Here is a 57,011-nt window from a genome sequence, read left to right as displayed (position 1 = left end):
GGCGAGCACCCGCAGGTCACCGTCGGGGCCGTCGACCAGGGCGACGTCGCCGAGCACCCCGTCGTCGGACTGCGGGACCACCTCGTGCCAGGCCGACGGCGCCCAGCTGGCCGGGTCGGCCGGGTCGGCCACCACCAGCCGGCTGCGGGGGGCGTCCCGGTCGGTGTGCAGCCACAGCCGGCCGTCCCGGGCCACCCACGCCGAGGTCTGCGCGTCCACGCCGACCTGCAGCTCGCGGAGGACGCCGTCCCCGGCCAGGTCGGCCAGCCACACGTCGTCCCGCGGCGCGGTGCCGACGGAGGCGGAGACGACCAGCCAGCGGCCGTCGGCGCTGGTGCGGGCGCCGAAGTAGGTCGCGGGGTCGCTGCCCTCACCGTGCACCAGGACGTCGTCGGCGGGGTCGGTGCCCACCCGGTGGCGCCACACCCGGCGGTGGAACTGCTCCTCGCCGGCCGGGACGAGCCCGGGGGCCAGTCGCCGCACGTAGAACAGCTCCGCACCCCCGGGCAGCCAGCCGACGGGGGAGTAGCGGCAGCGGTCGATCGGGCCCTCGATCAGCTCGCCGGTGTCGACGTCCAGCACGAACAGCTGGGACTCCTCGTCGCCGCCGACCGAGACCTGGTAGGCCAGCCGGTCGCCCTCCCACGAGGGGGACCAGGCGTCCAGCGTGGTGGTGCCGGCCGGGTCCAGCGCGGTCGGGTCGACCAGCACCCGCACGCTGCCGTCGGGCTCGGCGACCCGGAGCACGGCGTGCTCCTGGCCAGGATCCCGGCGGGTGGAGAACGCCCGGCCGTTGCGCCACACCGGGATGCCCACCGCACCGGCGTGCACCAGCTCGGCCATCCGCTCGGCGAACGCCGGGCGGCCGGGGAGGCCGGCGAGGAGGTCGGCGGCCAGCTCGTCCTGCGCGGCGGCCCAGGCCACGGTGCGCGGGTCCGCGGCGTCCTCCAGCCAGCGGTAGGGGTCGGCGACCGGGTGACCGTGCAGGTCGTCGACCAGGTCCAGGCGGGGGGCGTCGGGGTAGCGCACGCGCCGACCGTAATCCGAGCGCCGTTCGGCCGTCGGCGGGGGCCGCTCCCGTTATCACACCGCGGCAGTGCAGGATGAAGGTGCCCGTGGGCTGTCGAAGCCGTCGGTGGCCGGGGGCACTCGGAGGTGTCCCGTGTCGATCACCGCACTCGGGTCGTCGTCCGGGCCGGGTTCCACCGGCTCCCGACGCGACGCCCTGGCCAGCCCGCACGCGCCTGCCCCGGCGGCGTCCACCACCGGCGCGACGCTCCTGCTCAACGCCACCTACGAGCCGTTGTGCGTGGTCTCCAGCCGTCGCGCGATCGTGCTCGTCCTCGCCGCCAAGGCCGAGGCCGTCGACGTCACCGACGACGAGGTGCACGCCGAGCGGGTGACCGTCGCCGTTCCCGTCGTCGTGCGGCTGACCCGGTACGTGCGGGTGCCCTACCCGGTGTCGGTGCCGCTGTCCCGCCGCGCGGTGTTCACCCGGGACGGGCAGACCTGCGTCTACTGCGGAGGGTCGGCGACCAGCATCGACCACGTGGTGCCGCGCAGCCGGGGCGGCACCCACACCTGGGACAACGTCGTGGCCGCCTGTCGGCGCTGCAACCACACCAAGGCCGACCGGTCGCTGGCCGAGATGGGGTGGTCGTTGCCGCACCCGCCCGGTGCACCCAGCGGTGCCGCCTGGCGGCTGCTCGGGCACCGGACGGTCGACCCGCGCTGGCGGGAGTGGCTGGGCATGCCGGACTCGGTGAGCGCCTGAGGGAGTTGGCAGGATCCCCCGGGTGAGTGACGGGGCGCGACGGTTGTGGGTCCTCGGTGAGCCGTTCCACGCGCTCACCTACTTCGCCGACGAGGCGCGCACCGCCTACGCCGCGGCCGGGCTGCGCGGCTTCTGGGCCGGGTACTTCGCCGGCCGTGCCGCGCCCCTGGGGCCGGTCGGGCCGGCGCTGGTGACGGCGACCTTCGGGTCCTTCGCCCCCGCGTTCGTCGCCCGCCGGGTGCCGGACGTGTGGACGGCGACGTCCCCGGCCGATGCCCTCGCCGCCCGGCTGGCCGGGGTGGACGCCGCGGTCCACCGGTCGCTGCCGGAGTGGGTCGGCTCACCCGACGCGCACGAGGCCGCGGGCCTGGCCCGTCGGGCCGCGGAGGGCGTCGACGTCCTCGGCCGGCCGCTCGCGGCGGCGAACGCGGACGTGCCCTGGCCGGCCGAGCCGCACCTGGTGCTGTGGCAGGCGTTGACCACGCTCCGCGAGCACCGGGGCGACGGCCACCTGGCCGTCCTGCTGCAGCAGCAGCTGTTGGGGCTGCCGGCGCTGGTGCTGACCGCGGCGGCCGGGACGACGTCGGCCGACTGGCTGCAGAAGGCCCGCGGCTGGTCGCCGGAGCAGTGGGCGGCGTGCGCCGAGGAACTCACCGCGCGCGGCCTGCTGTCCGACGGGGAGCTCACCTCCGCGGGTGTCACGTTGCGGGCGGAGGTCGAGGCCGACACCGACCGGCTGGCGGAGGGCCCGTGGACGGCGCTCGGTCACGCCGGTTGCGAGCGGCTGGCCGAGCTGCTGGCGCCGGTGCGTCGGGCGGTCGTCGCGGCCGGGGAGTGGCCGGCGCAGAACCCGATCGGCGTCCCGGACCCCGCCTGAGCGGCGCGCTGGCTGAAGGTGCCACATGTGCACCGTCAGGTGTGTCGAAGTGTGTAGGGAGAACTGCCACACGCGCAGGGGTCACGTGGCAGTTCTCCACTGACTGATCACCCACTCAGGGGAATCGCGCGAAATGCCCTTGTGTCGAATCGCCGGACGGATAGGTTCCGCCCCAGCGACGCCAGGTGGGTGTTGCAACCACGCTCGAGAGGCCCCAGCTCATGCCGTCCCGTACCGCGTCCCGCGGTGTCGTCCGCCGTTCCCTCGTCGTCTCCGCCGCCGTCCTGACCTGCGGGGCCCTGGCCCTCACGCCCGCCAGCGCAGCCGCCGCCGGCGTCGAGCTGGCGCCGACGGAGTTCTCCGTGGGCCTGCGGACGATCCCCCACCCGTTGGCGAGCACCCCCTACGGTATCGGCTACGCCCCCGTGCCGGTCGCCTTCGGTGGTGTGGTGACCTTCCAGCTCCCGAGCCAGCTGGCCAGCCCGTCCGCGACGCTCCCGCTGAGTCTCGGCCTCGCGACCGGTGCGCTCGAGACCCCCACCACGACCTACACCAGCGACAGCGCGGACCCGGCGCGGCTGCTCGCGGTCACTGATCTGGGTGCCGGCCGTTACCAGGTCGCCCTTCCTGCCGACGACGGCGTCAGCGGCTCGTTCGGCACCCTGGACCTCGGCCCCCTGGCGGTCACGGTCGCCGGTGCCGACTCGGCGGTGTCCGACCCGCCGTGGCCCTGGAACCTGGAGCTGTCGTCCTCGGCCCCGGCTGCGGTGGAGCTGCCCACGACGCTGATCGCCACCTCGTACCTCGGCTGCGGCCAGGTCGAGGCGCCGGGCGACAAGTCGAGCTGCGCGGTCCAGGCCACGGCGACTCCCGGCCGCACCCTCGACGTGAGCCTCCCGGCCAGCTCGACGCTGGTCGGGCTCGGCCTCCCCGACCTGAGCCGCAGCGCCTTCTCGGTCACGGCGTTCGTCCCGCAGCCCGAGGACGGCATGCGCATCTCTCTCACCGCGACCCTGTCCGCGGATGCCCGGACCGCGACGGTGAGCCTGCCGGCGGACCTGCGTCCGGGCCGCTACACGCTCAACTCCGGCGTCGGCGACAGCACCGGTCGGCTCCTCTCGGTCACCTATGCCGTCATCGAGGTCGCGGCTCCTGCGGTCAACCCCGGTCTCCGGTCGGAGACGGGTGCCGACGTGGGGGCGTCCGTCCCGGTCGCCCTGATCGGTCTGACCGGCGCGGGAGCTGTGGCGACCGCGGGTGGTCTCGTCGTCCGCACGCGGCGACGCACGGGCTCCCCGGCCTGACGTGCCCACCCGGTCCCACCTGACCCGACGCACGGCGGCCCTCGCGGGGGCCGCCGTGCTCGGCGTCGTCGCGCTGGTGCTGGTGCTGGTGTTGGTGCTCACCGGCGGCCGAGGCGAGGGTGCGGCACGCGTCGCCGCCGCAGCGTCGACGGTCACCTCCGCGCCGGCGCCGGCCACGGCGACGACCGCCGCTCCCACGACGGAGGCCCCTGCGCCCACACCGACCGAGACACCGGCGGCGAGCCCGCGGGCCTCCTCGGTGCGCCTGGGGGTCCCGTCGGTCGGCCTCGACGTCCCGGTGTTCGCCTACACGCCCCGGGGCGGTGTCATCGACCCGCCGTCGATGGTCGACGGCTACTGGGTGCAGCCCTACGGCGAGCCGGGCACCGAGCCGGACAACACGGTCTACATCGCCGGCCACTCGTGGACGAAGGGTGCGGCTGCGTTCAACGCGCTCATGCCCGGCGACCACGGGGCGGGGGTCTCGACCGGGGACGTCGTCACGGTGCGGACCCCCGGCGGCGACGTCGACTACACGGTCAGCCGCACCGAGCGCTACGACAAGGACGAACTGCCCGGCGCGACCGACGTGTGGACGGTGATGCCGGGCCGGCTGGTCCTGATCACCTGCTTCGTCGACGACGACGGCCGCACCACCGACGACAACTTCGTCGTCTTCGCCGAGTCCTGACCGGGGCGCGCCGCCGGCCCCTGCCCTGCTCCACCTCCTGCTCTGCTCCAGCCCCCGTCGCATCTCACACTGAGAAGGCCCCGCCATGGATCCCGGAACCGCGCCCCGCGGTCTCGTCCGCCGTCCCGTCCTCGCCCGTGCTGGCGTGCTCGGTCTCGCCACCCTCGCCGCGGTGGGCCTCTCGCTCAGCCCGGCCGTGGCGGCCCCCGGGACCAGCACGGTCTCGCTCGACCCCACCACCGTCGAGGTCGGGGCGAGCCCGGTGGAGAACGGCCACGTCCGTCCCGTGGCCGTGCCGGTCCCCGCCACGACCCTGCAGCCCGTGGCGGCCGGCTATGGCGGCACCGTCACGGTGACCGTGCCACCTCAGCTGGTCGACGGAGGCGGCGTCTCAGCAGCGCTGGCCCTGCCCGACGGCGCCGGCGGTGGAGAGCTGTACGAGTCGACGAGCACCGACCCGGCGACCCAGCTGTCGTTCGCCGCCCTCGGCGGCAACCGCTACCGGATCACCCTGCCGGCCAACGACGGCGTCAACGGCCCCGAGGCGCACCTGCGCCTCTTCGGGTTCGACCTCCGGAACGACCCGGGGGTGCAGCGGTTGGACCCGTGGTACTTCTCGCTCACCCTCTCCGACGGTGGCCCCGCGGCCGTCGACCTCACCCAGCAGTTCTTCGCGCAGGCCTGGCCGGACGAGAGCGCCAGTGCGGCGACCGTGGCCGCGGGGAGCTCGCTGGCCGTCACCCTGCCGGCCGGCTCGGAGTTCCGCGCCCTGGGCATCCCGGACCTCGGCCACAGCGCACTGGGCCTGCAGCTGCCGGGGTCGGACGGACTGCCGGCGACGACGCCGGTCGTCGCCGACGCGGTGACCCGCGGAGCTGACCCGTCCACCGTGGAGCTCGCCGTGCCGGCCGGGACGACGCCCGGGCGCCACCTGCTGACCGTGGTCATGAGCGACGGGACCGACCAGTTCGTGGCCACCCACTACGCCTACGTCGATGTCGTGGCGCCGGCCGTCAACCCGGGGCTGCGGTCGGAGACCGGTGGTGACCCTGCCTCCTGGGACCTGCTGCCGGTCGCCCTCGGTTCGGTCACCGCGCTGGCCGTCGCCGGTGGCGTCGTCCGCTCCCGTCGGGCCGGCGGCGCATCGCTGTCCCGCTGACCCTGGCACGGCGGCTCCGTCCGGAGCCGCCGTGCCAGGAAGCTCAGGTGACCCGGCTGCGCTCGGTCGGGTAGCCCTCGTGCACCCGGTCGGCGAGCACGGTGCGCAGCCGGTGCATCGAGTCCCAGACGTCGACGAACCGGGTGTAGAGCGGCGCGGGGCCCAGCCGCAGCCGGTCCGGGGTGCGGAAGTCCGGCACGACGCCGCGGTCGATCAGCGCCTGGGTCAGCTGCCAGGCCTGCGGGTGCGCCAGGCTGACGTGCGACCCACGCCGGGTCGCCTCCCGCGGTGAGGCGACGGTGACCCCGTCCCCGGCCAGCCACTCGTCGGCCAGCGCGATCACCAGCTCGGTCAGGGCTTGGCCCTTGGCCGCCAGCCGGTCGATGCCGGCTTCCGCCGACAGCCGGGCGCCGACCTCCACCGCGGCCATGGCCAGCACCGGGGGAGTGCCGACGGCGAACCGGTCCACGCCGTCGGCCGGGTCGTACGCCGTCCCCATCGCGAACTGGTCGCGCTGCCCGAACCACCCCCAGATCGGCTGGCGCAGCTGCTCCTGGAGCTCGCCGCGCACGTACAGGAAGGCCGGGGCGCCCGGGCCGCCGTTGAGGTACTTGTAGGTGCAGCCGACCGCCAGGTCGGCCCCGGCCGCGGTGAGGTCGGCGGGCACGGCGCCGGCGGCGTGGCTGAGGTCCCACACGACCAGCGCCCCCGCCTCGCGGGCCAGCCGGGTGACCTCGGCGATGTCGACCAGCGCACCCGACCGGTAGGCCACCTGGGAGAGGACGACGACGGCGACCCGCTCGTCCAGCGCACCGGCCAGCACGTCCAGGTCCAGGCCGGTGTCGATGTGCGCCGCCACCTCGCGCACCGTCATCCCGCGCGCCTGGGCCACGCCGGCCATGATGTACCGGTCGGTGGGGAAGTCGTCGGCGCAGCAGACCAGCACGTCCCGGCCGGGGCGGGCGTCGGCCGCAGCGACGAGCAGCTTGTACAGGTCGACGCTGGTCGTGTCGCCGACCAGGACCTCGCCGGGCCGCGCCCCCAGCACCCCCTCGGCGAGGACGTCACCGATCCGCCCGGACTGCTGCACCCAGTCCCGCCAGGAGCCGACGAGCCCCTGCCCCCACTCCTGCTCGACGACCCGCGCGACGGCGGCGGGGGTCTCCTTCGGCAGCCGGCCCAACGAGTTGCCGTCCAGGTAGAGCAGCCGGTCGGGGCCGTCGTCGTCGGTGCCGGTGAAGCGGGCGCGGAACCCGGCCAGCGGGTCGGTGGCGTCGGCGGCTTCGGCGGCGGCGCGGGAGAGGTCCACGCCGGAGATCCTGCCGGTGGCGGCTAGCGTCCGGGAGGTGACCTCCTCGACCGGCACCCAGCTGCACGACCTGACCGCGCTGGAGCAGGCGGCGGCGGTCCGCGCGAAGGAGGTGAGCCCGACCGAGCTCGTCGAGCACTCCCTGGCCCGCATCGAGGCGCTGGACACCGCCCTCGGGGCGTTCCTGACCGTCACCCCTGAACGGGCGCGTGCGGCGGCGGCAGCAGCCGACCAGGCAGTGCTGGCGGGCGGGGACCTGCCGCCGCTGCACGGCGTCCCGACCGCGATCAAGGACCTGGCCAACACCGCCGGCGTGCGCACCACCTTCGGCTCGGCGGTGCTGGCCGACTTCGTGCCCACCGTCGACGACGCCGTGGTCACCGCGCTGGCCGCCGCCGGCACGATCAGCCTGGGCAAGACGAACACCCCCGAGTTCGGCTTCCCCTGCTACACCGACAACGACCTCGCCGGCCCCGCCCGGTGCCCGTGGGAGCCCTCGCTCCTGGCCGGCGGCTCCAGCGGTGGTGCGGCTGCTGCGGTGGCCGCCGGGCTGCTGCCGTTCGCCCACGGGTCCGACGGCGGCGGCTCCATCCGCATCCCCGCCGGGATCAACGGGCTGTTCGGGATCAAGCCCAGCCGCGGCCGGGTGAGCAACGGCCCGCTGAGCAGCGAGACCACCGGCCTGGGCGTCCAGGGGCCGCTGGCCCGCACCGTGCGGGATGCCGCGGCGATGCTCGACGCGATGGCCGGGCCGGTGCTGGGTGACCCGTTCTGGGCGCCGCCGCCGCCGGCCGGGGAGACCTTCCTCGGCTACGCCGACCGCCCGCCGGGCCGACTGAGGATCGGTCGCTACCTGGACTCCGGCATGCCCGGCGCCGACCTGGACCCGGAGGTGCGCGCGGCGTTCGAGGACGCCTCCGTGCTGCTGTCGGAGCTGGGCCACGAGGTCGAGGACCTGCCGGCCGCACCGCTCACGCCCGAGGTCTTCCCCGCGTTCGAGGTGGTCTGGGCGCTGTCGGCCACGACGCTGCCGGTGCCGTCGTCCCAGCTGGACCGGCTGCGGCCGCTGACCCGGTTCCTCCGCGACCGGGGGCTGGCGCTCAGCGCGCGGGACGCGATGCAGGCGATGTTCACGTTGCGGGTCTTCGCCCGCCGGTTCGTCCAGGCCACCACCCGGTACGACGTGCTGCTCGCCCCCATCTGCACGCTGCCGCCCCAGCCGGTCGGCTGGTTCGACGGGGACGGCGACGGGGCCGCGGACTTCGAGCGGCAGAAGCGGTACGCGGCCTTCCCGGCGGTCTACAACGTCACCGGTCAGCCCGCGGTCAGCGTGCCGCTGTGGTGGACGGCGGGTGGGCTGCCCATCGGCACCATGCTCGTGGGCCGCCCGGCCGACGAGGCCACCCTCATCTCGCTGTCGGCACAGCTGGAGGAGGCGCGGCCGTGGGCGCACCGACACCCGGCGCTCTGGTGACCCGTCCTGCCGGGCCGGTGCTCGGTGGTCCCGGTAGATTGCCCCCATGTCCGTGCTCGAGACCGTGCTCATCTACGGCGTCGTCCCGCTGGTGATCGTGTTGCTGTTCGCTGCGGTGACGTTGTTCCCCGGCCGCAGCAAGGACCGCACCAAGTACCGCCCCGGGCAGTCCTGGGACTACGCACCGCTCTGGTACGAGCCGCACCCCGACGTCCCCGGCGTGGTCGGCGGCCACGCGGAGGACGCCCCTGGGGCGGGGCACGCAGCCCCGCGGCTGGGCGCCACCGCCTCGACGCGGGCCATCGGCCAGCGTCCGTACGTGCCCGAGGCCGACACCGTCCGGCGGACCGCCGCCGGCGGCGCCCGCGGGACCTGGTGACCGGGCCATGAGCACCTCTGCAGCCCAGCGCCCTCCTTCCTCCGGAGACACCCCCCCGATGACCCAGCAGCTCAACCGACAGCCCGCCGCCGACCAGTACGGGCCCAGCGCGACGGACGAGACCGGGAACAGCTCCGTCATGGAGCCCGGCTCCGGACCGTTCAGCTACCGCGACCTCGCCCGGCTCGACGAGGCACTGACCATGTCCGCCCGGGAGACCGGGCTGCGGTTCACCCTCTACGTCGGCGAGCTGAGCAGCGACACCCGGGCGACCGCCGAGGACCTGCACTCGCGGTCCGGCGGTGACACCACGAACAGCGTCCTGGTCGCCATCTCACCCGGCCAGCGGGTGCTGGAGATCGTCACCGGCACGGCCGCCGCCCGCCGGCTGCCCGACCGGGCCTGCGCCCTGGCCGTGCTGTCGATGACCAGCCGGCTGGGCGCCGGCGACCTGGTCGGGGCGATCATCAACGGGCTGCGGCAGCTGTCCGACGCCGCAGGTCACCCCGCGCGCCGCAACGCCCACTGAGCACGCGCCCCCGGCAGGGGGCTGAACGCCAGCGGCCCAGGACTCGACGAGTCCTGGGCCGCTGGCGTTCGACGCTCCGCCCTCAGCCGGCGGCGGCGTCCCGCTTGCGCGCCCACAGTGCCCGGGCGACGCCGTCCCGGCCCTCGCTCACCAGCCGGCGCAGTGGTGCCGGCGAGGACTGGTCGGCCAGCCAGGCGTCGGCGGCCGCGAGCGTCCGCTCGTCGATGACCTTGGGGAACAGGTACTCGACGGCGTTCTTCGCGATCTCGCCCGGACGCCGCTCCCACAGCCCGCGGATGTCGGCGAAGTACCGGTCCACGTAGGGGGCGGTGAGCTCCTGCTGGGCCGGGTGCCAGAAGCCGGCGACCATCGCCTCGTGCACGGCGTTGGCGATCGACTCGTCGGTGAACGCCCGCTCCCAGGTCTCCGCCTTCGACTCCGGCGTCGGCCGCAGCGCCCGGGCCGTCGCGGCCCGCCGGGCCCCGGTGGCGGTGGCGTCCCGCTCGGCCTCCGCGTCGATCTCCGCGTCACCGGCGGCCCCCACGGCGACGAGGCCGTGCAGGAACGCCCAGCGGGCGTCGGTGTCGACCGTGAGGCCCTCGACGGCCAGGGACCCGTCGAGCAGCCCCCGCAGTGCCGCCACGTGCTCGTCGCCGCGGGCCGCGGCCGCCAGGGTGCGCGACCACTGCAGCTGCGCGTCGCTGCCGGGCGCTGCACCGTGCAGTGCGGCCAGCGCCTTGTCGGCCAGCATCTCCCAGCCGGTCGGCGCCCAGGCCGGGTCGGCGTAGGAGGCCAGCGCCGACTGCACCCGGGCGAGCAGCGACTGGACGACGCTGATCTCGGTCTCCGCGTCGACGCCGGCGAGCACGAGCTGGACCCAGTCGCGGGCCGCCAGCTCACCGTCGCGGGTCATGTCCCAGGCCGCCGACCAGCACAGCGCCCGCGGCAGCGAGTCCGGGATCGTGCCGATCTGGCTGCGCAGCGTGGCCAGCGACCGCTCGTCCAGGCGCAGCTTCGCGTAGGTCAGGTCGTCGTCGTTGACCAGCACCAGGTCCGCGGCCGGGTGGCCGACCAGGTCGGCCACCTCGGTGCGGGCGCCGTCGACGTCCAGCTCCACCCGGTGTGACCGGGTCAGCCCGTCGGGGCCGGAGCTGTAGAGGCCGACCGCCAGCCGGTGCCGCCGCAGCACGGGGTGCGCGGCGACGGCGGTCTGCTCGATCGCGAAGGAGGCGTACCGGCCGGAGTCGTCGAGCTCGTACACCGGGCGCAGGGTGTTCACCTGGCTGGTCTGCAGCCACTGCGCCGACCAGTCCGACAGGTCCCGGCCCGATGCCTCGGAGAGCTCGCTGAGCAGGTCGTCGAGGGTGGTGTTGCCGTACTCGTGCTTGCGGAAGTACCGGCGCACCCCGGCCAGGAAGTCCTCCTGCCCGACGTAGGCCACCAGCTGCTTGAGCACCGAGGCGCCCTTGGCGTAGGTGATCCCGTCGAAGTTCACCTCCACCGCGGCGACGTCGACCATGTCGGCCGCGATCGGGTGGGTCGAGGGCAGCTGGTCCTGCGCGTAGGCCCAGGACTTCTCCGTGTTGGCGAACGTCGTCCACGCGGTCGTGTACTCGGTGGCCTCGGCCTGGCAGAGCGTGGAGATGTAGGTCGCGAAGGACTCGTTGAGCCACAGGTCGTCCCACCACCGCATGGTCACCAGGTCGCCGAACCACATGTGCGCCAGCTCGTGCAGGATCGTCTCGGCGCGTCGCTCGTAGCGTGCCCGGCTGGTCTTGGACCGGAAGACGTAGTCCTCCAGGAAGGTCACGCAGCCGGCGTTCTCCATCGCCCCGGCGTTGAACTCGGGGACGAAGAGCTGGTCGTACTTGTCGAACGGGTACGGGTAGTCGAAGACCCGGTGGTAGAAGTCGAACCCGGCCTTGGTGACCGCGAAGATCTCGTCCGGGTCGAGGTGCTGGGCCAGCGACGCCCGGCAGTAGATGCCCAGCGGGATGCCGTCGTGCAGGTCGGTGACCCGCGCGTAGGGCCCGGCGACGAGGGCCACCAGGTAGGTGGAGATCCGCTTGGTCGGGGTGAAGTGCACCAGCTGCGAACCGGCCTCGCCGGCCTCGATCGTGCGGTCACCGGTGTTGCTGATGACCTGCCAGTCGAACGGTGCGGTGACGTGCACGGTGAACGTCGCCTTGAGGTCGGGCTGGTCGAAGCAGGCGAACATCCGCTTGGCCTCGGCCGGCTCGAAGTGCGTGTAGAGGTAGACCTGCTCGTCCTCCGGGTCCTCGAACCGGTGCAGGCCCTCGCCGGTGCGGGAGTACCGGCAGTCGGCGTCGACGACCAGCTCGTTGGTGTCGGCCAGCCCGGGGAGGGCGAGACCGCCCTCGGCGGTGTACCCGCTGACGTCGAGCTCGACGCCGTTCAGGGTCGCCCAGCGCACCCGGTCGGCCACCAGGTCGACGAACGTGTCGGCGCCGGGCGTGCGGGCGTCGAACCGGATGGTGGTGACCGAGCGGAACGTCTCCTCGCCGGGATGGCCCTGGCCGTCGGTCACGTCCAGGAAGAGGTCGTAGCTGGAGACGGTCAGCAGCGCGGCGCGGGCCGCGGCGTCGTCACGAGTCAGGTTGGGAACTGCCACGCCCCGGAGCTTCCCATGCGGGGACGACGGTCTCCTCTCGTGTGCCCCCGGGGAGGGTGGGGAACAAGCCGGGGACGGCCCGACTTGGTTGGGCGCAGACGACCGGGTGCCGCGCGAGCGACCGCCCGGAGCACCGACGACAGACTGAGGAGCACCCATGACCGAGGCAGTGCAGAGCTCTCCCGTGAAGGCCCGCGTCGACTTCTGGTTCGACCCGCTGTGCCCGTGGGCGTGGCTCACCAGCCGCTGGGTGCTGGAGGCGGCGAAGGTCCGTGACATCGACCTGCACTGGCACGTGATGTCGCTGTCGGTGCTCAACCGCGGCCGCGACCTGCCCGAGGAGTACCAGGAGATGATGGCCAAGGCGATCGGCCCGGTGCGGGTCGCGGTGGCCGCCGCCCAGCAGCACGGCGACGCCGTGCTCGGCGACCTCTACACCGCGATGGGCACGCTGCGGCACCACGAGGAGCTGGAGATCGAGGAGATCATCGCCCCGGCCCTCGAGCGGGTGGGCCTGCCCGCCGAGCTGGCCCAGGCCGCCGGCTCCACCGAGTACGACGCGGCCCTGGAGAAGAGCCACCACGAGGGCATGGACCCGGTGGGCGACGACGTCGGCACCCCGGTCATGCACATCGACGGCGTGGCGTTCTTCGGCCCGGTGATCAGCAAGGTGCCGACCGGTGAGGACGCCGGCAAGGCCTTCGACGGCGCCGTCCTGCTGGCCAACCTGCCCGACTTCTGGGAGCTCAAGCGCACCCGCAGCTCCGGGCCGGACATGTCCTCGATCCCGGCCGACGCCCTGGAGCTGACCGGCACCCGCTGACCACGGTCCCCCCGTACGGTCCCCTGCGCACAGCCGCGCGGACCCGGTGGCGGTCCCGCGCGGCGTGGGTCCGTCGCGGGTCGGCCGCCTCCCCGGACGGGTGGGCGGCCGTCCCGTCGACGGGGACCACGGACTGCCCGCTCGTGGGGCGTGGACGGCCTGCCTCGTCGACCAGGGCGGGTGAGAACTGGACGTGCCGCAGCTGAGCCACTAGACATGCCGCAGCCGGGCCGGGCCGACCGGGCCGCCGAACAGCGACGGAGACCCCATGTCCGCCCTGTCCACGCGCCGCGTCGCCGCCGTCACCATGGCCGGCCTGGTCACCGGTGCAGCCACCCTGGTCGCTGCCCCGGCGGCCCTGGCCGCACCGGCACCGCTGCCGACCCCCGTCCTCTCGGACACGACCGTCGTCCCGGGGCAGCCGTTCACCGTGACCTTCACCGGGTGCACCCCCGACCCGGTCGGATCGCTCCCCGACGCGGACGGATCAACACCCTTCATCTGGTACGAGGTGAGCGACGGGCAGGTCGGCGTCGCCGACGCCACCCTCCCTGACGGCAGCGTCACCTTCGAGGAGTCGTTCGCGCCTGGGACGGCCCCGGGGGAGTACACGATCGACGGCGTCTGCGATCACCTCTACCGGGTCCAGCTCTACCCGACGGTCACCGTGACGGTGGCCGAGCCCGCAGCCACCCCGCCGTCCCAGCCGACCGGCCCGGACAAGGCCGACGAGGCCAAGGCCAAGGCCAAGGCGTTCGTCCTGGCCAAGGGGAAGGCGTTGGCCGAGGCCAAGGGGTTGACCAAGGAGGACGCCCAGGCCAAGGCCAAGGCGGTGGCCAACGTCTTGGCGAAGGCGAAGGCGAAGGCCAAGGCGAAGGCCAAGGGCTGAGATCGAGGCACGAGGTGCGGGTGGGTGCGGCAGGATGACCCGATGCCGCACCCCGTTCGTCAGCGCGTCTTCATCACCGGCGCCAGTGCCGGGCTGGGGCAGGGCATGGCCCGCCAGTTCGCCGCCCGGGGCCGCGACCTGGCGCTCGTCGCCCGCCGCACCGAGCTCCTCGACGAGCTCCGGGAGGAGCTGCTGGCCGCCCACCCCGGCATCCGGGTGGTCACCGGCCGGCTCGACGTCGACGACCCCGACGAGGTGGCCGACGTCGTCCCGCGGCTGGCCGGTGAACTGGGCGGCATCGACCGGTTCATCGCCAATGCGGGCCTCGGCAAGGGCGCGCCGGTGGGCACGGGCAAGGCGCGGCCGAACCGGCAGGTGCTGGTCACCAACGTGCTGGGCACGCACGCCTGCTGCGAGGCCGCCGTCGCCCTGTTCCGCGCCCAGGGCAGCGGCCACCTGGTGGTGATCTCCTCGGTCGCCGGGGTGCGCGGCATGGGCGGCACCCGGACGGCGTACGCCACCTCCAAGGCCGCCGACGCCGTGCTCGCCGAGGGCATCCGCGCCGACCTGCTCGGGGACCGGCGCACCCGTGGCATCCGGGTCAGCACCATCCACCCGGGCTTCATCGAGACCGACATCAACACCGGCCGCCGCGGCCCCTTCACCGTCGACCTGCAGACCGGTGTCACCGCACTGACCGCGGCGATCGAGCGGGAGCCGGTGCGCGCCTACGTCCCGGAGTGGCCGTGGCGCCCGGTCGCCGGGCTGCTGCGGGTCCTGCCGCTGCCGTTGGTGCGTCGGCTGGCCTGAGGGCCGTCAGGCTCCCGGTGGTGCGGGGACGGCGTCCGGCACGTGGCCCGGGCCCGCCTCCGCCGGGCGGGGCCGGTCCTGCCGGTGCAGGCGCACCGCCACCAGCGCGACGTCGTCGTCGGGGCGGCCGTCCACCAGCCGCTCGATGACGGCGTCGCACAGCGCCCCCAGCGGCAGGTGGGCCAGGTCGGCCAGCGCCGCCCGCAACAGGTCCAGGCCGGCGTCCAGCCCGAGCGGACCGTCGGGCCCGCGCTGCTCGATCAGCCCGTCGGTGTGGAGGAACACCGTCGTGTCGCGGTCGAGCTCCGCCACGTGCTCGGTGCGCGTGGTGGCCGGGTCGACGCCCAGCAACAGGTCCGCGCGCCGGCCGCCCAGCGTGGTCACCCGGCCGTCGGTGTCCAGCACCAGCGGCGGCGGGTGCCCCGCGCTGGACCAGCGCATGCTGGTGACGCCGCGCCGGCGTTGCTCGTCGGTCTGCTCGAACCGGGCGATCGCAGCGGTGGCGATGGTGCCGACGGCCAGCACGTCCATCGCCCGGTCCAGCCCGGAGAGCACCTCCGCCGGTCCCGCGTCGCTGTAGACGGCGATGCCCCGCAGCAGGCTCCTCAGCTGGCCCATCGCGGCCGCCGCCTCGATGTCGTGCCCGGCCACGTCGCCGATGACGACCATCGTGGTGCGCCCGGGTTGGACGAAGGCGTCGTACCAGTCGCCGCCCACGCGCGCGGCCTGCACGGCGGGCAGGTACCGGACCACGATCTCGGCGTGGTCGGGCTCCGGTGGGTCGGTGAGCAGACTGCGCTGCAGGGCCTCGGCGACCTGGCGCTGCTGGGTGAACAGGCGCGCGTTGTCCAGGGCCGTGCCGGCCCGGGCCGCGACGTCGGTGGCGGCGCGCAGCTCGCGGTCGGTCCACGGCGGAGAGCCGGCGTCCCGGAACAGGCTGAGCAGACCCACGGTGCGGCCACCGGCCAGCAGCGGGACGCCGGCGACGCAGCCCGGCTGCAGGGCGGTCAGCAGCTGCTGCACCCGCGGGGTGACCACCAGTCCAGCCACGAAGGAGTCGAGGTCGTCGGCCCGGCCGTCGCCGACGACCTCCGGCCGTCCGCTGCGGATCGCCCGCCGCGCCGGTGAGTCCGCGGCCAGGGCGCCGGTCCGGGCCTCGGCGTAGACCTCGGCGGCGTGCTGCAGCTCGGGATCGCGGTGCACCACGGCGACGTCGTCCAGGGCCCCGCTGGTCGCGTCGTACGTGCTGACGATGACCCAGTCGGCGAGCCGGGGGACGACCAGCCGGGCCAGCCGGCGGACGCCCTCGTCGACCTCGAGGGTGGTGCTCAGCGCAGTCGACGTCTCGGTGATCAGGTCCAGCAGGTCCAGCGCCGCGGGGTCCTCGACCGTCGCCGGCGGCGCCGCGGGTGCGACGGCCCGGCGCCGCTCCGCGGTGATGTCGTGGAACTCGACGTCCATGCCGTCGGCGGCCGGACGCACCGACATCCGGTACCACCGGTCGTGCGGCGGGTAGTACTGCTCGAAGTCCACCGGCTCCCGGGTGTCCATCGTGTGCCGGTAGGCCCGCTCGACGTCGGTGCCCAGGGTCAGCGGGTGGATCTCCCACTGGGTGCGGCCGAGCAGGTCCTCCCGCCGCTCCTGCAGCAGCGCCTCGGCGGCCCGGTTGACGTACACCCAGCGGAAGTCGCGGTCCATGCAGACCAGCGGGATCGCGGCCGACTCCACCCATGCACCGGCCCGGTGGGGGTCGGGGAACGGGTGGGCAGGGGCCCGGTCCTGCACGGGTCTCCTCCGGATCGGGGCGGCCCGCCGCTGCTCGGATCAGGCGCCACGCATCTCACCACACGCAACCGGGTCGCCGGGAGGGACTTCGGTCCCCGGGGCGCTGTTCACGCTCGGCCGCGGGCGGTCTCCCGGGTGGCCTCGTCGAAGGGCGGGGGCGCGGCGGGGTCGGCCAGCCAGGTCGCCAGCTGGACCAGTTCGTCGCGCTGGGCGGCGACGAAGGCGGCGTCCACCACCCCGCCGTGCCCGGGGACGACCGGCCCGCGCACCAGCTCGAGCAGCGCGGTGACCGTCGCCGCCCACTCCAGCGGGTAGGCGTCCTCCATGGCCGGCGGCGACCCGTCCTCGACCAGGTCCCCGGCGAAGAGGACGTCGTCCACGGCAACCACCAGGTCGGCGCTGGTGTGGCCTCGCCCGAGGTGGCGCAGCGTGACGGTGCGGCCGCCCACGTCGAGCCGGGCGAGGTCGTCGACCAGGCGGTCCGGCGGGTCGATCGGCGCGGTGGCGACCAGCTCGGCCGCGGGGTCACCCTCCTCCCGGAGGGCGGTGACCACCGAGGCCCGCTGGTGCTCGCCCGTCGCCTCGAGCTCCTCGGCGCACCGGCGGTGCCCCCAGATCTCGGCCGGGCGGAACGCGGCGTTGCCGAAGCAGTGGTCGAAGTGCGCGTGGGTGTTCACCACCGTCCACGGGTGCGGGGTGACCGTCCGGACCGCCTCGGCCAGCGCGCGGCCCTCGCCCAGGTGGCAGCGGGTGTCGATCACCAGGCAGCCGCCGTCGCCGACGACCAGGCCGCAGTTCAGGTCGAGCTCCCGGTGCCGGCGGACGAACACCCGGTCGCCGATCTCCCGCCAGCCGGCGGTCACCAGCAGATCCGCATCGGCCGGCCGCGGGAGTCCGTCGTCCCGTCCCCCACCCGCTCGGCGGTGCCGGCGGCCAGGCGCAGCGCCGACCAGGCGGCGGCGCAGGCGTCGAGCGCGTCGACGAGCGGGACGCCGACCGGTGCCCCGGCGAGCGCCTCCTCGACGTCCATCACCGCGCGGAGGGCCTGCAGCCGCTGCACCGAGCCGCGGGCGGTGCCCTTGCGGTCGGTGACCCCGCCGAGCCCGAGCCGGAACGCCAGCTCGGGGTGCACCTCCACGACACGGTCGGTCGGCGGGTCCCCGAGGACGTCGTCCAGGGCTCGGATGGAGCGGACCAGCATGAAGGCCTGTGCCGACGGTGCGCGCGGCGGCACGGTCACCGCGCGGGAGATCACCCGGGCCTCGGCGTAGTCGTCGGTGGACAGCACCGCCCGCACCGGCGTGGGGAACACCGAGCTGGCGGCGCCGGTCGGCCGCAGGAGGCCGGCAGCCGCGACGTCGCAGGCGCGGACGCCGTCCTCGGACAGCCCGATCGGCATGTCGATGGCGACCACCTCGACGTCCGGCACCGCCAGCACCGCGGCCGCGTCTGCCAGCACCTCCAGCCGCACGGACCGCCCGTCGAGCCGCGCACCGACCCATGCGCCGCGCCAACCGTCCACCCCGAGCACCGCCACCGGGCCAGCCTGCCAGGAGTGCTGAGAAGATCGGCGCATGCGCGTCTTCCTGGGCACCGACCACGCCGGCCTCGAACTGAAGTCCCACCTGATGCAGGTGCTCGCCGACGAGGGCTTCGAGCCGGTCGACTGCGGGGCCTTCGACTACGACCCGCAGGACGACTACCCGCCGTTCTGCTTCGAGGTGGGGGAGCGGGTCGTCACCGAGCCGGGCAGCCTCGGCATCGTCATCGGGGGCTCGGGCAACGGTGAGCAGATCGCCGCGAACAAGGTGCCCGGCGTCCGGGCCGCGCTGATCTGGAACGAGAGCACCGCCCAGCTGGCCCGCCAGCACAACGACGCCAACGTCGCCGCCGTGGGCAACCGGCAGCACAGCGTGGAGGAGGCCACCGCGCTGGTGCTGACCTACCTGCGCGAGCCGTTCAGCGGCGAGGAACGGCACTCCCGTCGGATCGGGCTGCTCAGCGAGTACGAGCAGAACCGGCAGCGTCCGGCCGGCGGCCTGCCCACCCGCAACCCGTGAGCAGGCTCCGGTGACCGGGGACGACCTGCGTGCCGCGGTCGCCGCGGTCCAGCAGGTCTTCGCCCGGGTGCCCGACGGCGCGGCGGCGGTCCCGACGCTGGGCACCGACGTCGTCGCGCACATCATGGCCCCGTCCAGAGGCTCGGCCCGAGCTTGCGAGGGCTGAGGAGGACGGGGTCCTTCTACTGGTACGCGCAGGACCTGGTCGCCGGGCCGGTGGAGGTGAGCGGCCTTCGACGTGGTCCGCCGGCCCGACGCCGACCTCGCCGAGACCTGCCTGCAGCTGACTGCCGCGGCCGAGGTGCTGGCCCGGGTGGTCGACGCCGCCGGCCCGGCCGAGCGCGGCGCCCACGACTGGGGGCTGGCCGACGCCTCGGGCTTCGCCGGGATGGGCTGCGCGGAGCTGCTGCTGCACACCGGCGACGTCGCCATGGACCGCCGGCTGGACTGGACCCCGCCGTCCCGGCTGGCCGAGGTAACCCGGGCACGGCTCTTCCCGTGGGCGCCGGCCGACGCCGACCCCTGGGCGGCCCTGCTGTGGGCCCACCGGCCGCGGCGAGCTGCCCGGCCGGGAGCCGGTCACCTCCTGGCGCTGGCACTGCGCCCCGCTGTCGGAGTGGGACGGCACCCAGCCCCGGTGAGGTGAAGGACCCCGCTGCCCCCACCACTCGCGAGCTCGCGGCGGGACCCTGCAGCGGGGCCGTCAGAAGTCGTCGGGGCACCAGGGCTCGACCGGCCAGCCGAAGGCCGTCGACGCCTGGGTCACCGCGCCCGGGCTGATCTCGGTCACCCGGCCGGCGGCCTGCAGGGCGGCCAGGGAGACACCGCCGAGGTAGGCCGCTGCCAGCGCGTCGACGTCCAGGACCAGGTCCGGGTCGCGGTCGGTACGGTCACTGTAAGCACCGGCCGGGTGGCCCCAGACGTGCCAGCGTCCGTCGTTCCAGTCACAGAACCGATCGCGCACCTCGAACACCATGTCCAACCGGGCCGGGTACCGGCGGGCGGAGAGCGCAGCGCCCACGTCGACCAGCCGCACCCACAGCGCATCGACCGGGCGGGCGTGCCACGCCCGCCCGTCCACCAGCAGGTGCGGCAGCGGATCGTCGGCGGAGCCGCGCGGGTACTCGATCATGCGCATGAGGTCGTGCCCGAGCAGGAAGCGCCACAGCGCGGCGTAGCTGGTCGGGCTGGTCGCCCGGACCTCCTCGACGGTCAGCGTGCCGTCGGGCTCGCTGGTGTCGGTCCAGGAGGCCCGCACCCGGTAGCTCGCGAAGCCGGTGACCGTCCCGTCGGCCTCGGTGTGCAGCGCCAGCTGGCGGGGCGGACCTCCGGCGGCGGACTCGGCGGAGTCGTGCAGCCGCCGCTCCCACCACCGCTCGTCCCGGGCCATGTTGCCCGGCACCGACCGACGCACCTGCTCGTGCAGCGCCGCGGCCGCCGGGCGGAACTCCTCGACCCCGACCAGCTGCACGGTGCCGGTGCCGCAGTCGACGTCCGGTCGCAGGCGCAGCCGTTCGGTCAGCCCGGTCCAGCCGCCCCGCCGGGCGGCCGGCGCGTACCCGAACCGGCCGTAGATCGGCCACTCGGCGGCCCACAGCGCCGCGACCGGTTCGCGGCCGGCCGCGTGCACCTCGTCCAGCTGGCGCCGCATGATCGCCGTCAGCACCCCGCGCCGCCGGTGGGTGGGGGAGACGGTCACCCAGGTGACGCCCGCCGTCGGCACCACCGCGCCCGGCACGGACATCTCCAGGCTGTAGACCCCGGCGGTGGCCGCCACCCGCTCGCCGTCGAACAGGGCGAGCGAGCGGTCCAGCTCGGCCGTCGGGGACGGGGAGTCCAGGTACGGGCCGGAGTGGTCGTGGCCGAAGGTGGTGCGCATGCCGCGGACGAAGCGCGGCCACTCCTCGGTGGTGATGGGGCGGAGCTGGTCGGCGATGTCGGTCACGGGAGGTGTCTACCCGGCGGGGACGACGGTCGGCCAACCAGTTCCGGGCCATGCGGTCTGCGTGCCAGTGCCTCAGTGGCTGGCGGCCGGCAGCCAGCCCAGCCACCGCGGCAGCCACCAGGTCCGCTCGCCCAGCACCGCCATCGCCGCCGGCAGCAGCACCCCGCGGACCAGCGTCGCGTCGATCAGCACCGCGACCGCCAGGCCCACCCCCAGCTGCTTGAACTCCAGCATCGACAGCGTCGCGAAGATGCTGAACACCGCCACCATGACCACCGCGGCGCTGGTGACCACCCCGGCCGAGCGGGAGACCCCGGTGGTCACCGCCAGCTGGATCGGGATGCCGGCCCGGGCCGCCTCGCGGACCCGGGAGACCACGAACACGTGGTAGTCCATCGACAGCCCGAAGAGCACCACGAACAGGAAGAGCGGGATCCAGGAGACGATCGCGCCGGTGGAGGTGAAGCCGAGCAGGCCCTCGGCCCAGGTCGACTGGAAGACCAGCACCAGCACGCCGTACGCGGCGCCCACCGACAGCAGGGTGAGGACGGCGGCGATCAGCGCGACCGCCAGTGACCGGAACGCCACGGTCAGCACGACGACGGTCAGCGCGAGCACGAACCCGATCACGATCGGCAGTCGCTGCGCCATCGTGTCGCTGAAGTCGGCGTCCCCGGCGGTGGCCCCGGTGACGGCCGTGGCCGTGCCGGACACGGAACCGAGCGTGGCCGGCACGAGGTCCTCCCGCAGCTGGGTGAGCCCGGCCCGGGCCTCCTCGCTGCCGGCCGCACCGGCACCCGCCACCGACAGCCGGGCGACCGTGCCGCCGGGGCTGACCTCGAGCTCACCGGCGGCCGTGCCGTCCGGCAGCCGGGCGACCAGCTCGTCGGCGGCGTCCTGGACGGCGGGGACGTCGAGCCGCTGCCCGTCGGTGCGCCAGACGACGACCTGGTCGGTGCTGCCCTCCTGCGGGAAGGCCGTGGCGATGGCGTCGTAGGCCCGGACCACCTCGCTGTCCCGGGAGAGCGCGTCGATGCCGGGGTTGGAGGTGGCCATGCCGATCGCCGGCGCGGCCACCGCCAGCAGCGTGGCCACCCCCACCGCCAGCGAGGTCCGCGGCCGGGACACCACCCGCCGGACGACGGCGGACCAGACCCGGCTGTCGTCCGAGCGGCCCACCAGCCGGCCCAGCAGCGGGACCCGCGGCCGCTCGATGCCCCGCCCCAGCAGCGCAAGCGTCGCCGGCAGCACGGTCAGGGAGCCGATCACCGACACGAGCACCACGAGGATCGTGCCGGTCGCGAACGAGGTGAACACCGGGCTCCCGGCCAGGTACATGCCCGCCATCGCCACCGCGACGGCGAGGCCGGAGGTGAGCACGGCCCGCCCGGAGGTGGCGGCGGCCAGCTCGACGGCCAGCGCGGTGGGTGCGCCGTGCCGCCGTTCCTCCCGGGCCCGCCGGACGTAGAACAACGCGTAGTCCACCCCGACGGCCATGCCGATCAGCAGCACGACGCTGGCGGTGCTCGCATCGACGGGGGTCAGCTGGGAGACCAGGGACACCAGCCCGAGGGCGCCCCCGACGGCGGTGAGCCCCAGCAGCAGCGGCACGCCGGCGGCGAACAGGGCACCGAAGGCCACCAGCAGCACGACCAGCGTCACCGGCAGGCTCAGCAGCTCCGCGCGCAGGAAGTCCTCCTCCAGCTGCTCGCCGACGACGGCGTCCAGCGAGCTCCCGCCGGACTCGACGACCCGCAGCTCCGGGTGGTCGGCCTGCACGCCGGCGACCGCGTCGAGCACCGGCTGCACCGCGTCGGCGGCCGCGTCGTCGGCGGCCGAGCCGGTGCGGTCCCCGACGTCGAGGGTGACCGGCACCAGCAGCGCCGTCCCGTCGGCGGAGGCGACCGGGTCGCCGACGGCGGCCACCTCGTCCAGCCCGCGGACGGCGGCGGTGACGTCCGCGGCGGCCGCGGTGCCCTCGGCGCCGATCGCCGAGCCGTCGCGGGTCTGCACGAGCACCTGCTCGGTCGGCGGGTCGGGGAACCCGGCGCCGTCCAGGACGACGTCGGCGCGGCCGGACTCGCCGCTGCCGCTCTGCGCAGCGGTGAGCGTCTTGGTGCCGGTGACGCCGCCGATGACGACGGCCAGCGCGACCGCCAGCACCCAGAGACCGACGACGGTCCAGCGGTGGGTGGCGCTCCACCGGGCGACCCGGACGGCGAACCCGTCCCGTGGGGGAGGAGGGGGCGCGGTGTCGGGCAGGGTGGTCAGCACGGGGACGCTCACGGTGAGGCCTTCCAGCTCGGGCGCCGCCGGGTGCGGCGTCGCTGGACCGAGCCTCGCGGCCGGAGATGATCATGTCGTTGCCGCTGACCCCCCGAACGAGGTCGGGCTGGCACCACCTCGGGGTGCCGGTCAGCCCGACGAGGGCCGTGTTCTTGCTGGTGGTCGATGACCGGTGGTCGGTGGCACCCTGCCGCCATGCCAGCCACCCCCGACGACGTCCGCGCGATCGCCCTGGCCCTGCCGGAGGCCACCGAGCGACCGGCCTGGGACATGGCCTGCCTGCGGGTGCGCGACAAGGTCTTCGCGTCGATGCCCCCGGCGGAGGAGTGGGTGGCGATCCGGCTGGCGCCCGGGGAGAACGCCGAGCTGGCCGCGGGACGCCCGGCGGTGTTCTCGGTGCCGCACCACTACCGGAACAGCAGCATGGTCGTGGTCCAGCTCGCGGCCGTCGACCGGGCGGAGCTGGCCGAGCTGCTCACCGAGGCGTGGCGACAGCGGGCCCCGGCCCGGCTGCGGGCGGCCTTCGACGCCGCAGCCGGCGGATGAGCCCGCGCCGGCGGCCCGTGGTCAGCTGCGCAGGTAGGCCAGGGTGGCCATCACCCGGCGGTGCTGGTCCTCGTCCTGGGCCAGGCCCAGCTTGGCGAAGATGTGCTGGGTGTGCTTCTCCACCGCGCCCAGGGTGACGACGAGCTCCCGGGCGATCGCGGCGTTGGAGTGCCCCTCGGCGATCAGCCCCAGCACCTCCCGCTCCCGCGGGGACAGGGCGCGCACCGGGTCGTCGCGCCGGCGCCGGGCGAACAGCTGGGCGACCACCTGCGGGTCGAGCACGGTGCCGCCGGCCACGACGTCGTCCAGAGCGGTCAGGAACTGGTCCACCTGCGCGACCCGGTCCTTGAGCAGGTACCCGACGCCGCCGGCGCCGTCGGCGAGCAGCTCGTCGGCGTAGGCGACCTCCACGTACTGGGAGAGCACCAGCACCGCGGTGCTCGGGACGGCGCGGCGCGCCTCCACCGCGGCCCGCAGCCCCTCGTCGGTGTGCGTCGGGGGCATCCGGACGTCGACGACGGCGACGTCCGGCCGGTGTTCCACCACCGCACGGACCAGTGACGGCCCGTCGGCGACGGCGGCCACCACCTCGGTCCCCGCCTCACCGAGCAGCCGCACCAGGCCCTCCCGGAGCAGCACGGAGTCCTCGGCCAGCACGACCCGCATCCGGGGCCCTCCCTCGGTCACCGGCACGGCAGCTCGCCGATCAGCCGGGTCGGCCCGCCGCGCGGGCTGTCCACGGTCAGCACCCCGTCGACCGCCCGCAGCCGGTCGGTGAGCCCGGCCAGTCCGTGACCGGGGGCGAGCACCGCGCCGCCGCGGCCGTCGTCCTCGACCACCACCCGCAGCCGGTCGTGCTCGCAGACCACCGTCACCCGGCTCACGGTCGCCTCGCTGTGCTTGGCGACGTTCGCCAGCGCCTCGCTGACCAGGAAGTACGCGGAGTTCTCAACGGGGGGCGTCAGCCGCTGCCCCGGCGGCAGGGCGCAGGCGAGCTCCACGGGGACGGGGGAGCGGGCCGCGAGCGCGGCGAGCGCGGCGGCCAGGCCGCGGTCGGCCAGCACCGGGGGCGCGATGCCGCGGGACAGCGCCCGCAGTTCCTCCAGCGTCTCCCGGGTCTGCACCGCCGCCTCGTCCAGCGTCGCCCGGGCGCCGTCGGGGTCGCTGTCGACCATCCGGCGGGCCCGGTGCAGGTCCATGCTCAGCCGGACCAGCCGCTGCTGGGGGCCGTCGTGGATGTCCCGCTCCAGCCGGCGCAGGGCCACCGCCTCGGCCGCGACCGCGGCGTCCCGGCCCTCCGACAGCCGGCCGATCTCGGCCTGGGTGGCGGCCCGGGAGGTCAGCAGCACCCGGCCGAGCTGTGCCTCGGCGAGGGCGCACCCCCGGACCACCGCGGGCAGCGTCAGCGCGAACAGGATCCCGATCGCGGTGTAGAGCAGCACCCGGTTGGTGGAGCTGTCGGCCAGCCCGATGAGCTCGGGGAACGTGTAGTTCGCCGCCTGCCCCGACTCGTCGTAGGGGATCGACCAGTCCCACGTCATGGAGGTCAGACCGGCCAGTGCCATCGCCCACCAGACGACCGTCACGACGAAGACGGGGATCGACACGGTCATGTGCAGCACGGCGTGCAGGACGTCGAGCCAGGACTGGGGGTCGCGCAGCGGGGTGATCAGTCGGCGCAGCAGCGGGGCATCCGGCTGCGTGCGCCGGTAGACCGGTCGGGGCAGTTCCCTCCGCAGGACGTCGGGCAGTTGCCTCCGCTCCAACGTCGCGAAGGCGCGGGCGACCAGCAGGGCCAGCACCAGGACCAGGAGCCCGATCCAGATGCCCAGGGTGACCACCCCGACGGTCAGCAGCGTGACCACCAGGACGAACGCGAGGATCGACAACCAGAAGTTGACCAGCACGTACCCGGTGTCCATGCCGAGCTGGCGCCACCAGCCGCGCCGGGGCTCGTGCACCACGGGGTGCTCGGCCTGGGCGGGCGGCTCGGCGGTGGTCGTCGTCATGCGGACCAGCCTGACCTGCGACGACGTGCCGCCCCAGCCCGCTGGCTGGCCGGTGCGGACTCGGGTTGTCCCGACCTGTGGGCGCTCATCTCGGGCGCTGATGCTCCCGGCGCGGACCGGCCGTGTCCAGGACCCTCCACCCGGCGGGTATCGCACCGGCGCCGGTCGCATCTACGCTCGGTGAGCCCCGACCGTGTTCGTGTCCGCCCGCCCCGGGACCCCGGCTCCCTGGTGGCCGCGGGCACAGGAAGTAGCCCATGCGCCGCACCGCAGTCCTGCCCCGTCCCGCCCGCGGCCCCGCCGTCCCGGCGCTCGCCCTGGTCACCGCGCTGGTGCTCGCCGGGTGCACCGGCTCCGACGACGACGCCGGGGCCAGCGGCTCCGGCGACGCCGACGAGCCGGTCGTGGCCGAGGTCGTCGCCACGGCTCCGGAGGCGGCACGCACGCTCGTCCCCGACACCGACCCGGTGGCCGCCGCGGTCTCGACCAGCCGTGCGTTGTTCAGCAGCTCGGACGTCGCCGTCATCGCCGGCAGCGGCGATGCCGACGCGGAACTGCTGGGGGCGGTGGCGGCGGTCGGTCTCGGGGTGCCCCTGCTGCTGGGCTCCGACGACCCGGCCGACGTCCTCGGGGCGGAGCTGGACCGCCTCGGCGTGCAGACCGTCCTCACCGTCGGCGGCGATGCCGCCGACCTGCTCCCCGGTGGCTCGGACGACGTCGACGTCGTGACCGTCCCCGCCGATGCGGAGGCGCTGGAGGAGGCGACCGGCCTGGACCTGGCCGAGGCGACGACCGTGCCCGACGCGGAGCGGGCCGCAGCGGTGGCCGCGCTGGCACCGGATGCGCTCCCGGCCCTCACGGCCGAGGTCCCGCCGGCCCCGGCGAGCCCGTCCGGGACCGAGGCCCCTGAGTCCGAGGCCCCTGAGTCCGAGGCCCCTGAGGCCGAGGCCCCTGAGTCCGAGGCGTCCGAGACGGAGGCGTCGGAGTCCGAGGTGTCGGAGTCCGAGGCGGTGGAGGCGACGGGGGAGCTGCCCGAGGTGCAGCGCGCCGAGCCGCTGGAGGACGTGGTCGTCCTGGCGAGCGGGGGCGCGCAGTCGCTGGCCGGGATCGCGACGGCCCGGGCCGCCGGCGCCGAGGTGCTGCTCACCGGCGGGATGACCGACCCGCGCGGCTCAGCGGCGGTCGTCGAGCGCCTCGCGGCCGAGCCGACGGTCGTCGTCCTCGGTGCCGACCTGGCCGGTGCGCCGGGGATCGACTGGAAGCTGGACACCGCGGCGACCGGCACCCAGCTGCCCGGCGGCGGGCAGCTGCTCTTCCCCGGCCGGCTGCTGGTCGCCCTGTACGGCACCCCCGGCACCGGTGCGCTCGGACTGCTCGGGGAGCAGGACCTCCCGGGGGCCATCCAGCGCGCCCAGGAGTACGCCGCCCAGTACGCGCCCCTCGTCGAGGCGCCCGTCGTCCCGGCGTTCGAGATCATCGCGACGGTGGCCTCGGCCGAAGCCGGTCCGGACGGGAACTACTCGACCGAGATCGACCCGGAGACCTTCCGTCCCTGGATCGAGGCGGCGGCGGAGGCCGGCGTCTACGTCGTCCTGGACCTGCAGCCCGGCCGGACGGACTTCCTGACCCAGGCCAAGCAGTACCAGTCCCTGCTGGAGTACCCCCACGTGGGACTGGCGCTGGACCCTGAGTGGCGGCTGGACCCGGGCGAGGTGCACCTGCGGCAGATCGGCCAGGTGGGCGTCGACGAGGTGAACCAGGTGGTCACCTGGCTGGCCGACCTGACCCGGGAGAACGACCTGCCGCAGAAGCTGCTGGTGCTGCACCAGTTCCAGGTGCGGATGATCATCGACCGCGAGCGCCTGGACACCACTCGGGACGAGCTGGCGATCATGGTGCACGTCGACGGGCAGGGCTCCCAGCCGGCCAAGCAGGACACCTGGGAGGTGCTGCACCGGGACGCCCCGGCGCCGCTGTACTGGGGCTGGAAGAACTTCATCGACGAGGACGTCCCGATGATCTCTCCCGAGGAGACCATCGAGACGGTGCAGCCGACCCCGGAACTGGTCACCTACCAGTAGCCCGAGTCCTTCACTCTGTCGTAGCCCTCGGGCAGGATCGGCCGGGACGTCGCAGCGCGCCTCGTCCGGGGCCCACCAGGCGACGACGGAGAGCAGGAGTGCTGCGATGACCGGTGTCGTCACCGAGCGGCCGGGTGCGGGCCCGGCCGCCGAGCTGGAGCCGCGGCTGGCCGAGCACCGGCGCGAACTCACCGGGTACTGCTACCGGATGCTCGGGTCCTCGTTCGACGCAGAGGACGCGGTCCAGGAGACGATGGTCCGGGCCTGGCGGTCGCTGGACCGCCTGCAGGGCAGCGGGGCGCTGCGCTCCTGGCTGTACCGGATCGCCACGAACGTCTGCCTCGACGCCCTCGACGGTCGCAAGCGCCGGGCGCTCCCGGTCGATCTCTCCGACGAGTCCTCGGCCCCCGTGCCGGCCTCGCTGGCCGGCGTGCTCGCCGACGGCGCGTGGGTCGAGCCGGCGCTGGACCGCACCCTCCTGCCCGTGGGGGGCGACCCGGCCGACCTGGCGGTGCAGAAGGAGTCGGTGCGGCTGGCCTTCGTCGCCGCGCTGCAGCTGCTGCCGCCGCGCCAGCGGGCCGTGCTGATCCTGCGGGACGTGCTCCGCTGGAAGGCCGACGAGGTGGCCGGGCTGCTCGAGACGTCCGTCGCCGCCGCGAACAGCGCGCTGCAGCGCGCCCGGGCCACGCTCGCTGCACACCAGGCCCGCGACAAGGCCCCCGACCAGGACGTCGCCGCCCCGGACGCCGAGCTGCTGGCCCGTTACCTGGACGCCTTCCTCCGCTACGACATCGAGGCGCTGGTCGAGCTGCTGCACGAGGACGCCGTGATGGACATGCCGCCCTATGCGATGTGGCTGCGCAGCGCCGCGGACATCGGCACCTGGTTCGCCGGCCCCGGCGCAGAGTGCCGGGGCTCGCACGTGGTGCCGCTGGAGCTCAACGGCAACCCGGCCTTCGCCCAGTGGCGGCCGAACGGTCCGGACGGCGCCCACCGGCCGTGGGCCGTTCACGCGCTGACCACGGCCAACGGGCGGATCACCCGGATGACGGCGTTCCTGGACACCCGGCTGTTCGACCTCTTCGGCCTGCCGCGCGACCCGGCCGTCGCCGACCGGTGAGCGCGGCGGGCCGGCGCTCTGCCGTCCTGGCCGGCGGGGGAGCCGGGGCGCTGCTGCCTGACCTGCGGTGATGCGTGGAGCGGGTGACCGGGATCGAACCGGCATGGCCAGCTTGGAAGGCTGGGGCTCTACCATTGAGCTACACCCGCATGCTTACCGCGCAAGCCTATCCCGTGCCCGCGCGGCGCTGTCCGCAGGCCGTCGGCCTAGACTCGCCGGTGGCCACGGGGTGTAGCGCAGCTTGGTAGCGCACCTGCTTTGGGAGCAGGGGGCCGCAGGTTCAAATCCTGTCACCCCGACACTGCCGCGAGGTCTGGAAGACTCGCGGGCACGATCGGCCGCCGTCCCCACGGAGGCCGCGACCACCCCCGTCGTACCTGAGGAGCACGCCGCTGTGAAGAGCACCATCGAGAACCTGGGCCCGACCCGGGTCCGGCTCGCGATCGAGGTGCCGTGGAGCGACCTGGACCACGCCTTCGGTGAGGTCTACAAGGAGCTGGGCAAGCAGGTGCGCGTTCCCGGCTTCCGCCCCGGCAAGGTCCCGAACCGCGTCCTCGACCAGCGGATCGGCCGCCCGGTCGTGCTCGAGCAGGTCGTCCAGCACGCCGTCCCGGAGGTCTACTCCGAGGCGATCCGGGAGAACCAGGTCCGCGTCATCAGCCAGCCGGACGTGGAGGTCACCCGCATCGACGACGGCGAGGCCCTCGCCTTCACCGCCGAGGTCGACGTCGCCCCCACGCTCGAGCTGCCCCCGCTGGACTCCCTGGCGGTGACCGTCGACGACGTCGAGGTCACCGACGAGGAGATCGACCAGCAGATCACCGTCATGCGCGAGCGCTTCTCCACCCTCTCCGGTGTCGAGCGCGCGGCCGAGGACGGCGACTTCGTCTCCATCGACCTGGAGGCCACGCTCAACGGCGAGGTGCTCGAGGACGGCAGCACCACCGGGATGTCCTACGAGGTCGGCTCCGGCAACCTGATGAACGGCCTGGACGAGGCCGTGCGGGGGCTGTCCGCCGACGAGAGCGCCACCTTCTCCACGGAGCTGCTCGCCGGTGACCAGGCCGGTGAGATGGCTGACGTGACCGTCACCGTCCGGTCGGTCAAGGCCAAGGAGCTGCCGGAGCTGGACGACGAGTTCGCCTCGATCGCCAGCGAGTTCGACACCCTGGCCGAGCTGCGCGAGGACGTCCGCACGCGGCTGGCCCGCACCAAGGTGCTGCAGCAGGGCGCGCAGGCCCGCGACAAGCTGGTCGAGCACCTGCTGGAGACCATCGAGGTCCCGGTGCCGGAGAAGCTGGTCGAGCAGGAGCTCAGCTGGCGCAGCCAGGCCATGGAGCGCGAGCTGCAGCAGGCCGGCATGGACTGGGACGCCTACTTCTCGATGACCGAGGTCGAGAACCGCGAGGCCTACGACGCCGAGATGCGCACGAACGTCGAGAAGGCGGTCAAGACGCAGTTCGTGCTCGACTCGATCGCCGACGCCCGCGAGGTCACCGTCGACAACGAGGACCTCTCCGCGCAGATCATGGCCCAGGCCCAGCGCAACCGGGTCAGCCCGGAGCAGTACGCCCAGCAGCTCCAGCAGGGCAACAACATCGCCGAGTTCGTCGCCGACGTGCGGCGCACCAAGGCGCTGGCCCAGCTGCTCGAGGAGACGACGATCACCGACGAGTCGGGCAACGTCGTCGACCTGGAGGCGCTGCGTCCGCGCACCGTCGCCGCCGACTCGGCCGACGCCGAGGACGACGACGCGGCTGAGGTCGCCGAGGCCGACGCCGTCGAGGCCGACGCCTCCCAGGAGACCGCCGCCGAGGAGACCGACACCGAGGCGACGGCCGACAAGGCCTGATCCACCCCGGCACACCGCGCCGCCCGTACCCCGCTGGGTACGGGCGGCGCTGCCGTTCCCAGGGCTCTGGCCACGGCGTCGCTGCGCCCACGGCGAACACCGGCCCGCGCCGGGAGGAACCGGTCGGGGGTGCGCGTTAGGGTCGACGTGACACTCAGGCACCCCTGAAGGACGACCACACGAGGCCGCACTGACGACCGGCACCGAGGGTCGTCCGCAGCGTCGTCGGTCGCCCCCGACCACCGGCCAACCCGTTCCACGAGACCGACTGCACCGCAGTCCTACGGAGGTCACCGCACCCGTGAGCAACTCAGACCTGATCACCGCCAGTGCGCCGCTGATGCGCGCCGGCGGCTCGATGATGAACCTCAACGACTCGGTCTACGAGCGCCTGCTGCGTGAGCGGATCATCTTCCTCGGCAGCCAGGTCGACGACGTCATCGCCAACCAGCTCGCCGCGCAGATGCTGCTGCTGTCCGCAGAGGACCCCAAGCGCGACATCCACCTCTACATCAACTCGCCGGGCGGCTCCGTCACCGCCGGCATGGCGATCTTCGACACGATGCAGTTCATCGACTGCGACGTCGCCACCTACGCGATGGGCCTGGCCGCCTCGATGGGCCAGTTCCTGCTCACCGCCGGGACGAAGGGCAAGCGCTACTCGCTGCCCCACACGCGGATCCTGATGCACCAGCCCTCGGCCGGCGTCGGCGGCACCGCCTCCGACATCGCCATCCAGGCCGAGCTCTTCCGGAGCACCAAGGTCCAGCTCAACGAGCTGCAGGCGCAGTTCACCGGGCAGACGGTCGAGCAGATCGAGAAGGACTCCGACCGCGACCGCTGGTTCACCGCGCAGGAGGCCCTCGAGTACGGCTTCGTCGACCACGTGGTGACCCGCGCAGAGTCCATGACCTCGACCGACAACCCGGTCACCGACGGACCGGAGAAGTGACCATGAGCAGCAGCTTCGAGATGCCCTCCAGCCGGTACATCCTGCCCTCCTTCGTGGAGCGCACGAGCTACGGCATGAAGGAGTCGAACCCGTACAACAAGCTCTTCGAGGAGCGCATCATCTTCCTCGGGGTGCAGGTCGACGACGCCTCGGCCAACGACGTCATGGCCCAGCTGATCACGCTGGAGTCCAACGACCCCGACCGTGACATCACGATGTACATCAACAGCCCCGGTGGCTCGTTCACCGCGCTGACGGCCATCTACGACACGATGATGTTCGTCCGCCCCGACATCCAGACCGTCTGCATGGGCCAGGCCGCCTCCGCGGCCGCCGTCCTGCTGGCTGCCGGGACGAAGGGCAAGCGGCTGGCGCTGCCGTACTCCCGGGTGCTGATCCACCAGCCCTCCGGCGAGGCCGGCGGTCAGGTCACCGACCTGGAGATCCACGCCCGGGAGATCGAGCGGGTGCGGGTGCAGATGGAGAGCATCCTGGCCCGGCACACCGGGCAGTCCCAGGAGCAGGTGCGCAAGGACATCGACCGGGACAAGATCCTCACGGCCCAGGAGGCCATGGAGTACGGGATCGTCGACCAGGTCATCCAGAGCCGCAAGCTCAACGCACTGCCGCCGGTCTGATCCGGTGACGGGACGGGCCGAGGGCGCGCGTGTCGTGCTCTCGGCCCGTACCGTTCTCCCATCCGTCGTTCCGGTGGTCTCCCGAGGACTCCGCCGGGTCACGGGGGAGGGTCGGGGCGGGTGGTGCGGGCCGGGCGACCCGGGTGAGTTCCTGCCCGGGAACGTCGGATCAGCCGGGTAGGTTCGGTGAACGCCCGATTCCCCGGTCACGACCGCAGGGACACCGAACGCCAGCAGGATGGGCGTCGACGAGGGCATGACACAGCACGAACCAACGGGACCGCGGCAGCGCTGTCCCATTCGAGGTGGAGGTCAGCCAGGTGGCACGTATCGGTGAGAGCGGCGACCTGCTCAAGTGCTCGTTCTGCGGGAAGAGCCAGAAGCAGGTCAAGAAGCTCATCGCTGGCCCTGGGGTGTACATCTGCGACGAGTGCATCGACCTCTGCAACGAGATCATCGAGGAAGAGCTCTCGGAGTCGTCGGACCTCAAGTTCGACGAGCTGCCCAAGCCCAAGGAGATCCACGACTTCCTCGAGCAGTACGTCATCGGCCAGGACCAGGCCAAGCGCACGCTCGCCGTCGCCGTCTACAACCACTACAAGCGGGTGCAGGCCGGCGGCACCGACCGGGGCCGGGACGAGGGCGTCGAGCTCGCCAAGTCCAACATCCTGCTGATGGGCCCGACCGGCTGCGGCAAGACGCACCTGGCGCAGACGCTGGCCCGGATGCTCAACGTGCCCTTCGCGATCGCCGACGCCACGGCGCTCACCGAGGCCGGCTACGTCGGCGAGGACGTCGAGAACATCCTGCTCAAGCTGATCCAGGCGGCCGACTACGACGTCAAGCGCGCCGAGACGGGGATCATCTACATCGACGAGGTCGACAAGATCGCCCGCAAGAGCGAGAACCCGTCGATCACCCGGGACGTCTCCGGCGAGGGCGTGCAGCAGGCGCTGCTGAAGATCCTCGAGGGCACGACCGCGTCGGTGCCGCCGCAGGGCGGGCGCAAGCACCCGCACCAGGAGTTCATCCAGATCGACACCACCAACGTGCTGTTCATCGTCGGTGGCGCGTTCGCCGGGCTGGACCAGGTGATCGAGGCACGCACCGGCAAGCAGGGCATCGGCTTCGGCGCCGAGGTCCGCGGCAAGGCCGAGATCGAGGAGGCCAACGCCTTCGCGCAGGTCATGCCCGAGGACCTGCTGAAGTTCGGCATGATCCCCGAGTTCATCGGCCGGCTGCCGGTGATCACCAGCGTGCAGAAGCTCGACCGCACGGCGCTGATGAACATCCTCACCGAGCCGAAGAACGCCCTGGTGCGCCAGTACCGGCGGCTGTTCGAGCTCGACGGGGTGGAGCTGGAGTTCACCGACGACGCGCTCGAGTCGATCGCCGACCAGGCCATCCTGCGGGGCACCGGTGCCCGCGGTCTGCGGGCGATCATGGAGGAGGTGCTCCAGTCGGTGATGTACGACATCCCCAGCCGCGAGGACGTCGCCACGGTCGTCATCACCCGCGAGGTCGTGCTGGAGCACGTGAACCCGACGATCGTGCCCCGCAAGCCCGCCCGCGCCCCCCGCGAGAAGTCCGCGTAACCCAGCCACAGCCCGACGGCCCGCTCCCCTGTAGGGGAGCGGGCCGTCGCTCATTCCAGGAGTGGGCGTGCGCGAACTGACAGTTGGGAGCCGCCCGACTGACAGTCCGCGCCCGCCGTCCACAAATCTGCGGCGCAGCCCCGGCGCTCGAGCCGCGAGCGACAGGCTGTGGGGGTGCGGCACGACGTTGAGGCTCTGGTCGGGCCCCGAGACTGGACCACGTGGGCGCAGTTGACGGCGCAGGTGAGCCCAACGACCGTCCGCTCCTGGGTCGCGAGTGGCCGGCTGCTGCGTCTTGGTGGTGGCTGCTACGCGGTACCGGGGTCGACGACCGACTGGCGGGTCCGGGTGGCTGCCGCCGTCCGGTCGCGGGAGGCCGTGGTCAGCCACGCCACTGCCCTGGCGCTCTGGGGCCTCGTCGCGCCGCCCGCCGGTCCCGTCCACGTCACCGTGGCGTCGGGCCGCAGTGGTCGGGGCGCCCCGGGAGTCGTGCTGCACCGGGTGGCCGACGTCGACTGGCACGTGCGGCCGGTCGGCGGGTTGCCGGTGACGTCGGTCGAGCGTTCGGTCGTGGACGCGTGGGCTGATCCCTCCGGTGCCGGGCGCCCCGCTGTCCGCGCAGCAGCGATCACCGCGGTCCGCCGGCGGCTGTGCACGGCGCGACAGCTGGCCGATGAACTGGCTCGGCGTCCACGGTTGCCCGGGCGAGCTGCGTTGACCGAACTCGTCCGATTGCTCGCCGACGGGTGCCAGAGCGAACTCGAGATCTGGGGTTGCCTGCAGGTCCTGCGTGCTCCCGGCATGCCGGCGTTCGTCCAGCAGCGTCCGATCACGGTGGCGGGGGAGCGGTTCCTCCTCGACGCCGCCTGCGAGGAGGTGCTGCTCGCCGTCGAGATGGACGGGGCCGCCTGGCACGGCTCCCGCGAGCAGCGGGAGCGGGACATCCGCCGAGACGCCCTGGCGGCCACGGTGGGGTGGCAGACGCTCCGGTTCGGCTACCAAAGGCTCACGGTCGAAGCCGCCGCCTGCCGCACCGAGATCCTGACCGTCCACGCGGCCCGGCGCCGCCTCTTCGGGCTCGACGCCGGGCGCTGAGTGCCAGGTCCGGGCTCGCCACCTGGCACTCAGCGCACATCGGTCAGTCGGTGGGCGTCTCGGCGAGGACGACGTCGACGTGGAGGGGGCCCTCGCCGGCCACCACGGTCAGCGACTGGATCCGGCCGGCGTCGATCAGGTCACCGCGGGCGGCCTCGACCGCGGCCATCCGCGCCTCGGAGACGGTCACCGTCGTCGTCGCGACGTCGGTGCGCATCGACGTCTTCGCGTCGGACTTCGCCTTGCGGACGAGCGACAGCACCTCGGCGGCCGCCGACACCACCGCGGGGTCGCCACCGGCCGGCAGCTCGGTCGCGGTCGGCCACAGCGCCCGGTGCACCGAGCCGGACTGCCACCACGACCAGACCTCCTCGGTCACGAACGGCAGCACCGGGGCGAGCAGCCGCAGCTGCACCGACAGCGCCAGCGCCAGCGTGGCCTGGGCGGAAGCAGCCTCGGGGCCCGAGCCGTAGGCGCGGGTCTTCACCAGCTCCACGTAGTCGTCGCAGAACGACCAGAAGAACGACTCGGTGACCTCGAGCGCCCGGGTGTAGTTGTAGGCCTCCATCGCCGCGGTCGCCTCGTCGACCACCTGTGACAACGAGGCGAGCAACCCGCGGTCGATCGGCTCGGTGACCGCCTCGGCCGTCAGGTCCGGAGAGGCGCCCAGCCCCAGCACGAACTTCCCGATGTTGAGCACCTTCATGGCCAGCCGGCGGCCGACCTTCATCTGCGCCTCGTCGAACGGGCTGTCCGCCCCCGGCCGGGCGCCGGCAGCGCGCCAGCGCACCGCGTCGGTGCCGTAGCGCTCCAGCACGTCGATCGGGGTGGTCGCGTTGCCCTTGGACTTCGACATCTTCTTGCGGTCGGGGTCGACCACGAAGCCGGAGATGGTCGCGTGCGTCCACGGCACCGTGCCGTGCTCGAAGTGCGCCCGGACGACGGTGGAGAACAGCCAGGTGCGGATGATGTCGTGCGCCTGGGGCCGCTGGTCCATCGGGAAGACGTGCGCGAACAGCTCCGGGTCGGTCTCCCAACCCGAGGCGACCTGCGGCGACAGCGACGAGGTGGCCCAGGTGTCCATGACGTCGGGGTCGGCCATGAAGCCGCCGGGGACGCCCCGCTGGTCGGCGGTGAAGCCCTCGGGGACGTCGGAGGACGGGTCGACCGGCAGCGCCGACTCCGGCGCCAGGATCGGCGCGGAGTAGTCGGGTTCGCCCTCGGAGTCCAACCGGTACCAGACCGGGAACGGGACGCCGAAGAACCGCTGCCGGCTGATCAGCCAGTCGCCGTTGAGCCCCTCGACCCAGTTGTCGTAGCGGTGCCGCATGTGCTCGGGCACCCACTGGATCTCCCGGCCGCGGGCCAGCAGGGCGTCGCGCAGGTCGCCGTCCCGGCCGCCGTTGCGGATGTACCACTGGCGGGTGGTGACGATCTCCAGCGGGCGCTCGCCCTTCTCGAAGAACTTCACCGGGTGGGTGATCGGCTTCGGGTCACCGACCAGGTCACCGGACTCCCGCAGCAGCTCGACGATCCGCTGCTGCGCGCTGAAGGACGTCTTGCCGGCCAGCTCGCCGTACAGGTCGGCGGGCACGTCGGCCGGCGGCTCGGCGAGGAAGCGACCGTCCCAGCCGATGACGGCGCGGGTCGGCAGCTGCAGCTCCCGCCACCAGGTGACGTCGTTGAGGTCACCGAACGTGCAGATCATCGCGATGCCCGAGCCCTTGTCCGGCTCGGCCAGCCGGTGCGCGACGACCGGGACCTCGACGCCGAACAGCGGCGTGGTGACCGTCTTCCCGAACAGCGGCTGGTAGCGCTCGTCGTCGGGGTGGGCGACCAGGGCGACGCACGCCGGCAGCAATTCGGGCCGGGTGGTCTCGATGAAGACCGGACCGGCGGCCCCGTGGAAGGAGAGACGGTGGTAGGCGCCGGGACGCTCCCGGTCCTCCAGCTCGGCCTGGGCGACCGCGGTGCGGAAGGTGACGTCCCAGAGGGTCGGCGCCTCCTGGGCGTAGGCCTCCCCGCGGGCCAGGTTGTGCAGGAACATCTTCTGCGCGGTGGCGCGGGAGGACTCCGAGATCGTCCGGTACACGTTCGACCAGTCGACCGACAGCCCGACCCGGCGCCACAGCTCCTCGAACGCGGCCTCGTCGACCGCGGTCAGCCGCTCGCACAGCTCGACGAAGTTGCGCCGGGAGATCGGCTGCTGGTCCTTGCCCGGCTTCTCCGGCGGCTCGAACGACTCGTCGTAGGGGAGCGAGGGGTCGCAGCGCACGCCGTAGTAGTTCTGCACCCGGCGCTCGGTGGGCAGGCCGTTGTCGTCCCAGCCCATCGGGTAGAAGACGTGCTTGCCGCGCATCCGGTGGTACCGGGCGACGATGTCGGTGTGGGTGTAGCTGAACACGTGACCCACGTGCAGCGACCCGCTCGCCGTCGGCGGCGGGGTGTCGATCGCGTAGGTCTGCGCGCGGGGTGCGGACAGCGCGGCGTCACGGTCGAAGGCGTAGGTGTCGCCCTCGGCCCAGCGGGCCACCCACTTCTCCTCCAGCCCGTCGATCGAGGGCTTCTCGGGTACGCCGCCGGTGCTCCCCGGGGGAGTGCTGTCCAGGGATCGGGTGTCGGCAACCATGACTGGCATCCTAAGAGCGATGAGCACCTCCCTTTCCCGTGACCTGGCCCGGGTCGAGCAGGCGCTCCTGGCGCGGTGGCCGGAGAACCGGCTCGAGCCGTCGCTGACCCGCATCTCCGCCCTGGTCGACCTGCTCGGCTCCCCCCACCGGGCGATGCCCGTCGTCCAGGTGACCGGCACCAACGGCAAGACGACGACGGCGCGGATGATCGACGAGCTGCTGCGCGGCTTCGGCCTGCGCGTCGGCCGGTTCACCAGCCCGCACCTGGAGTCGATGCGCGAGCGGATCGTGCTCGACGGCGAGCCGCTGCCGGCCGAGCGCTTCGTCGAGGTCTACGACGACGTCGCCCCCTACGTGCAGATGGTCGACGCGGGCAGCGACGTCCCGATGTCCTTCTTCGAGGTGATGGTCGCGATGGCCTACGCCGCCTTCGCCGAGGCGCCGGTGGACGTCGCGGTCGTCGAGGTCGGCATGGGCGGCACCTGGGACGCGACCAACGTCGCCGATGCCCGGGTCGCCGTCGTCACCCCCGTCTCGATGGACCACGCCGAGTACCTGGGGCCCGACGTCGCCACGATCGCCACCGAGAAGGCCGGGATCATCAAGCCGACCACCGGGGACGGCGTGCTGCCCGACGGCCGCCCGGACGGCGGTGTGGTCGCGGTGCTCGCCCACCAGCCGGCCGGCGCGCTCGAGGCGCTGGTGCGGCGGGCGATCGAGGTCGACGCGACCGTCGCCCGCGAGGGCACCGAGTTCGGTGTGCTCGAGCGCCGGGTCGCCGTCGGCGGCCAGCAGGTGCGGCTGCAGGGGCTGGGTGGGGAGTACGACGAGGTCTTCCTGCCGCTGTTCGGCGCGCACCAGGCGCAGAACGCCGCCGTCGCGCTGGCTGCGGTGGAGGCCTTCCTGGGAGCGGGGTCGGCCACCGGCCCGGTCGCCCAGGACGTCGTCCGGGAGTCTCTCGCCGCGGTGCGCTCGCCCGGGCGGCTCGAGCGGGTCCGCACGTCCCCGGCGGTGCTCGTCGACGCGGCGCACAACCCGGCCGGCATGGCGGCGACGGTCGAGGCGGTCCGCGAGTCCTTCGACTTCACCCGGCTGGTCGGCGTCGTGGGCTGCGTCCAGGGCAAGGACGTCAGCGGCATGCTGGCCGAGCTGGAGCCGCTGTGCGCCGAGCTGGTGGTCACCCAGAACAGCTCTCCGCGGGCGATCCCGGCCGATGAGCTGGGGGCGCTGGCGGTCGACGTCTTCGGGGCCGACCGGGTCAGCGTGCACCCGCTGCTCACCGACGCGCTGGAGTCGGCGATGGAGCTGGCCGAGGCCGGTCCCGACGATGCGCTGGGCGGGTCCGGCGTGCTGGTCACCGGCAGCGTGGTCACCGCGGGGGAGGCCCGCAGCCTGCTCGGCGGCAAGCGGTCATGACGGCGCCCGACCCGGTGCGCGCCGGCAAGGCGCTGGGCGGAGCTGCGGCCGCGATCCTGCTGCTGGAGGGGATCGCCGTCCTCTTCGTGCCGCGCGGCATCGCCCAGACCGGGGAGGGGCTGACCAGCACCCGGCTGACGGTCGTGCTCGTCCTGGCGGTGCTGCTGATCCTGGCCAGTGGGGTGCAGCGCCGTCCGCAGGGTCTGGTCATCGGCACGGCACTGCAGGTGCCGCTGTTGCTCACCGGGCTGATCAGCGGGGCGATGTGGCTGGTCGGCGGCGTGTTCGTGCTCATCTGGCTGTACCTGCTCCAGGTCCGCAAGGAGCTGCTGGGCGCGCCCTTCGGGCCGCCGCCGGCCGCACCCCCGGCGCCGCCCGCCGGCTGACGGGGGCTCACGCCGCCGAGGCGTCCCCCAGCTGACCGCGCAGCCGGTCGGCGTCGGTGCCCAGCTGCCGGAGCACCCGGGTCACCACCGGATCGTCGACCGCGAGCAGCCCGGCGAGCAGGGCGCCGCTGTCGATGGCCCGGGCCCGGCGGCGCACCTTGGACCGCAGCACGTGGCGCAGCGACTCCTCCAGTGCGCGCTTGCTGCCGTCGGTGAAGGGCAGGTGGCCGGACCGCTCGCGGGCGCCTCGGTTCAGCGCACCCTGGCCGAAGGCGGACTCGGCAGCGGCTCGCACCTGGTCCAGGTCGATGCCGATGGCGGCCAGCGCATCGCCGTCCAGTGCGCCGTCCGAGCGTGCCAGGGCCGACTCGATGGATCCCGGGTCGACGCCGGCTGCCCGCAGCACCTGGCCGCCCCGGCCGGGGTCGGTGGTCAGGGCGAGCAGGAGGTGTACCGGCTCGACCTGCTCGGCGTGCAGCCAGCGCGCCTGCGCCTGCGCGATGACGACCACCTGTCGGGCCTCTCGGGTGAAGCGCTCGAACACGTCAGCGGTCCCTTCTCGAGGTGGCGTGCTTCTTGTGGACGGCCTGCTTGCTGACGCCCAGGGCGTCGGCGATCTGCTGCCAGGACCAGCCGCGCGCCCGGGCGTTGCCGACCTGGAGGACCTCGAGGCGGTCGGCGAGGTCGCGGAGCGCGCGGATGGCACGGAGCCCGGTGTCCGGGTCGTCGGCCGCGGCGGCGGTGGTGACGTCGGTGGGGGAGGCCATGTCGTCAACTTAGATTGACGGACAGGAGCTGTCAACCTGGATTGACAGTCGAGGTCCCGTACGCTCCCGGGCGTGTCTGCACCCACTGCTGAGCGTTCGCTGGTCCTGATCAAGCCCGACGGCGTGGCCCGGGGCCTGGTCGGCCAGGTCATCGCCCGCCTGGAGGCCAAGGGCCTGCGCCTGGTCGCCGCCGAGCTGCGCACCCTGACGGCCGACGTCGCCGAGGAGCACTACGGCGAACACCGCGAGCGGCCGTTCTTCGGCTCGCTGGTCGAGTTCATCACCGGGGGCCCGCTGCTGGCCCTCGTGGTCGAGGGGCCGCGCGCCATCGAGGCGTTCCGCGCGCTGGCCGGCGCCACCGACCCGGTGAAGGCCGCGCCCGGCACGATCCGCGGCGACTTCGCCCTCGAGGTGCAGGCCAACATCGTGCACGGTTCCGACTCGCCCGAGTCGGCCGCGCGGGAGATCGCGCTCTTCTTCCCCCACCTCGGTTGACGGGGAGGCGGCGGAGGTCGTGCAGGCGGGGTCGACGGCGACCCGCAAGCACAGCCTCCTCCGCCCGGGAGGTCAGAGGTCGGTGTCGGCGGGCTCCTCGGGGGCGGTCCAGGCCAGGTGCCAGTAGGTCAGCAGGCCGCTGGTGAACCACAGCAGGAACCCGAGGCAGAGCGCCAGCATGACGTGCCCGGTGAGCGCGACGACGGTGACTGCCCCCGTGAACGCCGCGAACGTCAGTGCCACGCTCGGCCAGCCCGCAGCGCTGTGTGATCGTTCGCCCAGCCGTCGCTGGTGCTCGTCCAGTGAGCGCGCGTCACGGTCGAGGACGCCGCGGATGCCCAGGTTGAGCAACGAGTGCAGCGGGATGAACGCCAGCATCCCGACGGTCCACGTGGCGAAGAACCACGTCGACCACCCCGTCTCGGTCACGCTGGCCGCGAGGGTGGCCGCGATCAGTGCCGTCAGGAGCGCCGCCTCGGCGACGACGGCGCGCCGGCGCACCCGCGGGTGTCGGGTCCATCCGTAGCGCTCGTCCTCGAACGTGCGGGCGAGGTGGGTCGGCTCGGGGGAGATGCTCACGACGTCCTCCTGAGGAGTTCCTGGCTGAGTGAGGGCAGGGGGTCGAGCGAGAAGACCGCCTCGACCGGCAGGTCGAAGTAGCGGGCGATGCGCAGCGCCAGCGCCAGGGACGGGCTGTACTCGCCGCGCTCCACGTAGCCGATGGTCTGCGGGTGGACGCCCACGGCCTCGGCCAGTTCCTTCCGGCTGATGCCGCGGTCGGCGCGGAGCACGCCGATGCGGTCGTGCACCTTGTCCGCTTCGCTCTTGGGCTGTCGTCCCATACGAGAGAACGTAGCATTTTTAGTACGGCGAGAGCCATAGGTGCTCGGGCGTTGCGGTAGGAGTGACTGAGCGTCGTGCACCGGAGCTCCGGTACGGACGGCGACGCCACGTCGGGCGGCGGCCACCCTCGACCCGCGAGGGGCAGTGGGGCGACGCGTCGGCCGTCTACCCTGAGGCGGTCATGACTGCAGACCTCCGCGCCTCCGCAGGCGACTCGCTCTATCCCCGCCTCGAGCCACTCCTCGCCCAGGTGCAGAAGCCGATCCAGTACGTCGGTGGCGAGCTCAACGCCCAGGTGAAGCCGTGGGACGACGTCGCCGTCCACTGGGCGCTGATGTACCCCGACGCCTACGAGGTCGGGCTGCCCAACCAGGGCCTCATGATCCTCTACGAGGTGCTCAACGAGCGCCCCGACGCCCTCGCCGAGCGCACCTACGCCGTCTGGCCCGATCTCGCCGGGCTGATGCGCGAGCACGGCGTCACCCAGTTCACCGTCGACGCCCACCGCCCGGTGCGGGAGTTCGACCTGCTGGGCGTCAGCTTCGCCACCGAGCTGGGGTACACGAACCTCCTCGAGGCGCTGGACCTCGCCGGCGTCCCGCTGCACGCCGTCGACCGCGACGAGAGCCACCCGGTGGTCGTCGCCGGCGGGCACGCCGCCTTCAACCCCGAGCCGGTCAGCGACTTCGTCGACTGCGCGGTGCTCGGCGACGGTGAGCAGGTCGTCGGGGACATCACCGACGTCGTCGCTGCGTGGAAGGACCAGGGCCGTCCCGGTGGGCGGGTCGAGCTGCTGGCCCGGCTCTCCCGGGTCGACGGGGTCTACGTGCCCCGCTTCTACGCGGTCAGCTACGCCGCCGACGGCACGATCGCCGAGGTGCGCCGCACCCGGGACGACGTCCCGGCCCGCGTCGGCAAGCGCACGGTGATGGACCTCGACGAGTGGCCCTACCCCAAGCAGCCGCTGGTCCCGCTGGCCGAGAGCGTGCACGAGCGGATGAGCGTGGAGATCTTCCGCGGCTGCACCCGGGGCTGCCGCTTCTGCCAGGCCGGGATGATCACCCGCCCGGTCCGCGAGCGCACCATCACCGGCATCGGCTCGATGGTCGACGCCGGCCTCAAGGCCACCGGCTACGAGGAGGTGGGCCTGCTCTCGCTGAGCAGCGCCGACCACTCCGAGATCGGCCAGCTGGCCAAGGAGCTCGCCGACCGGTACGAGGGCACCAACACCGGCCTGAGCCTGCCCTCCACCCGGGTCGACGCCTTCAACGTCACCCTGGCCAACGAGCTCTCCCGCAACGGCCGCCGCTCCGGGCTGACCTTCGCCCCCGAGGGCGGCAGCGAGCGGATCCGCCGGGTGATCAACAAGACCGTGTCCAAGGAGGACCTGGTCCGCACGGTCACCACGGCCTACGCCAACGGCTGGCGTCAGGTGAAGCTCTACTTCATGTGCGGTCTGCCCACCGAGACCGACGAGGACGTGCTGGAGATCGCCGAGCTGGCGGTCGAGGTGATCCGCGCCGGCCGGGAGGCCAGCGGTAGCAAGGACATCCGCTGCACCGTCTCCATCGGTGGCTTCGTGCCCAAGCCGCACACCCCCTTCCAGTGGGCGGCCCAGGCGAGTGCCGAGACGATCGACCACCGGCTGCGGATCCTGCGTGAGGCGATCAACGCCGACCGCCGGATCGGGCGCTCGATCGGCCTGCGCTACCACGACGGCAAGCCCGGGGTGATCGAGGGACTGCTGTCCCGCGGCGACCGCCGGGTCGGCCGGGTCATCGAGCGGGTCTGGCGCGACGGCGGGCACTTCGACGGCTGGAGCGAGCACTTCAGCTTCCAGCGGTGGACCACGGCCGCGGCCGAGGAGCTCGCCACGTTCGGGCTGGACCTGGACTGGTACACCACCCGGGAGCGCACCGAGCACGAGGTGCTGCCCTGGGACCACCTGGACTCCGGGCTGGACAAGGAGTGGCTCTGGGACGACTGGCAGGACGCGATCAGTGAGGACGAGGTCGGCGACTGCCGCTGGACCGGCTGCTACGACTGCGGTGTCTGCCCGACCATGGGCACCGACATCCAGATCGGGCCCACCGGGCGCAGCCTGCTGCCCCTGACCCCCGTCAGCCGGTAGTGGCCCGCACCCCGGACGGCCCGCCGCCGCCGCCGACCGTCCAGAAGCTGCGGCTGCGCTACACCAAGCGCGGACCGCTGCGGTTCGCCTCGCACCGCGACCTGGCCCGCGCCCTGGAGCGCGCGCTGCGTCGTGCGCAGGTGCCGATGGCGTTCTCCGCCGGCTTCAGCCCGCACCCGAAGATCTCCTACATGGGGGCGGCGCCGACCGGTGCGGCCTCGGAGGCGGAGTACTTCGAGATCGGGCTGTCCGCGCGGTGCGACCCGGAGCAGGTGCGGGCCGCGCTGGACGCCTCGTTGCCGCCGGGGATCGACGTCCTGGAGTGCGTCGAGGCCGTCGAGGGCAGCGGCTCCCTGGCCGACCGGCTCAACGCCACCCGGTGGCGGATCGACCTGCCCGGGGTGGACGCCGACGAGCTGTCCGCCGCCGTGCAGACGTTCCTCGCCCAGGAGGTGGTGCTGGTCGCGAAACGGACCAAGAACGGCACCAAGGACGTCGACGCGCGGGAGGCCGTCGTCTCCGCTGCAGTCGCTGTTGAGGCAGGTTGTGCCATACTGCTCGTGGTCGTACGGCAGCTCACGCCGACCGTGCGACCGGATGACGTGATGGCCGCTCTGGCTGCCGTCGCCGACCTGCACCCGCCGTTGCCCGCCCGGGCCGTGCGTGAGGCGCAGGGCCGGCTCGACGACAGCGGTGACGTCGCCGATCCGCTCGGGCCCGACCGCGTGGCCAGTTCCCGCTGCCAGGGGGAGCCGGCTCAGGTCTGACCCGGTGGACCCGGATGCGCCCGGCGTCGCCTGCGACACGTCTGCCAGCCGTGGCGCTGCACCACCTGAACTCGGCACCACCTGATCTTTCGCAACCACCGCACCACCCGTGTTCAGCACGCTGCACCACCGGGCCCCAGCCGCACCGGCCGGGGCGCGGACCAGACTTCGCGGGCCGGGCAGAACCGCCGCTCCCAGCGGCCGCCCGACCCGCCCAACCCACGTTCCTGCGCGGCCGCCAGTCGGAGACGATCGGCGCCCGGGGACGCACAGGAGGCGAGCCCTTCGTGGCCGACCACTACGACAACGAGAACAGCACCGACCTCAGCACCGAGGAGGGATCGGCGCCTCCCGCCGACCTGCTCGGCGGTCCCGAGGTGGACCCGGCCGAGGGCGAGGGCCTGCTCGGTGAGCCGGACGCCGAGCCGACCGCCGACGACCTCTCCGAGGAGCCGGCCGAGATCCCGGTGGCCGAGGCGGTGACGCCCCAGCCGGAGCACGAGCTCCCCAGGTTCGGTGCGCAGTTCAGCTCACCCGAGCCCACGACCGTCACCGCCCGGCCGCGCCGCCGCGCGACCCGGCCGGCCGTGACCGCCGACCCCGATTCCGTCGAGCCCCCCGCGCCGCAGCTCTCGCACGTGGCCCCCGCCTTCATCAGCTTCGTGGCCCCCGAGCCCGAGGTCGCCGCGCCGCGCCGTCGCAGCCGTCGTCCCCAGGCCGAGTCGCCGAGCGAGTCGACCGACACCGACACCGGCCGGACGGACGACCGTCCGGCCGCCGACGAGCGCGACGCCGAGCAGGCACCGCCGCGGCGTTCCCGCAGCCGTCGCCGCGCCGCGGCCGAGAGCGAGCCGGTCGAGGTCGAGGACACCGAGACCAGCGAGACCACCGAGGCCGACGAGCGGGACACCGAGGACCGTGACGGCGAGGACGGCGGCTCCTCGGGCAGCCGTCGCCGGCGCCGGGGCCGCCGGGGCCGCGGCCGCGGACGCACCGGTGAGGACGCCACCGACGGCGACCGGGACGACGAGGACACCGACACCGACGTCGAGACCCCGGCCGGCGCCGACGAGTCCGACGAAAGCAGCGAGCGCGATGGCAGCGAGCGCGACGGCAGCGAGCGCGACTCCCAGGACGACGACAACGAGGACGACGACGCTGCCGAGGGCGGCTCGGGGTCCAGCACCCGCCGTCGTCGCCGTCGCCGTCGCCGGGGCACCAGCGGCGAGACCGGCGGCGACGACACCGCCGAGGACGCCGACGACCGGCCGGAGCGTGCGGGCCGCAACGGCCGCACCTCCAGCGACGACGACGTCCGGGGCGTGGCCGGCTCCACCCGGCTCGAGGCCAAGCGCCAGCGCCGCCGCGAGGGTCGCGACGGTGGCCGCAAGCGCGCGCCGATCCTCTCCGAGTCCGAGTTCCTGGCGCGGCGTGAGGCCGTGGACCGGGCGATGGTCATCCGGCAGCAGGGGGAGCGCACCCAGATCGCCGTCCTGGAGGACGACGTCCTGGTCGAGCACTACGTCACCCAGGCGCAGGCGACCTCGTTCGCGGGCAACGTCTACCTGGGCCGCGTGCAGAACGTGCTGCCCAGCATGGAGGCCGCGTTCATCGACGTCGGCAAGGGCCGCAACGCCGTCCTGTACGCCGGTGAGGTCAACTGGGACGCCGCCGGCCTGTCCGGCAAGTCCCGCTCGATCGAGACCGCGCTCAAGTCCGGCGACAAGGTCCTGGTCCAGGTGACCAAGGACCCGATCGGCCACAAGGGCGCCCGGCTGACCCAGCAGGTCAACCTGCCCGGCCGCTTCCTGGTCTACGTGCCCGGTGGCTCGATGACCGGCATCAGCCGCAAGCTGCCGGACAAGGAACGCCAGCGGCTCAAGGACATCCTGAAGAAGATCGTCCCCGAGGACGCCGGCGTCATCATCCGCACGGCCGCGGAGGGCGCCTCGGAGGAAGAGCTCACCCGCGACGTGGCCCGGCTGCAGGCGCAGTGGGAGGTCATCCAGACCAAGGCGTCCTCGACCAGCAACGCGCCGACGCTGCTCTACGGCGAGCCGGACCTGGCGATCCGGGTCATCCGCGACGTCTTCAACGAGGACTTCAAGCGGCTGGTCGTCCAGGGCGCCGACGCCTGGGACACCGTCGAGGCCTACGTCGCGCACGTCTCCCCGGAGCTGTCCGAGCGGCTGCAGCGCTACACCGGCACCGGTGACGTCTTCCGCGACCTGCGGATCGACGAGCAGCTGATGAAGGCGCTGGACCGCAAGGTGTGGCTGCCCTCTGGTGGTTCGCTGGTCATCGACCGCACCGAGGCGATGACCGTCGTCGACGTGAACACCGGCAAGTTCGTCGGCTCCGGTGGCAACCTCGAGCAGACCGTCACCCGGAACAACATCGAGGCCGCCGAGGAGATCGTCCGCCAGCTCCGGCTGCGCGACATCGGCGGGATCATCGTCATCGACTTCATCGACATGGTCCTGGAGAGCAACCGCGACCTCGTGCTGCGTCGGCTCACCGAGTGTCTCGGCCGCGACCGCACGAAGCACCAGGTCGCCGAGGTGACCTCGCTGGGCCTGGTGCAGATGACCCGCAAGCGGGTGGGCCAGGGGCTCCTGGAGGTCTTCTCCGAGCCGTGCGAGCACTGCCGCGGCCGTGGTGTCCTGGTGCACGTCGACCCGGTGGACGAGAAGAAGCGGTCCAGCGGGAACGGTGGCGGCGCAGCCAACGGCGGCCTGGGCAACGGCGGCGCGGCCAACGGCGGCGCAGGCAACGGTGGTGGCGGCCGCAACCGGGGTGACTCGGGCAACGGCTCGGGCAGTGGCTCCGGCACCGCGTCGGGCTCCGGCCGGGACAAGGGGCGGAACGAGCGGGCCAAGGACGCCGACGTCGTGACCCCCGGGGTCGAGGAGGCGGCACCCGCGACGGAGCAGGAGGCCACCCCGACGCCGGCGGTCGAGGCGCCGGAGACCGACGGGACCGAGACCGGCGGTCGCGGTCGCCGCAGCCGCGGCGGCCGGGACCGTGGCGCCCGCGACGGCGGCACCAAGGACCGTGGTCCCGCGGACGCCGGTGCGCCGGACGCCGCTCCCCAGGGGGAGCCGGGCGCAACGGTGACCGAGACGCCGGAGACGGTGGAGGGGGGCACCGCGACGTCGCGTCGCGCCGATCCGGCCGCCGGCTGGGACGTCGCGGACGCCATGGCGCTGCAGGGCGGGGCGTCCTTCGACGAGCCGGCCGCCGGTGAGCCGGATGCGGCGGAGCAGGCCGTGGGGGAGCAGGCTGCCGAGCCGGCGACCGAGCCGGCGACCGAGCCGGACACCGAGCCGGTCGACGAGGGCCGTGGTCGCCGCAGCCGTGGTCGCCGCGGACGTGGGCAGTCGGCCGAGGCCCGGGCGGCCGAGGACGCTCCTGTCACCGGGACGCCGGTCACCGAGGCGCCCGCCGCCGAGGAGCCGACGCCGGACAGCGTCCTGGCGGCGGCGGTGGCCCCGCCGGCCGAGCCGGACGTCGCCGCAGTCGCCGAGGACCGGTCGGAGCCGACCGTCGTGGTGGCACCCCAGCCGGTCGCCGAGCCCGTCGCGGCCCAGGACGTCCCGGCGGCCCGGCCGCGGCGCCGCAGGGCCGCCTCGCGGCCCGCAGGACCGCCGGCCTGATCGAGGGGCCCGGTGCCCCCACCGCGGGCGAGCTCGCGGTGAGGGCACGGGGCCGACCGGGTCGGCCGCACGCGGTTCGACCCGGGCACGATGCCTCGGGTACGCTGGACGGGTTGCTCCACCACGGGCCGTGCACCTCGGTGCCGCCTGGGAGGCGCGAGCAGCACGTCCAGCACTCGGCCCTCGTGGCGGTCGTGCGCGCAGGACAACAGTGCTGGACACATGGAATCGATCGAGGAGTCAGTGGTGTACGCAGTCGTCAAGGCCGGTGGAGCGCAGCACAAGGTGGGTGTCGGTGACACGTTCACCATCAACCGCCTGAGCGGGGAGGCCGGTGACACCGTCACCCTGCCGGCCATCCTGCTGGTCGACGGCGACACCGTCACCTCCGACGCTCAGACGCTCGCCGGTGTCACCGTGACCGGCGAGATCGTCGAGCACGGCAAGGGCCCGAAGATCCACATCCACAAGTTCAAGAACAAGACGGGCTACCACAAGCGCCAGGGGCACCGTCAGCCCCTGACCAGCGTCGTGGTCCGCGACATCACGAAGGGCTGACGACATGGCACACAAGAAGGGCGCATCGTCGTCCCGTAACGGTCGCGACTCCAACGCCCAGCGCCTGGGCGTCAAGCGCTTCGGTGGTCAGGTCGTCAAGGCCGGCGAGATCATCGTCCGCCAGCGCGGCACCCACTTCCACCCGGGTCTCGGCGTCGGCCGCGGCAAGGACGACACCCTGTTCGCCCTCGTCCCCGGTTCGGTGACCTTCGGCTTCCGCCGTGGCCGCCGCGAGGTCGCCATCACGGCCGTCGGTGCCTCCGTGCCCGCCCGCGAGACCGTCTCGGCCTAGCAGTTCTCGGTCCCGCTCCCCGGAGCGAGGGCTGAGCGAACGACGCACGACACGGGTGGCGGCGCCGGACTCCGGCGCCGCCACCCGTTCCCCATTCCGGACAGTTCGGCCGTAGCGCAGAGAGGCGGCGATCATGGCCGCTTTCGTCGACCGCGTGACGGTCCACGTCTCGGCAGGCAAGGGTGCCAACGGGGTCAGCTCCGTGCACCGGGAGAAGTTCAAGCCGCTGGGCGGTCCCGACGGGGGCAACGGCGGGGACGGCGGGGACGTCGTCCTCGAGGTCGACTCCAGCGTGCACACCCTGCTGGACTTCCACCACCGCCCGCACCAGAAGGCCGGCAACGGCAAGCAGGCGGCGGGCGACTACCGCAACGGCGGGCGCGGGGCCGATCTGGTCCTCGGCGTGCCGTCCGGCACGGTCGTGAGCGTCGGCGGTCAGGTCGTCGCCGACCTGGTCGGAGCCGGTGCCCGGCTCGTGCTCGCCCACGGCGGCAAGGGCGGGCTGGGCAACGCCGCGCTCGCCAACGCGCGCCGCAAGGCCCCCGGCTTCGCGCTGCTCGGCGAGCCCGGCGACGCCGTCGACGCCGTCCTCGAGCTGAAGAGCATCGCCGACGTCGGCCTGGTCGGGTACCCGTCGGCCGGCAAGTCCTCGCTCGTCGCCTCGATGTCCGCGGCCCGGCCGAAGATCGCCGACTACCCCTTCACCACGCTGGTGCCGCAGCTCGGCGTGATCCGCTCCGGCGACACGACCTACACGATGGCCGACGTCCCCGGCCTGATCCCCGGCGCGTCCGTGGGCAAGGGGCTGGGCCTGGAGTTCCTGCGGCACGTCGAGCGCTGCGCCGTGCTGGTGCACGTGGTCGACATGGCGACGATGGAGCCCGGTCGCGACCCGGAGACCGACATCGAGGCCCTCGAGCACGAGCTGCGCGAGTACGGCGGCGAGGAGCTCGACCTGGTCGGCCGGCTGCGGATCGCCGTGCTCAACAAGATCGACGTCCCGGACGGCCGCGAGCTGGTCGACCTGGTGCGCACCTCGCTGGAGGCGCGCGGCCTGCAGGTGTTCCCGATCAGCGCGGCCACCGGGGAAGGCGTGACCGAGCTGGGCTACGCGCTGGCGGCCGCTGTCGAGGAGCACCGGGCCTCGCTGCCCGACCTCCCGCCGGCACCGATCACGATCTCCCCGCGCGCGGTCGACGACGGTGGCTTCACCGTCGAGCCCGACCCCCGCACCGACGGCTGGGTCGTGCTCGGGGTGCGCCCGGAGCGCTGGGTCCGGCAGACCGACTTCAACAACGACGAGGCCGTGGGCTACCTCGCCGACCGGCTCAACCGGCTGGGCGTGGAGGACGAACTGGCCAAGGCCGGCGCCGTCCCCGGTGACGCGATCACGGTCGGCGACGTCACCTTCGACTGGGAGCCCACCCTCCCGGCCGGCACGCTCACCGTCGAGGAGACCGCGGGCCTGGGTGGTCGGGGCACCGACACCCGGCTCGAGGACAACTCGCGGCCCTCGGCCGACGAGCGACTGCTGGCCAAGAAGGCCCGCCGGCTGCCGTACGAGGTGGCCGAGGGGGACGGCTGGGTCGACGCCGACCTCCTCGACGACGCCGACCGGTGACCGCCCGCGCGGAGATCGCCGCCGCGCAGCGGGTGGTGGTCAAGGTCGGGTCCTCGTCGCTGACCACCCTGCCCGGCGGGCTGGACGAGACCCGGCTGCGGGCGCTGGTCGACGTCCTCGGCGCGCTCCGCGCCGCCGGCCGGCAGGTCGTGCTCGTCTCCTCGGGTGCGATCGCCGCCGGGCTCGCACCGCTGGGGCTGGCCGGCCGCCCGCGTGACCTGGCCACCGCGCAGGCGGCCGCCAGCGTCGGGCAGCTGCGGCTGGTGCAGACCTACGCCGACGCCTTCACCGCCCACGACGTGACCGTCGGCCAGGTGCTGCTCACCGCCGACGACCTGACCCGGCGCAGCCACTACCGCAACGCGCAGCAGACCATCGAGCGGCTGCTGGCCCTCGGTGTGCTGCCGATCGTCAACGAGAACGACACGGTCGCCACCGAGGAGATCCGGTTCGGCGACAACGACCGGCTCGCCGCGCTGGTCGCCCACGTGGCCATGGCCGACGCCCTGCTGCTGCTCTCCGACGTGGACGGCGTCTACGACGGCGACCCGCGCACCGGGCCGGCCGCGCTGGTCGACACGGTGCGCGGGCCGGCCGACCTGGCGGCGGTCACGCTCGGCTCGGCCAGCCGCAACGGCGTCGGCACCGGCGGGATGGCCACCAAGGTGGAGGCCGCCCTCATCGCCTCGGCGGCGGGGGTGCCCGTCGTGGTCACCTCCACCGCACAGGCGGCGGACGCGTTGGCCGGCGAGCGGGTGGGCACCCTGTTCGCCCCGACCGGGCGTCGTCCCTCTGCCCGGCAGTTCTGGCTCCGCTACGCCAGCCGCCCCCGCGGCAGGGTCCTGCTGGACGAGGGGGCCGTGCGCGCCGTCCGTGAGCGGCACGCGTCGCTGCTGGCCGCGGGCGTCACCGGGGTGACCGGGGAGTTCCTCGCCGACGACCCGGTGGAGCTGGTCGGCCCGGACGGCGAGGTGGTCGCCCGCGGCCTGGTCGCCTACGACGCCCGCGAGCTGCCGGCGCTGCTGGGCCGCAAGACCGGTGACCTGGACCCGGAGCACCGCCGCGAGGTCGTCCACCGCGACGAGATGGTCCTCGTCGGGCGCGTCACCCGGGGCTGAGAGACTCATCCGGTGACCGTTCGACCCATTCGCGAGATCGGCGACCCGGTGCTGCGCACCCCGGCCGACTCGGTCCGCGCCTTCGACAAGGACCTCGCCGCGCTCGTCCGCGACCTGGAGGAGACCGTCGACCACCCCGGCCGGGCCGGGGTGGCGGCGACCCAGATCGGGGTCGGTCTGCGGGTCTTCTCCTACAACGTCGACGGCGTCATCGGGCACATGGTGAACCCGGTGATCGCCGAGCGCAGCGAGGAGACCCAGGACGACGACGAGGGCTGCCTGTCCATCCCGGGGCTCTACGCCCCCACCGTGCGGGCGATGCACTGCGTGGCCGAGGGGTTCGACGTGCACGGTGAGCCACTCCGGATCGAGGGCAGCGGACTGCTGGCCCGCTGTCTGCAGCACGAGGTCGACCACCTCGACGGGAAGCTCTTCGTCGACCGGCTGACCGGCGACGCCCGCAAGCAGGTGCTGCGCGCCCTGCGCAGCTGAGACGGGCCCCGCCGCCCGCGGGCTCTCGGCGGGACCCGGGACGGGGGCCGCGCGTAACCTCGACACGTGTCCGACGTCGACTTCCCGCTGATCGGGGCCGCCGCGGCCCGCGCCCGCGCGGCCGCCCGCGTGCTCCGCACCCTGCCGCCCGAGACCAAGGACGCCGCGCTGGCCGCGATGGCGCAGGCGCTGCTGGAGCGGGCCGACGAGGTGCTCGCCGCCAACGCCGCCGACGTCGAGGCCGCTGCGGCGGACGGCACGCCGGCCTCGGTCCTGGACCGGCTGCGGCTGGACCCGGGCCGGATCGCCGCGGTCGCCGACGCTCTGCGGCACCTGGTCTCCCTGCCCGACCCGGTCGGGGACATCGTCCGCGGGTCGACGCTGGCCAACGGGCTCCAGCTGCGGCAGGTGCGGGTGCCGCTCGGCGTGGTCGGGATCGTCTACGAGGCCCGGCCGAACGTGACCGTCGACGCCGCCGGGCTCTGCCTGAAGAGCGGCAACGCGGCGCTGCTGCGCGGGTCCGGCTCCGCGCACCGCACCAACACCGCGCTGGTCGCCGTCCTCACCGAGGCCGCCGAGAAGGCCGGGCTGCCGGCCGGGTCGATCGCGCTGCTGCCCGCGGACCGCGCCTCGGTCGGTGAGCTGCTCAACGCCCGCGGGCTGGTCGACGTCGTCATCCCGCGGGGTGGGGCCTCCCTGATCGACCGGGTGGTCCGCGAGTCGACGGTGCCGGTGATCGAGACCGGCGTCGGCAACTGCCACGTCTACGTCGACGCCTCCGCCGACCCCGCGATGGCCGAGGCGATCGTGCTCAACGCCAAGACCTCCCGGGTCAGCGTCTGCAACTCCGCGGAGACCCTGCTGGTCCACCGGGATGTCGCGTTCCTGCCCCGGCTGCTGGCCGCGCTGGCCGACGCCGGGGTCACCCTGCACGGCGACGAGGCCGCCAGCCGGGCGCACGAGGGCGTCGTCCCCGCCACCGACGAGGACTGGGCCACCGAGTACCTGTCGCTGGACATGGCCGTGCGGGTCGTGGACGACCTCCCCGCCGCGCTGGACCACATCAGCCGGTGGGGGAGCGGGCACAGCGAGGCGATCGTCGCCGACTCCGCCCGGGCGATCGCCGAGTTCACCGCCGGCGTCGACGCCGCGGCGGTGCTGGTCAACGCCTCCACCCGGTTCACCGACGGCGGCGAGTTCGGGTTCGGCGCCGAGATCGGCATCTCCACCCAGAAGCTGCACGCCCGCGGCCCGCTCGGGTTGCCGGAGCTGACCTCCACCACCTACGTCGTCACCGGCAACGGCCACACCCGCTGACCGGCCTCTTCGCCCGTCCCCAGCTCAACGAGGAGCCGCATGTCCCGCACGCCCACGCACGCCGCCCAGTTCGCCGACGTGGCGGACGTGACGACGCGGCTGTCGGCCGCGGGGTACCTGCCCGACGCCCAGATCGCCACGACGGTCTTCCTGGCCGACCGGCTGGGCAAGCCGCTGCTGGTCGAGGGCCCGGCGGGGGTGGGCAAGACCGAGCTGGCCAAGGCGATGGCCGCCGCGACGGGGTCCGAGCTCATCCGGCTGCAGTGCTACGAGGGCCTGGACGAGGCGCGGGCGCTGTACGAGTGGAACTACAAGAAGCAGTTGCTGCGGATCTCCGCGGCGGGCACCGGCGGCGCCGACTGGGACACCGTGCACGACGACGTCTTCGGTGAGGAGTTCCTGCTCGCCCGGCCGCTGCTGACCGCGATCCGGCGCACCGAGCCGACCGTGCTGCTCATCGACGAGACCGACAAGGCCGACGTCGAGGTGGAGGGCCTGCTGCTGGAGGTGCTCAGCGACTTCCAGGTCACCATCCCCGAGCTGGGCACGATCACCGCCACCCGCCGGCCGCTCGTGGTGCTCACCTCCAACGCCACCCGCGAGCTGTCCGAGGCGCTCAAGCGCCGCTGCCTGTACCTCGCCCTGGACTACCCGAGCGCGGAGCGGGAGCGGGAGATCGTGCTGTCCCGGGTCCCCGACCTCGCGCCGGGCCTGGCCGACCAGCTGGTGCGCACGGTGCGGGCACTGCGCGCCCTGGAGCTGAAGAAGTCGCCGTCGATCTCCGAGACCCTGGACTGGGCACAGACGCTGCTGGCCCTGGGCCTGGACACCCTGGACGAGTCGGCGATGCGCTCGACGCTGGGCGTGGTGCTCAAGCACGCCAGTGACCAGGTGCGCGCCGCCGCCGAGCTCCGGCTGAACTGATGCCGCCGGGAGCCGCCGTCGAGCCGGGTGGGCTGGTCGGGCACCTGGACGGCTTCGTCCGGGCGGTGCGGGAGGCCGGCGTGCCGGTCGGGATCAGCCAGGCCGTGGACGCCGCCCAGGTGCTCACCGTCGTCGACCTGCTCGACCGGGAACAGCTGCGGTACGGGCTGGCCGCGGTCCTGCTCCGCCGGGCCGCCCAGCGTGAGGTCTTCGACGTGCTGTTCGACCTCTGGTGGCCGCTCACCGACCGCCCGGTGCCGGCCGCCGACGACGACGCCCCCGGGGACGGCGACGAGGACGGCGAGCCGGGGGCCGACGGGCCGCTGCCGGTGGGGGACCCAGGCGCCCTGGCCGAGGCGCTGCGCGCCGAGCTGCTGCGGCTGCTGCTGGACGGGGACGAGGAGGCCCTGCGCCGGTTCGCCCGGCTGGCCGTCGACCAGCTCGGTGCGGGAGCACCCAGCCCCTCGGGGCAGTCGTTCTTCAGCTACCGGGTGCTGCGCGCGCTCTCGCCGGACACGCTCGTGGCGCAACTGCTGGCCGGGATGCTCGCCGGCGGTGAGACCGGTGGGCTGGCCGAGCAGGTGGCCCGGTCGACGGCGAAGGAGCGGATCGCGGCGTTCCGGACGGCGGTGGAGGCCGAGGTCCGGCGGCGCACCGCGGCGGAGAAGGGGCGGGACAAGGTCGCCCGCAACGCCGTCCGCCCGATGGCCGACCAGGTCGACTTCCTCCGCGCCCAGCAGGCCGACCTGGCGGAGCTGCGCCGCACCGTGGCCCCGCTGGCCCGGCGGCTGGCCGTCCGGCTGTCGGCCCGCCGGCGCCTCGGCCGGGCCGGGCGGCTGGACTTCCGGCGCACGGTCCGCGCCTCCCTGGCCACTGGCGGGATGCCGCTGGTCACCCATCACCGGCCGCGGGCGGTGCACAAGCCCGAGCTGGTGGTGCTCTGCGACGTCAGCGGCTCGGTGGCCGGCTTCAGCCACTTCACCCTGATGCTCACCCAGGCGCTGCGCGAGCACTTCAGCGGCGTGCGGGCGTTCGCCTTCGTCGACTCGACCGACGAGGTGACCCGGTTCTTCACCCCCGGCGCCGACGTCGTCGACGCGATCGCCCGGATCGGCCGGGAGGCCGACGTGGTGAGCTTCGACGGGCACAGCGACTACGGCAACGCCTTCGAGGTCTTCGCCGAGCGGTGGCCCGCCGCCGTCGGCCCGAAGACGTCGTTGCTCGTCCTCGGCGACGGCCGCACCAACTACCGGCACCCGGGCCTGCCGACGTTGGCCGACCTGGTGCGGCGGTCGCGGTCGGCGCACTGGCTCAACCCGGAGCCGCGCCGGTTGTGGGGCAGCGGCGACTCGGCCGCCGACCGGTACGCCGACGTCGTCCCCATGGTGGAGGTGCGCAACGCGGCGCAGCTGGCCGACTTCGTCACCACCCTCTGAGGGACCCGAGGGCGGCGCGTACATGACGACACGCCGACGGAATCGTTCCCACGCCCCCGCCTCCTCGCGTAGCGCGCAACGGGACGGCATCGTCCGGTTCAGGCACGACGGCGGGGTGGACGACGAGCTGCAGGAGTGGGTGCCACGACCACTCGGCGGACTCCCGCCCGCGACCGGCGGCACGGGGGAGCCGGTCGCAGCCCGAGGGCGCAGGGACCACCCGGCCGTCGTGCCCCTCCTCCGGCCACGGGAACCGGTGGTCGGACGACCGGCCCCGGCCCGGCCGGGCTAGGCTCGGTCGGTGGCAGGACGTCGACTCGGGGTGATGGGCGGGACGTTCGACCCCATCCACCACGGGCACCTGGTGGCCGCCAGCGAGGTCGCCGGACTGTTCGGGCTCGACGAGGTCGTGTTCGTGCCGACCGGCCAGCCGTGGCAGAAGTCCGACCGGGGCGTGAGCCCAGCGGAGGACCGCTACCTGATGACCGTGATCGCGACCGCCTCCAACCCGCGGTTCTCGGTCAGCCGGGTCGACGTCGACCGAGGCGGGCCGACGTACACCATCGACACCCTCACCGACCTCCACCGCCTGCACCCCGACGCCGAGCTCTTCTTCATCACCGGGGCTGACGCGCTCGCCCAGATCGTCGGCTGGCGGGAGACGGACAAGCTCTTCCAGCTGGCCCACTTCGTGGGCGTCACCCGGCCCGGGTACCAGCTGGCCGACGCCGACCTGCCGCACGGTGCGGTCAGCCTGGTCGAGGTGCCGGCGCTGGCGATCAGCTCCACCGACTGCCGCGACCGGGTGCGCCGCGGGCGGCCCGTCTGGTACCTCGTGCCCGACGGTGTGGTGCAGTACATCGAGAAGCGCGGGCTCTACCACCCCGGCACCGGGGCTGACGAGCTGCTCGACGGCCCGCGGACCGGGGCGTTCCCCGCCGAGCGGCGGGTGGCCACGGACCACCGGAAGACCGCGGCAGCGACCCCACCGGACCTCCTGCGCGAGGACCCCCTGCGCGACCCAGACCTGAGCGACACCCCCATCACCGGGGACGACCCGTCCCCCGACTTGCAGGAGATGCCCCGATGACCGCCTCGGACGAGGCACGCGAGACCGCGCTCATCGCAGCGCAGGCCGCCGCCGACAAGCTCGCCACCGACGTCTCGATCGTCGACGTCAGTGATCGCCTGGCGATCACCGACGCGTTCGTGCTGACGTCGGCGCCCAACGAACGCCAGGTCCAGTCGATCGTCGACGGGGTGGAGGAGCGCCTGCGCGAGCACGGTGTGAAGCCGGTCCGCCGAGAGGGCGTGGCCGAGGGGCGGTGGGTGCTGCTCGACTTCGTCGACGTCGTCGTGCACGTCCAGCACGCCGAGGAGCGCGCCTACTACGCCCTCGAGCGGCTCTGGAAGGACTGCCCGGTGATCCCGTTCACCGACGGTGCGGTCCCGGCCGCCCCGACGCCGGCCGAGGAGGACTCCGCCGGTGACGAGGGTGGCAGCACCGAGGACGCCGCAGGAGAGTCCGGCCGGTGACCGGGGGCGCCG

At 73.8% G+C, this 57,011-nt stretch carries 54 protein-coding genes and 2 tRNA genes (2 of these 56 only partly in view); 40 read left to right on the top strand and 16 right to left on the bottom strand.

Features of this window, described 5'->3' with window-relative positions; translation table 11 throughout:
- Positions 1-1,029 carry the 5' portion of a prolyl oligopeptidase family serine peptidase gene (locus tag O2W16_RS02865; protein WP_269157281.1) on the bottom strand. 1,050 nt of this gene lie to the left of the window's left edge, so the window shows 1,029 of its 2,079 coding nt (coding positions 1-1,029); it begins with the start codon at positions 1,027-1,029; the stop codon falls past the left edge of the window.
- A gap of 133 nt (positions 1,030-1,162) precedes the next feature.
- Between O2W16_RS02865 and O2W16_RS02860 the strand changes: the two genes are divergently transcribed.
- The 5 genes from O2W16_RS02860 (at position 1,163) to O2W16_RS02840 (ending at position 5,805) form a co-directional block, all read left to right on the top strand.
- Entirely contained in the window at positions 1,163-1,774 is a 612-nt protein-coding gene (locus O2W16_RS02860) for an HNH endonuclease (RefSeq protein ID WP_331253724.1), read from the top strand.
- A gap of 22 nt (positions 1,775-1,796) precedes the next feature.
- On the top strand, positions 1,797-2,651 hold the full coding sequence (locus tag O2W16_RS02855; protein ID WP_269157280.1) for an SCO6745 family protein: 855 nt from the start codon (positions 1,797-1,799) through the stop codon (positions 2,649-2,651).
- 221 nt (positions 2,652-2,872) lie between these two features.
- A complete protein-coding gene (locus O2W16_RS02850; protein WP_269157279.1) occupies positions 2,873-3,955 on the top strand; it encodes a hypothetical protein in 1,083 nt (360 codons plus the stop codon).
- Between the two features lies 1 nt (position 3,956).
- Positions 3,957-4,646 carry a class F sortase gene (locus tag O2W16_RS02845; protein WP_269157278.1) on the top strand — a complete coding sequence of 230 codons (690 nt, stop codon included), beginning with the start codon at positions 3,957-3,959 and terminating at the stop codon, positions 4,644-4,646.
- Positions 4,647-4,731: 85 nt separating this feature from the next.
- Positions 4,732-5,805: a hypothetical protein gene (locus O2W16_RS02840; RefSeq protein ID WP_269157277.1), complete on the top strand. Its 1,074-nt coding sequence runs from the start codon at positions 4,732-4,734 to the stop codon at positions 5,803-5,805.
- A gap of 43 nt (positions 5,806-5,848) precedes the next feature.
- Here O2W16_RS02840 and kynU read toward each other — a convergent pair whose 3' ends face one another.
- The gene (kynU, locus tag O2W16_RS02835) at positions 5,849-7,114 is read right to left on the bottom strand and encodes a kynureninase (protein WP_269157276.1); all 1,266 of its coding nucleotides are present in this window, start codon (positions 7,112-7,114) and stop codon (positions 5,849-5,851) included.
- A 37-nt stretch (positions 7,115-7,151) separates the two neighbouring features.
- On the opposite strand from kynU, the gene O2W16_RS02830 reads away from it, so the two are divergent.
- The 3 genes from O2W16_RS02830 to O2W16_RS02820 are packed head-to-tail and all read left to right on the top strand — an operon-like array spanning position 7,152 to position 9,496.
- Positions 7,152-8,588, top strand: coding sequence for an amidase (locus O2W16_RS02830; RefSeq protein ID WP_269157275.1), 1,437 nt, complete (start codon positions 7,152-7,154; stop codon positions 8,586-8,588).
- 46 nt (positions 8,589-8,634) lie between these two features.
- On the top strand, positions 8,635-8,967 hold the full coding sequence (gene ctaJ / locus O2W16_RS02825; RefSeq protein WP_269157274.1) for an aa3-type cytochrome oxidase subunit CtaJ: 333 nt from the start codon (positions 8,635-8,637) through the stop codon (positions 8,965-8,967).
- Between the two features lie 58 nt (positions 8,968-9,025).
- Positions 9,026-9,496: a DUF5130 family protein gene (locus O2W16_RS02820; RefSeq protein ID WP_269157273.1), complete on the top strand. Its 471-nt coding sequence runs from the start codon at positions 9,026-9,028 to the stop codon at positions 9,494-9,496.
- Positions 9,497-9,578: 82 nt separating this feature from the next.
- Here the strand turns inward: O2W16_RS02820 and pepN are convergent, their stop codons facing one another.
- Positions 9,579-12,128: an aminopeptidase N gene (gene pepN / locus O2W16_RS02815; RefSeq protein ID WP_269157272.1), complete on the bottom strand. Its 2,550-nt coding sequence runs from the start codon at positions 12,126-12,128 to the stop codon at positions 9,579-9,581.
- 157 nt (positions 12,129-12,285) lie between these two features.
- Here pepN and O2W16_RS02810 point away from each other — a divergent pair, with 157 nt between their 5' ends.
- The 3 genes from O2W16_RS02810 (at position 12,286) to O2W16_RS02800 (ending at position 14,650) form a co-directional block, all read left to right on the top strand.
- Positions 12,286-12,951, top strand: a complete 666-nt coding sequence (locus tag O2W16_RS02810; protein WP_269157271.1) for a mycothiol-dependent nitroreductase Rv2466c family protein — start codon at positions 12,286-12,288, stop codon at positions 12,949-12,951.
- 268 nt (positions 12,952-13,219) lie between these two features.
- Positions 13,220-13,840, top strand: a complete 621-nt coding sequence (locus O2W16_RS02805) for a hypothetical protein (RefSeq protein ID WP_269157270.1) — start codon at positions 13,220-13,222, stop codon at positions 13,838-13,840.
- 42 nt (positions 13,841-13,882) lie between these two features.
- On the top strand, positions 13,883-14,650 hold the full coding sequence (locus O2W16_RS02800; protein ID WP_269157269.1) for an SDR family oxidoreductase: 768 nt from the start codon (positions 13,883-13,885) through the stop codon (positions 14,648-14,650).
- A gap of 6 nt (positions 14,651-14,656) precedes the next feature.
- Here the strand turns inward: O2W16_RS02800 and O2W16_RS02795 are convergent, their stop codons facing one another.
- The 3 genes from O2W16_RS02795 to O2W16_RS02785 form a co-directional block, all read right to left on the bottom strand.
- Positions 14,657-16,435, bottom strand: a complete 1,779-nt coding sequence (locus O2W16_RS02795; RefSeq protein WP_269157268.1) for a SpoIIE family protein phosphatase — start codon at positions 16,433-16,435, stop codon at positions 14,657-14,659.
- Between the two features lie 107 nt (positions 16,436-16,542).
- The gene (locus O2W16_RS02790; RefSeq protein ID WP_269157267.1) at positions 16,543-17,298 is read right to left on the bottom strand and encodes an MBL fold metallo-hydrolase; all 756 of its coding nucleotides are present in this window, start codon (positions 17,296-17,298) and stop codon (positions 16,543-16,545) included.
- Complete coding sequence (locus O2W16_RS02785; protein WP_269157266.1) at positions 17,295-18,011, bottom strand: DUF429 domain-containing protein; 717 nt, start codon at positions 18,009-18,011, stop codon at positions 17,295-17,297. Before O2W16_RS02785 ends, O2W16_RS02790 begins: the two co-directional genes overlap by 4 nt.
- Between O2W16_RS02785 and O2W16_RS02780 the strand changes: the two genes are divergently transcribed.
- The 3 genes from O2W16_RS02780 (at position 18,010) to O2W16_RS02770 (ending at position 19,141) form a co-directional block, all read left to right on the top strand.
- Positions 18,010-18,495 (top strand): ribose-5-phosphate isomerase, encoded by a 486-nt coding sequence (locus O2W16_RS02780; RefSeq protein WP_269157265.1) that lies wholly within the window; start codon positions 18,010-18,012, stop codon positions 18,493-18,495. The genes O2W16_RS02785 and O2W16_RS02780 overlap by 2 nt on opposite strands.
- Before the next feature lie 10 nt (positions 18,496-18,505).
- The gene (locus O2W16_RS02775; protein ID WP_269157264.1) at positions 18,506-18,661 is read left to right on the top strand and encodes a hypothetical protein; all 156 of its coding nucleotides are present in this window, start codon (positions 18,506-18,508) and stop codon (positions 18,659-18,661) included.
- A 72-nt stretch (positions 18,662-18,733) separates the two neighbouring features.
- A complete protein-coding gene (locus O2W16_RS02770) occupies positions 18,734-19,141 on the top strand; it encodes a hypothetical protein (protein ID WP_269157263.1) in 408 nt (135 codons plus the stop codon).
- Positions 19,142-19,198: 57 nt separating this feature from the next.
- Here O2W16_RS02770 and O2W16_RS02765 read toward each other — a convergent pair whose 3' ends face one another.
- Together O2W16_RS02765 and O2W16_RS02760 are read right to left on the bottom strand one after the other, a co-directional pair.
- Positions 19,199-20,440 carry a GNAT family N-acetyltransferase gene (locus O2W16_RS02765; RefSeq protein ID WP_269157262.1) on the bottom strand — a complete coding sequence of 414 codons (1,242 nt, stop codon included), beginning with the start codon at positions 20,438-20,440 and terminating at the stop codon, positions 19,199-19,201.
- A 72-nt stretch (positions 20,441-20,512) separates the two neighbouring features.
- Positions 20,513-22,726: an MMPL family transporter gene (locus O2W16_RS02760; protein ID WP_269157261.1), complete on the bottom strand. Its 2,214-nt coding sequence runs from the start codon at positions 22,724-22,726 to the stop codon at positions 20,513-20,515.
- Positions 22,727-22,921: 195 nt separating this feature from the next.
- Here O2W16_RS02760 and O2W16_RS02755 point away from each other — a divergent pair, with 195 nt between their 5' ends.
- On the top strand, positions 22,922-23,272 hold the full coding sequence (locus O2W16_RS02755) for an MmcQ/YjbR family DNA-binding protein (RefSeq protein WP_269157260.1): 351 nt from the start codon (positions 22,922-22,924) through the stop codon (positions 23,270-23,272).
- Between the two features lie 21 nt (positions 23,273-23,293).
- Here the strand turns inward: O2W16_RS02755 and O2W16_RS02750 are convergent, their stop codons facing one another.
- Positions 23,294-23,938: a response regulator gene (locus O2W16_RS02750; protein ID WP_269157259.1), complete on the bottom strand. Its 645-nt coding sequence runs from the start codon at positions 23,936-23,938 to the stop codon at positions 23,294-23,296.
- Positions 23,939-23,955: 17 nt separating this feature from the next.
- Positions 23,956-25,281: a sensor histidine kinase gene (locus O2W16_RS02745; RefSeq protein ID WP_269157258.1), complete on the bottom strand. Its 1,326-nt coding sequence runs from the start codon at positions 25,279-25,281 to the stop codon at positions 23,956-23,958.
- Between the two features lie 257 nt (positions 25,282-25,538).
- Here O2W16_RS02745 and O2W16_RS02740 point away from each other — a divergent pair, with 257 nt between their 5' ends.
- A complete protein-coding gene (locus O2W16_RS02740) occupies positions 25,539-27,362 on the top strand; it encodes a cell wall-binding repeat-containing protein (protein ID WP_269157257.1) in 1,824 nt (607 codons plus the stop codon).
- A gap of 106 nt (positions 27,363-27,468) precedes the next feature.
- A complete protein-coding gene (locus O2W16_RS02735) occupies positions 27,469-28,482 on the top strand; it encodes a sigma-70 family RNA polymerase sigma factor (protein ID WP_269157256.1) in 1,014 nt (337 codons plus the stop codon).
- 75 nt (positions 28,483-28,557) lie between these two features.
- Here the strand turns inward: O2W16_RS02735 and O2W16_RS02730 are convergent.
- Positions 28,558-28,631, bottom strand: a tRNA-Gly gene (locus O2W16_RS02730).
- 76 nt (positions 28,632-28,707) lie between these two features.
- Between O2W16_RS02730 and O2W16_RS02725 the strand changes: the two genes are divergently transcribed.
- The 6 genes from O2W16_RS02725 to O2W16_RS02700 all read left to right on the top strand — a co-directional run bounded on the left by O2W16_RS02725 (position 28,708) and on the right by O2W16_RS02700 (position 34,614).
- Positions 28,708-28,781, top strand: a tRNA-Pro gene (locus tag O2W16_RS02725).
- Positions 28,782-28,876: 95 nt separating this feature from the next.
- Complete coding sequence (gene tig / locus O2W16_RS02720) at positions 28,877-30,334, top strand: trigger factor (protein WP_269157255.1); 1,458 nt, start codon at positions 28,877-28,879, stop codon at positions 30,332-30,334.
- Between the two features lie 301 nt (positions 30,335-30,635).
- Positions 30,636-31,286 carry an ATP-dependent Clp protease proteolytic subunit gene (locus O2W16_RS02715; RefSeq protein WP_442928895.1) on the top strand — a complete coding sequence of 217 codons (651 nt, stop codon included), beginning with the start codon at positions 30,636-30,638 and terminating at the stop codon, positions 31,284-31,286.
- 2 nt (positions 31,287-31,288) lie between these two features.
- On the top strand, positions 31,289-31,924 hold the full coding sequence (locus O2W16_RS02710) for an ATP-dependent Clp protease proteolytic subunit (protein WP_269157254.1): 636 nt from the start codon (positions 31,289-31,291) through the stop codon (positions 31,922-31,924).
- A gap of 320 nt (positions 31,925-32,244) precedes the next feature.
- Entirely contained in the window at positions 32,245-33,519 is a 1,275-nt protein-coding gene (gene clpX, locus O2W16_RS02705; RefSeq protein ID WP_269157253.1) for an ATP-dependent Clp protease ATP-binding subunit ClpX, read from the top strand.
- Between the two features lie 243 nt (positions 33,520-33,762).
- On the top strand, positions 33,763-34,614 hold the full coding sequence (locus tag O2W16_RS02700; protein WP_269157252.1) for a DUF559 domain-containing protein: 852 nt from the start codon (positions 33,763-33,765) through the stop codon (positions 34,612-34,614).
- A gap of 43 nt (positions 34,615-34,657) precedes the next feature.
- Here the strand turns inward: O2W16_RS02700 and valS are convergent, their stop codons facing one another.
- Entirely contained in the window at positions 34,658-37,243 is a 2,586-nt protein-coding gene (gene valS / locus O2W16_RS02695) for a valine--tRNA ligase (RefSeq protein ID WP_269157251.1), read from the bottom strand.
- A 19-nt stretch (positions 37,244-37,262) separates the two neighbouring features.
- Between valS and O2W16_RS02690 the strand changes: the two genes are divergently transcribed.
- Positions 37,263-38,660, top strand: a complete 1,398-nt coding sequence (locus tag O2W16_RS02690) for a bifunctional folylpolyglutamate synthase/dihydrofolate synthase (RefSeq protein WP_269157250.1) — start codon at positions 37,263-37,265, stop codon at positions 38,658-38,660.
- Complete coding sequence (locus tag O2W16_RS02685; RefSeq protein ID WP_269157249.1) at positions 38,657-39,046, top strand: DUF4233 domain-containing protein; 390 nt, start codon at positions 38,657-38,659, stop codon at positions 39,044-39,046. The genes O2W16_RS02690 and O2W16_RS02685 overlap by 4 nt, the downstream gene beginning before the upstream one ends.
- Before the next feature lie 7 nt (positions 39,047-39,053).
- Here the strand turns inward: O2W16_RS02685 and O2W16_RS02680 are convergent, their stop codons facing one another.
- On the bottom strand, positions 39,054-39,590 hold the full coding sequence (locus tag O2W16_RS02680; protein WP_269157248.1) for a Clp protease N-terminal domain-containing protein: 537 nt from the start codon (positions 39,588-39,590) through the stop codon (positions 39,054-39,056).
- Between the two features lies 1 nt (position 39,591).
- Complete coding sequence (locus O2W16_RS02675) at positions 39,592-39,813, bottom strand: helix-turn-helix domain-containing protein (protein ID WP_036336706.1); 222 nt, start codon at positions 39,811-39,813, stop codon at positions 39,592-39,594.
- A 72-nt stretch (positions 39,814-39,885) separates the two neighbouring features.
- On the opposite strand from O2W16_RS02675, the gene ndk reads away from it, so the two are divergent.
- Complete coding sequence (gene ndk, locus O2W16_RS02670) at positions 39,886-40,308, top strand: nucleoside-diphosphate kinase (protein ID WP_269157247.1); 423 nt, start codon at positions 39,886-39,888, stop codon at positions 40,306-40,308.
- Between the two features lie 72 nt (positions 40,309-40,380).
- On the opposite strand, the gene O2W16_RS02665 is transcribed toward ndk, so the two are convergent.
- Both O2W16_RS02665 and O2W16_RS02660 read right to left on the bottom strand, forming a co-directional pair.
- Positions 40,381-40,887: a hypothetical protein gene (locus O2W16_RS02665; RefSeq protein ID WP_269157246.1), complete on the bottom strand. Its 507-nt coding sequence runs from the start codon at positions 40,885-40,887 to the stop codon at positions 40,381-40,383.
- Complete coding sequence (locus tag O2W16_RS02660; protein ID WP_269157245.1) at positions 40,884-41,150, bottom strand: helix-turn-helix transcriptional regulator; 267 nt, start codon at positions 41,148-41,150, stop codon at positions 40,884-40,886. The genes O2W16_RS02665 and O2W16_RS02660 overlap by 4 nt, the downstream gene beginning before the upstream one ends.
- Positions 41,151-41,332: 182 nt before the next feature.
- Between O2W16_RS02660 and O2W16_RS02655 the strand changes: the two genes are divergently transcribed.
- The 14 genes from O2W16_RS02655 to O2W16_RS02590 all read left to right on the top strand — a co-directional run.
- Positions 41,333-43,282: a TIGR03960 family B12-binding radical SAM protein gene (locus O2W16_RS02655; protein WP_269157244.1), complete on the top strand. Its 1,950-nt coding sequence runs from the start codon at positions 41,333-41,335 to the stop codon at positions 43,280-43,282.
- Positions 43,282-44,049 (top strand): TIGR03936 family radical SAM-associated protein, encoded by a 768-nt coding sequence (locus O2W16_RS02650; protein WP_269157243.1) that lies wholly within the window; start codon positions 43,282-43,284, stop codon positions 44,047-44,049. Before O2W16_RS02655 ends, O2W16_RS02650 begins: the two co-directional genes overlap by 1 nt.
- A 287-nt stretch (positions 44,050-44,336) precedes the next feature.
- Positions 44,337-47,705, top strand: coding sequence for an Rne/Rng family ribonuclease (locus tag O2W16_RS02645; RefSeq protein WP_269157242.1), 3,369 nt, complete (start codon positions 44,337-44,339; stop codon positions 47,703-47,705).
- A 222-nt stretch (positions 47,706-47,927) separates the two neighbouring features.
- Positions 47,928-48,263 (top strand): 50S ribosomal protein L21, encoded by a 336-nt coding sequence (gene rplU, locus O2W16_RS02640; protein ID WP_442928894.1) that lies wholly within the window; start codon positions 47,928-47,930, stop codon positions 48,261-48,263.
- A 4-nt stretch (positions 48,264-48,267) separates the two neighbouring features.
- Positions 48,268-48,555, top strand: coding sequence for a 50S ribosomal protein L27 (gene rpmA, locus O2W16_RS02635; protein ID WP_269157241.1), 288 nt, complete (start codon positions 48,268-48,270; stop codon positions 48,553-48,555).
- A 133-nt stretch (positions 48,556-48,688) separates the two neighbouring features.
- Complete coding sequence (gene obgE, locus O2W16_RS02630) at positions 48,689-50,176, top strand: GTPase ObgE (protein ID WP_269157240.1); 1,488 nt, start codon at positions 48,689-48,691, stop codon at positions 50,174-50,176.
- Complete coding sequence (proB, locus tag O2W16_RS02625) at positions 50,173-51,294, top strand: glutamate 5-kinase (RefSeq protein WP_269157239.1); 1,122 nt, start codon at positions 50,173-50,175, stop codon at positions 51,292-51,294. Before obgE ends, proB begins: the two co-directional genes overlap by 4 nt.
- A gap of 12 nt (positions 51,295-51,306) precedes the next feature.
- Positions 51,307-51,786 carry a peptide deformylase gene (gene def, locus O2W16_RS02620; protein WP_269157238.1) on the top strand — a complete coding sequence of 160 codons (480 nt, stop codon included), beginning with the start codon at positions 51,307-51,309 and terminating at the stop codon, positions 51,784-51,786.
- 66 nt (positions 51,787-51,852) lie between these two features.
- A complete protein-coding gene (locus tag O2W16_RS02615) occupies positions 51,853-53,103 on the top strand; it encodes a glutamate-5-semialdehyde dehydrogenase (RefSeq protein ID WP_269157237.1) in 1,251 nt (416 codons plus the stop codon).
- A 39-nt stretch (positions 53,104-53,142) separates the two neighbouring features.
- Complete coding sequence (locus tag O2W16_RS02610) at positions 53,143-54,027, top strand: AAA family ATPase (protein ID WP_269157236.1); 885 nt, start codon at positions 53,143-53,145, stop codon at positions 54,025-54,027.
- Positions 54,027-55,463 carry a vWA domain-containing protein gene (locus O2W16_RS02605; RefSeq protein ID WP_269157235.1) on the top strand — a complete coding sequence of 479 codons (1,437 nt, stop codon included), beginning with the start codon at positions 54,027-54,029 and terminating at the stop codon, positions 55,461-55,463. The genes O2W16_RS02610 and O2W16_RS02605 overlap by 1 nt, the downstream gene beginning before the upstream one ends.
- 301 nt (positions 55,464-55,764) lie before the next feature.
- Positions 55,765-56,553 carry a nicotinate-nucleotide adenylyltransferase gene (nadD, locus tag O2W16_RS02600; protein WP_269157234.1) on the top strand — a complete coding sequence of 263 codons (789 nt, stop codon included), beginning with the start codon at positions 55,765-55,767 and terminating at the stop codon, positions 56,551-56,553.
- Complete coding sequence (gene rsfS / locus O2W16_RS02595; RefSeq protein WP_269157233.1) at positions 56,550-56,999, top strand: ribosome silencing factor; 450 nt, start codon at positions 56,550-56,552, stop codon at positions 56,997-56,999. The genes nadD and rsfS overlap by 4 nt, the downstream gene beginning before the upstream one ends.
- Positions 56,996-57,011, top strand: the start of a protein-coding gene (locus O2W16_RS02590; protein ID WP_269157232.1) for a histidine phosphatase family protein. Its footprint extends 755 nt past the window's final position; the window shows 16 of its 771 coding nt (coding positions 1-16); its start codon is at positions 56,996-56,998; the stop codon falls past the right edge of the window. The genes rsfS and O2W16_RS02590 overlap by 4 nt, the downstream gene beginning before the upstream one ends.

The sequence above is a fragment of the Modestobacter sp. VKM Ac-2984 genome (assembly GCF_026967985.1).
GTDB lineage: Bacteria > Actinomycetota > Actinomycetes > Mycobacteriales > Geodermatophilaceae > Modestobacter.
This window is presented reverse-complemented; position numbering and strand designations above follow the sequence as displayed.

Bases quoted from the DNA above. Each gene is read 5' to 3' on its own strand.
- O2W16_RS02850 (WP_269157279.1), top strand. From the start codon at position 2,873: ATGCCGTCCCGTACCGCGTCCCGCGGTGTCGTCCGCCGTTCCCTCGTC.
- O2W16_RS02840 (WP_269157277.1), top strand. From the start codon at position 4,732: ATGGATCCCGGAACCGCGCCCCGCGGTCTCGTCCGCCGTCCCGTCCTC.
- ctaJ (WP_269157274.1), top strand. From the start codon at position 8,635: ATGTCCGTGCTCGAGACCGTGCTCATCTACGGCGTCGTCCCGCTGGTG.
- O2W16_RS02820 (WP_269157273.1), top strand. From the start codon at position 9,026: ATGACCCAGCAGCTCAACCGACAGCCCGCCGCCGACCAGTACGGGCCC.
- O2W16_RS02810 (WP_269157271.1), top strand. From the start codon at position 12,286: ATGACCGAGGCAGTGCAGAGCTCTCCCGTGAAGGCCCGCGTCGACTTC.
- O2W16_RS02805 (WP_269157270.1), top strand. From the start codon at position 13,220: ATGTCCGCCCTGTCCACGCGCCGCGTCGCCGCCGTCACCATGGCCGGC.
- O2W16_RS02800 (WP_269157269.1), top strand. From the start codon at position 13,883: ATGCCGCACCCCGTTCGTCAGCGCGTCTTCATCACCGGCGCCAGTGCC.
- O2W16_RS02780 (WP_269157265.1), top strand. From the start codon at position 18,010: ATGCGCGTCTTCCTGGGCACCGACCACGCCGGCCTCGAACTGAAGTCC.
- O2W16_RS02785 (WP_269157266.1), bottom strand. From the start codon at position 18,011: ATGCGCCGATCTTCTCAGCACTCCTGGCAGGCTGGCCCGGTGGCGGTG.
- O2W16_RS02755 (WP_269157260.1), top strand. From the start codon at position 22,922: ATGCCAGCCACCCCCGACGACGTCCGCGCGATCGCCCTGGCCCTGCCG.
- O2W16_RS02750 (WP_269157259.1), bottom strand. From the start codon at position 23,938: ATGCGGGTCGTGCTGGCCGAGGACTCCGTGCTGCTCCGGGAGGGCCTG.
- O2W16_RS02745 (WP_269157258.1), bottom strand. From the start codon at position 25,281: ATGACGACGACCACCGCCGAGCCGCCCGCCCAGGCCGAGCACCCCGTG.
- O2W16_RS02740 (WP_269157257.1), top strand. From the start codon at position 25,539: ATGCGCCGCACCGCAGTCCTGCCCCGTCCCGCCCGCGGCCCCGCCGTC.
- O2W16_RS02735 (WP_269157256.1), top strand. From the start codon at position 27,469: ATGACCGGTGTCGTCACCGAGCGGCCGGGTGCGGGCCCGGCCGCCGAG.
- O2W16_RS02710 (WP_269157254.1), top strand. From the start codon at position 31,289: ATGAGCAGCAGCTTCGAGATGCCCTCCAGCCGGTACATCCTGCCCTCC.
- valS (WP_269157251.1), bottom strand. From the start codon at position 37,243: ATGGTTGCCGACACCCGATCCCTGGACAGCACTCCCCCGGGGAGCACC.
- O2W16_RS02690 (WP_269157250.1), top strand. From the start codon at position 37,263: ATGAGCACCTCCCTTTCCCGTGACCTGGCCCGGGTCGAGCAGGCGCTC.
- O2W16_RS02685 (WP_269157249.1), top strand. From the start codon at position 38,657: ATGACGGCGCCCGACCCGGTGCGCGCCGGCAAGGCGCTGGGCGGAGCT.
- O2W16_RS02675 (WP_036336706.1), bottom strand. From the start codon at position 39,813: ATGGCCTCCCCCACCGACGTCACCACCGCCGCCGCGGCCGACGACCCG.
- O2W16_RS02660 (WP_269157245.1), bottom strand. From the start codon at position 41,150: ATGGGACGACAGCCCAAGAGCGAAGCGGACAAGGTGCACGACCGCATC.
- O2W16_RS02655 (WP_269157244.1), top strand. From the start codon at position 41,333: ATGACTGCAGACCTCCGCGCCTCCGCAGGCGACTCGCTCTATCCCCGC.
- rplU (WP_442928894.1), top strand. From the start codon at position 47,928: ATGGAATCGATCGAGGAGTCAGTGGTGTACGCAGTCGTCAAGGCCGGT.
- rpmA (WP_269157241.1), top strand. From the start codon at position 48,268: ATGGCACACAAGAAGGGCGCATCGTCGTCCCGTAACGGTCGCGACTCC.
- obgE (WP_269157240.1), top strand. From the start codon at position 48,689: ATGGCCGCTTTCGTCGACCGCGTGACGGTCCACGTCTCGGCAGGCAAG.
- O2W16_RS02610 (WP_269157236.1), top strand. From the start codon at position 53,143: ATGTCCCGCACGCCCACGCACGCCGCCCAGTTCGCCGACGTGGCGGAC.
- O2W16_RS02605 (WP_269157235.1), top strand. From the start codon at position 54,027: ATGCCGCCGGGAGCCGCCGTCGAGCCGGGTGGGCTGGTCGGGCACCTG.
- rsfS (WP_269157233.1), top strand. From the start codon at position 56,550: ATGACCGCCTCGGACGAGGCACGCGAGACCGCGCTCATCGCAGCGCAG.